The following is a 57,671-nucleotide window of genomic DNA, read 5'->3' as shown; positions in this document are numbered from 1 at the left end:
TGGCTTTCAAGATATCAATGGCCACACGGTTTTTCCCTCCGCGCGGTACAATGATATCGGCATATTGTTTTGATGGCTCGATAAATTGCAGGAACATGGGACGCACGGTTTTTTTGTACTGTTCCATCACGGAATCCAGCGAACGCCCGCGCTCATTCACATCGCGTTTAATGCGACGCATCAAACAAATATCCAGTGGCGTATCGACAAAAATGGAGAAATCCAACTCTTGGCGCAAGCGCTTATCCGTTAATAGTAGAATACCTTCGAGGATAATGACTCTTTTCGGTTCAAAATGGATGGATTCGGGTTTGCGGGTGTGTTCGACGTAGTCATATTGCGGCAATTCAATGGATTTTCCGGCTTTCAGTGCCTGAAGATGTTCAAACAGCAAACTGTGATCCATTGAACTCGGGTGATCGTAATTAACTTTATAACGTTCTTCTATCGGGGTATGAGTTTGATCTTTATAATAGCAATCTTCTGGAATAACACCGATATTATGATCACCAACTTGAGCTCGTAATTCCCTATAAAGTGTGCTGGCAATAAGGCTTTTGCCTGAGGCGGAGGCACCTGAAATACCTACGATTGTACACTTATGTGCTTCATCAGCCATAGTAGAAATAACCTGGTTAAAAAAGAAAAAATAAAGTAGGAACATGGTGTTCGATACACCACGTTTGGCGGATTATAGGGAGTTAATGGCTTCTATTCCAGCGTAAACAAGATAAGTCTCGTTTTTTTCGATGAGCTTCGCATAAAAATGCTGCAATTTGATCTCTCAAGTAAAGAATATTCTATAAATCATTTTCAAATAGGAATACTCAAGCTATAGCTAAACGTGTTTCCAAAATTATTCTTAAAATAGTGGCAAAAAACTTCAATGATATGCAAATAAGGGTGCTGAACAATGGAATGGCTCTCATCCAGCAGAGCCATTGACCGACCATTTTTTGACAATACTGTAGTCATTACAATTGGTTAAAAACTTTCATTAAAACGGCGTTTAATTGTGTATTTTTGCTCAATGACTTAAATCAAACTGCACGGAAAGATATTTCAGTCGGGATCTTTTCTCCCTGCCAATACATCCGCGCAGAAATATTGGCGGCGATTTCACGGTAAATATCTGCAAATTCACTGTCAGGCTGGCTGATCACGGTCGGTTCACCACGGTCAAGATCTTCACGCAGGGAAATATGCAGTGGGATCTGCCCCAATAATTGGCAATCGTATTTTCCTGCCAGTTTTTCTGCCCCTCCTGTACCGAAAATCGGCTCGTGATGGCCACAGTGACTGCAAATATGCGTGCTCATGTTCTCAATAACGCCTAAAACTGGCACATTGACTTTCTGGAACATGACAATGCCTTTCATCGCATCGATCAGGGCAATATCCTGCGGCGTGGTGATCACCAAGGCACCGGTCACCGGAATATTCTGGGACAGCGTTAACTGAATATCCCCTGTACCCGGTGGCATATCAATCACCAGATAATCCAGGTCCGGCCATAAAGTGTCCTGTAGCATTTGCATCAGGGCCTTGCTCGCCATCGGGCCACGCCAGACCATCGCGTTATCATCAGTCACCAGATAACCGATGGAGTTGGTCGCCATGCCATGTACCATAATCGGGGCCATATGCTGACCGTCCGGGGAAGTCGGGCGCTCTTTGGCGGTGCCAAGCATATTGGGGATCGAGGGGCCATAGATATCCGCATCCAGAATACCGACTTTTGCGCCTTCTTGCGCCAGTGCCAACGCCAGATTTACCGCCGTACTGGATTTCCCTACCCCGCCTTTGCCTGAGCTGACGGCCACAATATTGCGCACGCCATTGACGCCCGGTAAGTCATTGGCACGGCGCAATGTACTGATATCGTGGGTTAACCTCCATTCAACCGATTTTGCGCCCGTCACGGCTTGCAGGGATTGAGTGGTCTCTTTTTTCAATACTTCAAAGGCACGTTTCCAGGCGAACGGCATGATTAATTCAAGATACAGTATCCCGTCCAACATGGCACAGTGATGCAATGTTTTCAGGGCAATCAAATCTCGCTCTAATGTCGGATGTTTGAATGTTGCCAATATCTTCACAACATGTTCTTTCAGCAGGTCAGGACTGGACTGCTCGGAGGATCGTGAATTCATCCCGGCTCCTTTTGATTTCTCTTTTTTCAACCTAAAACTGTTCGTCCATCATAACAGAAGCCAGCGACTTCGGATAAGGCTACCCGTAAAAGTAGCGAAGTTCTCCTGTTACCCTAGCGACAATGCTCTTGATCAGGTAACATCAAAAACCCTTTTCATTTTACGGAAGTCAGATCCTAACCATGTCTCAAGTCGCGAACAAATTATTGGTGACCTGTGCGTTACCTTATGCTAATGGTCCCATTCATCTCGGTCATATTCTGGAACACATTCAGGCTGATATTTGGGTTCGTTATCATCGAATGCGCGGCAAAGAGGTTCACTTTGTCTGTGCTGATGATGCCCACGGTACACCAATTATGCTGAAAGCTCAGCAGAGTGGGATTTCACCAGAAGATATGATTGCCAAGGTGAACCTAGAGCATCAGCAGGATTTTGCCGGCTTTGCCATCAGCTACGATAACTACCACTCTACGCACAGCGAAGAGAACAAGGCACTGGCCTCCAAGATTTATCTGGAACTGAAAAAGAATGGTTACATCAAGAACCGGACCATTTCTCAGCTATACGATCCGGAAAAAGGGATGTTCCTGCCGGATCGTTTTGTCAAAGGTAGCTGCCCAAAATGCAAGGCAGAAGATCAGTATGGCGATAACTGTGAAGTTTGTGGAAGCACCTATTCCCCAACGGAATTGATCAACCCGCGTTCTGCGGTCTCCGGGGCAACACCGCAAATGCGCGATACCGAGCATTTCTTCTTCGATCTGCCGGCATTCAGCGACATGCTGCAACAATGGATCCGTTCCGGTACGTTGCAGGAGCAAGTGGCAAACAAAATGCAGGAATGGTTCGAAGCGGGATTGCAACAGTGGGATATTACCCGTGATGCACCCTATTTCGGCTTTGAAATTCCCGATCAGCCGGGTAAATATTTCTATGTCTGGCTGGATGCGCCAATTGGCTATATGGGTTCATTCAAGAATCTGTGTGACAAACGCGGTGACCTGAATTTCGATGAGTTCTGGGAGAAAGATTCCAAAGCGGACCTCTATCATTTCATCGGTAAAGATATCGTGTATTTCCACAGTCTGTTCTGGCCGGCCATGTTGGAAGGTTGCAACTACCGCAAGCCAACCAACCTGTTCGTTCACGGTTACATCACCGTTAACGGTACCAAGATGTCCAAGTCCCGTGGAACCTTTATCAAGGCCGAGACTTATCTGAAACATCTTGATGCCGATTGCCTGCGTTATTACTACGCGGCGAAGCTCTCTTCCCGCATTGATGATATCGACCTGAATCTGGAAGATTTTGTTCAGCGTGTAAACAGCGATATCGTCAACAAAGTGGTTAACCTGGCGTCACGTAATGCCGGTTTCATCAATAAGCGCTTTGGGGGCAAACTGGCAGACCAGCTTGCTGATCCTGCGCTGTACCAAAAATTTGTTGATGCTGCCCAAGTGATTGAGGACGATTTCACCCACCGTGAATTCGGCAAGGCAATCCGTGAAATCATGGCACTGGCCGATCTCGCCAACCGTTATGTTGATGAACAAGCACCGTGGGTTGTGGCGAAACAGGAAGGCCGTGACGCTGATCTACAGGCTATCTGCTCAATGGGCATTAACCTGTTCCGGGTGCTGATGACTTACCTGAAGCCCGTGCTGCCGGGCTTGGCCGCACGCACAGAGGCATTCCTGAATACGGAACTGACTTGGGATGGCATCCAACAACCGCTGCTGGCTCACGACGTTTCACCTTTCAAGGCGCTGTTCAGTCGGATTGAAATGGCTAAAATTGAAGCCATGGTCGCTGATTCAAAAGAGAACATTGAGCCACAAAAAACCGTGACCGGCCCCTTGGCGGATGACCCCATTCAGGACACCATCGCATTTGATGATTTTGCCAAAATTGATCTCCGTATCGCATTGATCAAACAGGCTGATTTCGTTGAAGGCTCAGATAAGCTGCTAAAACTGACGCTTGATCTCGGCGGTGAAATTCGTCAGGTGTTCTCCGGTATCCGTTCAGCCTATCCTGATCCCAAGGTGCTGGAAAGTCGTCTGACAGTCATGGTTGCCAACCTTGCACCACGTAAAATGCGTTTTGGTCTTTCAGAAGGTATGGTGATGGCGGCAGGACCTGGCGGGAAAGACATTTTCCTGCTCAGCCCGGACAGTGGCGCGCAACCAGGAATGCAGGTTAAATAACCGACACTAATTCCGATAATATTGATGATTATCAAATAGATATTAAAGCGGACTCAAAAATGGGTCCGCTTTTTAATGTGACATATGGCACATTTACAGTGTTAGTCGTATGATAAAACCCTCGCTATATTGAGGAATTATTGATTATGTCTTTCCAAAACGTGCTGATGATAGGCTGGCAATATCTGCGCGCATTCGCGTTACTCTATTTGTGTCTGATTGCGGGAAATAGCATTTCAGCACTGCTTCCCTTCTCTCTTCCCGGCAGTATCATTGGCTTACTTCTCCTGTTTTGTTTACTCACATTCCAAATTATTCCCCCACATTGGGTAAAACCGGGCTGTAGCCTGTTGATGAAAAACATGACGTTGCTCTTTTTACCTATCGGGGTGGGGGTCATGGATTACTACTCACAACTGAGTCAACAGATACTGCCCATTATCCTTTCCTGTATTGTCAGTACCGTCGTTGTCATGATTGTCGTTGCCTACAGTTCTCACTATGTTCATCGCGAGCGCACCATCATTGGTGCTAAACAGCAAAAGCCGGAAGAGAAAGAAAAATGTTAAGCTATATTTGGTGGTCACTGCCATTAACGTTGTTCGTATTTTATTTTGCCAAAAAACTGTCAATGAGGCTCAAACTGCCTATATTTAACCCCTTGCTGATGTCAATGGCCGTTATCATCCCCTTGCTGCTCATGACTCATACCCCTTACAAGCACTATTTTGCGGGTAGCCGGATATTGAATGATTTACTGCAACCTGCCGTTGTCGCTTTGGCCTTTCCTCTTTATGAACAGCTCCACCAAATCCGTGCCCAATGGAAATCCATTATTACCATCTGTTTTATCGGCAGTATTGTGGCAATGGTCACGGGGACTGCCATTGCATTATGGGCAGGTGCGACACCTGAAATCGCGGCCTCTGTGCTGCCCAAATCGGTAACCACCCCAATTGCCATGGCAGTCGCTGATTCCATCGGCGGTATTCCAGCCATCAGCGCGGCTTGTGTCATCGCGGTAGGTATTTTAGGGGCGATATTTGGTCATAACCTGTTTAATGTCCTGAAAGTAAAGACTCAGGCTTCACGCGGATTGGCGATGGGAACGGCATCCCATGCCGTCGGGACTGCCCGCTGTGCCGAAATAGATCATGTTGAAGGGGCATACAGCTCGCTGGCGCTAATGACTTGCGGCATCATTACTTCACTGATTGCCCCGTTTCTGTTTCCGGTACTGCTGCATCTGTTTGGTTGATCGTTCTTCGAACCACTATTATTCAGGAAGCTGCATTCAGGAAGTTGCCAAAACGTAACCAAAAAGTGAAAAACACATAAAATCAGCAAAAATTTGATATAAATTACTAAAATAATGCCCTTATTACCTATATTTCATTAATTATATGGCTTTTATCACATTACAAACCTGAACAGACATCCTAGAATGGCCTTCAATTAATTTGGAGACATTCTATGCAAGCTCGTTTTCATGCTATTTGGTCAGAAATTACGCCTAAACTGCAAGAAGCCTTATTGCCTTATATGGGGAATGACGATTTTCCAGCCATGCTGACCGCAAAGCAGGTTGAATCCGTCAAGCAAATCAGCGGACTTGATGATCATGCGCTGACCCTTGCTTTATTGCCACTTGCGGCGGCGTGTTCCATTGCACCTATTTCCCGTTTTTATGTCGGTGCGATTGCGCGAGGAGCAAGTGGCAATCTTTATTTCGGTGCCAATATGGAATTTGCCGGTGTCCCCTTACAGCAGACCGTCCATGCCGAACAGTCAGCCATCACTCACGCTTGGTTACGCGGTGAGAAAAAGCTGGTTTCCATCACAATCAACTATTCACCTTGTGGTCACTGCCGCCAGTTTATGAATGAACTGAATAGTGGCACTCAATTAGCGGTTTACCTGCCCAATCGCCCAAAATTGACTCTGGCGGATTACCTGCCTGAAGCCTTTGGCCCAGGTGATTTAGTGGACACGCCATTATTGCTGGATACTGTTGATCACGGCCACCGATTAAAGACTGGCGACGAATTGGTACTGGCCGCGCTGGATGCAGCGAACCACAGCCACGCACCGTATAGTCAATCCCACGCAGGGGTAGCGCTACAAGATGAACAAGGGCAGATTTACACTGGCCGTTATGCTGAAAACGCAGCATTCAACCCAAGTTTGCCGCCGTTGCAGGCTGCCCTGATATTCATGAATATGTCGGTGGGAAATGGTCAATCCATCAAACGGGCCGTGCTGGTGGAAGGTGAAAATAGCCATTTATCACAATGGAACGCAACATATTCCACATTAACCGCACTCGGTTGCACAGAAGTGGAACGGCATACCTTTTAATGAGGGAAAGGTAACTTAACAAAATGGCCATTTTACTCCTCGATATTGCTGAAGAGGGGTGAAATGAAAAAATTAAATAACATTTTTTTAGCCAATTCTGCATGTTATCTCTCATTTTTGCCCATGATAATCCTATTTAAGTAACATTTACTGTACTTATTTTTTTTATCTTCTTAGGATCTGTGGTTGGTTTTGTCATTGATTAGTCCAAAGAGTAAGTATCATGGAACTGGAACACGAAAGTAAACGTCCTCTCTATATTCCCTACGCAGGCCCTATCTTATTGGAATTCCCCCTGCTGAATAAAGGCAGTGCCTTTACTGAAGAAGAACGCAGCAATTTCAACCTACATGGTTTACTGCCTCAAGCCGTTGAAACAATAGAAGAGCAGGCCGAACGCGCCTACCGTCAATACCGCGATTTCAAAAATGACGCTGATAAGCACATTTATTTAAGGAATATTCAGGACACCAACGAAACGTTGTTCTACCGTCTCCTTGATGCTCACCTCAGCGAAATGATGCCTATCATCTACACGCCAACGGTGGGTGAAGCGTGTGAACACTTTTCTGACATTTACCGCCGGGCGCGCGGCCTGTTTATCTCCTACCCGAACAGGGCCTACATTGATGACATGCTGCAAAATGCCACCAAGCAGAATGTTAAAGTTATCGTTGTTACCGACGGCGAACGTATTCTCGGTTTAGGTGATCAGGGTATCGGGGGAATGGGCATTCCTATTGGTAAACTGTCACTGTATACCTCTTGTGGCGGGATCAGCCCGGCCTATACCCTGCCGGTTGTGCTGGATGTGGGTACAAATAACCCGCAACGCCTGAATGACCCGCTCTATATGGGCTGGCGTCATCCTCGCATTACCGGGAAAGAGTATGACGAATTTGTGGATGAATTTATTCAGGCCGTGAAACGTCGCTGGCCAAACGTGCTGCTGCAATTCGAAGATTTTGCCCAGAATAACGCCATGCCATTGCTGACCCGCTATCGTGATGAACTTTGCTGCTTCAATGATGATATTCAGGGCACCGCAGCCGTCGCCCTTGGTAGCCTGATTGCCGCCAGCCATGCCGCTGGCCGCCAGCTAAAAGATCAAACCGTGACCTTCCTTGGTGCGGGTTCCGCAGGCTGTGGTATTGCAGAACAGATCATTGCCCAGATGAAATCTGAAGGATTGAGTGACGAGCAGGCCCGTGCCCGCGTGTTCATGGTGGATCGTTTTGGCCTCTTAACAGATAAACAGCCAAACCTGCTGGACTTCCAGAGTGCGTTGGTGCAGAAAAGCTCAACCCTGCAATCATGGGATGTCAGCCATGATTCTCTCTCATTGATGGATGTCGTCCGCAATGCAAAACCCACCGTCTTGATTGGTGTTTCCGGTCAGTCTGGTTTATTCACCGAAGAAATCATTCGTGAAATGCACAAACATTGCGAGCGTCCCATTGTGATGCCACTGTCCAACCCGACTTCTCGCGTAGAAGCCCGCCCTGAAGACATTATCCACTGGACAGACGGCAAGGCACTGGTCGCAACGGGCAGCCCATTTGCCCCGGTAAAATATGCCGGTCAGGAATACCCGATTGCACAGTGCAACAACTCCTATATCTTCCCCGGGATCGGATTGGGCGTTATTGCTTCCGGTGCTAAACGTGTTACGGATGATATGTTGATGGTAGCCAGCCGCGCATTGGCAGATTGTTCACCACTGGCACAAACCGGCTCTGGTCCATTATTGCCGCCCATTGATGATATTCAGGATGTTTCCCGCAAAATAGCCAAAGAAGTGGCGAAAAAAGCCCAGATTCAGGGCATTGCGATTGTGACATCAGAAAATGCCTTGGATGAAGCGATTGAACGCAATTTCTGGAAACCAGAATATCGCATCTATAAACGCACCTCATTCTGATCATATCCGCAACCAGCCTGCCAATATGACTGGCAGGCTTTTCTTCGCCAAATCTGTGAATTAATCATAAACCCGGCCAACCGGCAAATTTAATGCTTTTTCTTCTGATACTTGCTTCAATATTTCAAGTAAAGTAGCCTTTAGGACACTGGCCCATAAGTACATATAAGGCAAATGAAAATCATGTGGAAGCGCTTGATTACCGGTCTGGTTTTTATCATGGCTGTCCTGATGCTGACAGCCATTATGCTTGACCGCTGGATTAGCTGGAAAACCGCTCCTTACATTTTTGATGATCTCAGGCAACTTCCTGAACGAAACGTCGGTATGGTACTCGGTACATCCAAATATTATAAAACCGGCAAATATAACCAATATTATTTCTACCGCATTCAAGGGGCGGTTAACGCTTACAACAGCGGTAAAGTGAAATACCTGCTGTTAAGTGGGGATAATGCTCAACACAGTTATAATGAGCCGATTACCATGCGCAAGGATTTGATCAAAGCGGGGATTCCGGCCAGCAATATTGTCATGGATTTTGCCGGTTTCAGAACATTGGACTCCATTGTCAGAACCCGTAAGGTCTTTGATACCAATGACTTTACGATAATTACCCAGCGCTTCCATTGTGAGCGAGCCTTATTTATTGCCATGCATTTGGGGATAGAAGCACAATGCTATGCTGTCCCTTCCCCTAAAAATATGATGACTGTTCGTTTCAGGGAAGTATTTGCACGTCTGGGTGCTTTGACAGATCTGTATATTCTGAAACGTGAACCCCGTTTTTTAGGCCCGTTAACACCGATCCCGGCGCCAAATGCCGTACCAACCGGCGTTCAAAGTTATCCTGCGGTATCACCAGAAGAGCTACAGGAACTGGAAAAGAAATCCCGGAATAAATCATTAAAAGAGCCTATTGAATAGGCTCTCAAGCGGCCGGATAAAATATTTCCCTAAACCTTACCGGCCAATTTTGTGGTTAAAGCGCGCCAGAGTTTTTCCATCGGCCCTTGTGAATAACGCTTTAACCACCAGCAAGCGAAGCCGATATTCACTATCCAGATAAATGGCACAAATGCCATCAATTCCAAACGGGTGAACTGACCAAATAATCCAAAGCGATAAAAAATAGTGGTGCAAATCAGGGTTTGCAGCAAATAGCTACTCAGCGCCATTTTCCCGACCTGACGGAGCCAAAAAGTAACTCGCCAGCGCGAAATGGCCGGCCAAAACCCATAAATCAGCGAGATATAAGCCAGTGCCAGCAGCGGGGTTGCCAATTCAGTAATCGTGTAGCGAACCGTCCACGACGCAAAATAACTGTAAGGATATAAATACTGAATTAACAAGGCGACGCATTGAATCACCATCCCCACAGGAATGAGACATAATGCCACCCGACGGTAATGCCTGTGGCTGAATTCACCTTTCAACCAACCATTGCGCAATAACATCGCGCCACCCAGCATGACACCCACTATTTGCCAGCCATACTGCACAATCACGACAATCATGACGCCACTTATCTGCCGGATACGATGTTCGATCGCCAATAACCCGCCATAGGTTTTCCAATAACTTTCATGAAAGATATCTTCCGCCGTTGGCTGCCAGAATGCGTTATTCTCCTGCACAGGAAATAATCCCAGCAGATAAAACATCATCACGCCGAACAGATAGAAAGTCGCCGCTGTCCCAAACAGCTTTTGCCGCTTTTTAATAAAATGCCACGCCAGCAAACCAACAAGGCCATATGACAATAAGATATCACCATCCCATAGCAGAATTCCGTGCAGTAAACCGATGACAGCCAGAATCAGTAATCTGGGAATATTCCAGTCTCGTCCTCGTTGCCGAAGCAATTCGAGTGATGCCCCAAACAACAAGGTCAGGATGAATAGAAACTTTCCCTGCGAAAAAGTATTCAAAACCAGCCATGTCACGACATCAGGGCATGAAATTGAATCTTTATAATACAGATTCATATAAGCGGCATAGGGCAAAGCAAAACTGGAGATATTCAGCAGCAATATCCCCAAAATGGCAAAACCACGCAGGCTATCAATGATCTCAATTCGCGGATGTATTGCTCCATTACAGCGCTGTTCCATGATATTAAAAATTCATCATGATAAGTGCAGGTGACGCACGGCACGCAGGAATTCCTGCCGTGTGTTCTGGCTGGTTTTAAACAAACCGCCCAGAGACGTTGTGGTTGTGGTACTGGTTGCATCGCGAATGCCACGCGCCTTGACGCAATAATGGACAGCGTCAATGGAAACAGCAACATTATTCGTGCCCAGCAAAGCCTGTAGTGCAATCAGGATCTGCTGTGTCAAACGCTCCTGCACTTGTGGACGCTGGGCAAAAAACTGAACAATACGGTTAATCTTCGACAAACCAATGACTTTATCCTTGGGGATATAAGCAACGGTAGCCTTACCATCAATAGTGACGAAATGGTGTTCGCAGGTACTGGTCAATGTGATATCACGCACCGTGACCATCTCATCCACTTTCATCTTATTTTCTATCAGGGTAATTTTCGGAAAATTGTTATAGTCCAGTCCTGAAAAAATCTCATCCACATACATTTTCGCGATACGACTCGGCGTATCCGCCAAACTGTCATCACTCAGGTCAAGGTTCAACAGCTTCATAATTTCTGTCATGTGTGCCTCAATGCGTATCTTACGCACCTCCGGCTCCAGAGTTTGTTCACGCAATGGGGTCTCTAGACCACGGGCGACCAGTGTCGAATGCACCAGTGCAGCTTCTGTACTTAGGGATGACATCAGTTTCTCCAAGAGTAATACATTCAGTAATACATTCCGTTAGTTGACGGATAAATCATAATCAAGGCGTTTATTTTACGCAGATACCCGCGAGTGTAACACTGCACGATATTTATTTATTTTATATTCCACACAACTATGCCTGTTTGTGCGTTATCCATAAGCCCAATCAAGATGGCTCACGATGAATACGGCTGCGATTAAATACCAGTAACCCCGCAATCACCAAGCCCATAAATGCGATATACAAAGCCGGCTCCAGTTTGCCGGTCAGCGACGTCGAAATGGCTGACAACATGGGTCCCACCAGTTGCCCCAATGCATAGCCCGTCGTCAGCAACCCCGCCATATAGCGGGCATGGTGAGGAGCCAGTTCCCGGCCACACTGCAACGCCAGTTGCACTGCACACATAAACCCGCCTCCCACCAGCAATGCGCCCATCATCAGCCCGACAAGGCCGGGCAGCAGTTCGGCAATCAGAATGCCTGACGCCTGAAGCCATAACGTGATTGCCAGACGAATTTGAGGAGTTGAGACATTACGCAGCAAAATGCCCAACATAATACCAATAACAGAAGCCCCGCCAAATATTGGCCAGACAAATTGGGCAAACAGGCTATCAGGAAAACGCTCTGCCGCCATTTGGGAGAGAAATGTGGCCGGCAAAATATAGCCGAATCCCGCCAGACTGTAGCTCCACACCAATCGCTTGATGTCGGGTGTCAGCATGAGTTTTTGAGTTACCGCTTGCGGACGATGCAGCCCGCCATTGCGAGGCAGGTAGCGACTGACATAAATACTGAATAACAGGGCCAGAATGCCATATAACATCCAGGCGCTGGCGGCACTCATTTGCCGGGATTGAATTCCCACCGCCAACACGCCGCTGATGAAAATCCCCACTCCCGTCCCGGAGAAAACAGCAGCACTTAATCCCGGACGATTCAGTTTTGCCAACTCATCATTCGTCCATGCGGCTACCAATACCAATGTCCAGCCACTGGCCCAGCCAATAAAGAAACGGGCAATACTGTGCAAAACCGGCCCCTCCAGCAATGCGGAAAGCAGGGTAATAATCACTGCTCCCCATAATCCGCTCCACAAACGGTATTCGACAAAACGTTGCGTCCGCATCGCATCATAGGAACCCGCCAGATAACCCAGATAATTGAATGCCGCAACAATGCCTGCTCCCGTCAAGGTGAGTTGGGACTCCGCGATCATCAACGGCACTTGCGGGGTAAAAGTGAAACGCCCGATTCCCATGGCAACAACCAAAGCGAGAAAACCGCTTAATGCAATCTGAAAAGCCTGATAATGACGTCCACCGGATGTGATGATTTGATTACTCATAGTGATTAGATGGTAATGAAATTAGTTGATTTTGTTTGGATTATTTAAGTTATAACAAATCATGAATATAATATACATCTTTTATTAACATCCATTCCCCGTCATTCCCCATCAAGATAATCTTTGCCATAATGCGCCCAATGCAAAAATAAACGCTTCAAGAATAAATAGATGCTGCACTCTCTCACATTCATCCTTTGCGGCATAGATTGGCGGCATATAAGGAGCTTCTCATGGATCACTGTCATACTTCAGGCTTAATTTCACTTGAACAGGCACTAGAAAAATTACTGGTACAAGCGGTTCCCCTCACTGACACAGAAACCATTCACCTGACCGAATCTGCGGGTCGTATCACCGCTACCGATATCATTTCCCCCATTAACGTTCCCCCTTTTGATAATTCGGCCATGGATGGTTACGCCATTCGCCTTACCGATCTTAACCAAAATCCAACCTTGCCAGTGGCAGGAAAAGCGCTGGCGGGTGTGCCGTTTCAGGCAGAATGGCCGGTTGGCAGTTGCATTCGCATCATGACGGGTGCCCCTATTCCTTCTGGTACGGATGCCGTGGTCATGCAGGAACAGGCGGAGGTCACTGAAACCGGCATCCGGTTCATGTATCCGGTCATGCAGGGACAAAATATTCGTACCGTTGGCGAGGATATACGCCAGCATTCTGTGGTACTGCCAAAAGGGATTAAACTTTCCACCGCACAATTGCCACTGATTGCCTCGCTGGGCGTTGCGAACGTTGAGGTTGTCCGCAAGCTGAAAGTGGCTGTTTTTTCTACTGGTGACGAATTGCAAGCCATTGGCGAGCCATTACAGGTCGGCCAGATTTACGATACTAATCGATTTGCCGTCCGCCTGATGCTGGAAAAACTGGGCTGCGAAGTTATCGATCTGGGTGTGATCTGCGATGATCCGGCTGCACTGCGCCAGGCATTTATCAGCGCCGACCAACAAGCCGATTTAGTGATCAGTAGTGGTGGTGTTTCTGTCGGTGAAGCAGACTACACCAAACAAATTTTAGACAAAGTGGGGAAAATCAGTTTTTGGAAACTCGCCATTAAGCCCGGTAAACCTTTCGCTTTCGGTAAATTGGATCAGGCGTGGTTCTGTGGCTTGCCGGGTAATCCCGTTTCTGCTGTGCTGACGTTCTATCAATTGGTGCAACCTCTGATTGCCCGTCTATCCGGTTTTACTGCATGGCAACCACCGATGCGCCTGACGGCCAGGACAACAACACCATTGAAAAAATCCCCCGGAAGATTGGATTTCCAACGTGGTTTTGCCGCCATCAATGAAGACGGTGAATTAGAGGTACAGACCACCGGGCATCAGGGTTCCCATATCTTTAGTTCATACAGCCTCGGTAACTGTTTTATCGTTCTGGAGCGGGAACGGGGGCATGTTGCGGCTGGCGAAACGGTACATATCGAATTTTTCAATCATTTGTTGAAAAATCAATAGCTAAAAAACCAATAAGAGACTCAAACAATGACCCTCGAACTTACCGATGAAGAGATCTTGCGCTATAACCGCCAAATTGTTTTGCGGGGTTTCGATTTCGACGGACAGGAAAAATTAAAATCTGCCAAGGTGCTGATCGTGGGTGCCGGAGGTCTTGGTTGTGCCGCTTCCCAATACCTTGCGGCAGCGGGGGTTGGAACCCTCACCCTGCTGGATTTTGATACCGTTTCCCTTTCCAATCTGCAAAGGCAGATTCTCCACCGCGATGAACGCATTGGGATGGCGAAAGTCCATTCAGCCGCCGTGACATTACGGGAGATCAACCCGCACGTCGCCATTCAACCCATTGACGGTTTATTGGATGACCCGGCACTGGATGCGTTAATCCGCTCACACGAAATTGTGCTCGATTGCACAGATAACGTCGCCATTCGTGAACAGCTCAATCGCCTGTGCTACAGACGTCAAATTTCCTTGGTTTCCGGCGCCGCCATTCGCATGGAAGGGCAACTTTCTGTCTTTACGTACCAACCAGAGGAACCCTGCTATCGCTGCCTGAGCCGATTATTTGGCGACAATAGCCTGACTTGCGTTGAAGCCGGTGTCATGGCGCCATTGGTAGGAACCCTCGGCGCTTTACAGGCGATGGAAACCATTAAGTTATTGACCCGATACGGGCAAGTGAGTGGTGGCAAGGTATTACTGTTCGATGCCATGACGATGCAGTTTCGTGAGATCACACTGCCTAAAGATCCTCAGTGTGAAATTTGCCAGACGTCATGAGCATAGCCCCGTAAAATCAACGGGGCTATCAACGTTAAGCCAAATTACTCAACAATACCCTGACTTCCCAGATACTCATCATAAGTACCTTTAAAATCAATGACTTTATCGGATTTGATTTCCAGAATACGACTGGCTAATGAGCTAACAAATGCACGGTCATGGGAGACGAAAATCAGCGTTCCCTGATAGATTTCCAGCGCAAGGTTCAACGATTCGATGGATTCCATATCCAAGTGGTTGGTGGGTTCATCCATGATCAGGATATTTGGCTTTTGCATCATCAGCTTACCAAATAGCATCCGGCCTTGTTCACCACCAGAAAGTACGCCCACTTTCTTCTTGATATCATCCTGACCGAACAGCAGGCGACCCAGAATACTGCGTACTGCCTGCTCATCATCCCCTGCGCGTTTCCACTGGCCCATCCATTCAAAGACGGTCATATCGCAGTCAAAATCTCTGGCGTGATCCTGCGCATAATAGCCAATGGCGCTGTTTTCAGACCATTTAATCGTACCGCTATTAGGCGCTTCTTCGCCGATCAGCGTTTTCAGGAATGTCGTTTTACCGATACCATTCTCACCAATCACCGCCATTTTTTCGCCAACTTCCATCAGCAAATTCAGATTCTTGAACAAGGGTTCTTTATCATAGCCCTTGGTCAGACTTTCCAATTCCAGTGCATTACGGAACAGTTTCTTATCCTGATCAAAACGGATATAAGGGTTCTGACGGCTGGACGCTTTCACTTCTTCTAATTGGATCTTGTCAATCTGACGGGCACGGGACGTTGCCTGTTTAGATTTAGAGGCGTTGGCACTGAAACGGCTGACGAAAGACTGCAATTCCGCAATCTGTGCTTTCTTCTTCGCATTATCTGCCACTAAACGCTCGCGGGCCTGGGTTGCCGCGACCATGTATTCATCATAATTGCCAGGGAACAGGCGCACGTCGCCATAATCCAAATCAGCCATATGAGTACATACCGTATTCAGAAAATGACGGTCATGGGAAATAATGATCATGGTACTGTCACGTTCATTGAGCACCTGCCCCAACCAGCGGATAGTGTCGATATCCAGGTTGTTGGTTGGCTCATCAAGCAGCAAGACATCAGGATTGGAAAACAGCGCCTGTGCCAACAATACGCGCAATTTCCAGCCCGGAGCCACAGCATTCATCAAACCATAATGCAGCTCGACGGGAATGCCGACACCCAGCAGCAATTCACCGGCACGCGCTTCTGCGCTGTAACCATCCATCTCGCCATAAGCGACTTCCAGATCAGCCACACGATAGCCATCTTCTTCGCTCATTTCTGCCAGGGAATAAATGCGGTCACGCTCCTGTTTAACTTCCCACAGTTCCGTGTGCCCCATGATGACGGTATCCAGCACCGTATATTCTTCGAATGCAAACTGATCCTGACGCAACTTACCCAAACGTTCATTTGGGTCAAGACTGACATTACCGGCAGTGGGAGTTAAATCGCCGCCCAGGATTTTCATGAAAGTTGATTTGCCTGCCCCATTCGCACCAATCAGACCATAACGGTTGCCGTTGCCGAATTTGACAGAAATATTTTCAAACAGTGGCTTACTGCCAAACTGCATGGTGATGTTGTTTGTACTTAACACAACTTTTGCTCTTAAAGTGGATAAAAAGGGAGTTTATAAAATCGATAGCCGCGCATTATGCCACAACCAGAAAAAAGTATCGCCAGAATGCGTTCCCCACTTGCAAAATCAAAGAAAGGCATTAAATAACACGCTGAATATCAATTGTTTTTTTCATAAACATGATTAATCTATCAAACCGAGAAATATGGCACCAAAAGCCGTATTGTTATAAACTTTCCCCTGAATTTTACGACTCAACAATTTGATATATACCCAATGGATTTCAAAAAGCAGCCAACAAAGCAGCAATTTGAAAGACGACGGGGATACCGGAAAAATACCATGCAAAAAGTAAGATGGGGTATTATTGGTTGTGGTGATGTCACTGAAGTAAAAAGCGGCCCGGCTTTTTATAAATCAGAGCACGCTGAATTAGTGGCGGTCATGCGCCGCAATGCTGATTTAGCCAAAGATTTTGCCGAACGGCACAATGTCAGAAAATGGTATTCAGATGCCGAATCTCTCATTAATGATCCTGAAATTGATGCCATATATATTGCGACTCCACCTTCCACCCATAAAGAATATACCATTTTGGCAGCACAAGCGGGAAAATGTGTTTATGTAGAGAAACCCATGGCACTGACATTCGAAGAGTGCAACGAAATGATTGCCATCTGCCGGTTTCAAAAAGTTCCCCTGTTTGTTGCTTATTATCGCCGGGCTTTGCCCCGATTTCTAAAAATAAAAGCGTTAATTGACGCCGGGGCAATTGGTTCACCACGCATTGTCAATTGTATGCAATTTCGGGAAATGGCCTCTATCTATCACGATCCCGATAATTTACCGTGGTTTGTCAAACCCGAAATATCCGGTGGTGGTTTATTTGTTGATTTGGCTTGCCATACACTCGATATATTGGATTTTCTGCTGGGTAAAATTATCTCGGTAACAGGACATGCCAATTCACAGGCGAAAGCCTATCCTGCCGAAGATTGCGTTTCCATGTCATTTATGTTCGAAAACCATGTTCAGGGCGTTGGGATCTGGAATTTTGTCGCCACGTCTCGTGAAGATAAAGTCGAAATTATCGGTAATAAAGGTAAAATAGTTTTTGCCACATTCGGTGATTCTCCCATCTCCTATTATGATGAAAACAATCAACTTCATCAGTATCATTTTGAAAATCCAACACATATTCAAATGCCATTAATACAGACAGTCATTGCTGAAATACAGGGTAATGGTGTCTGCCCGTCCAATGGAGAATCTGCGGCCCGCACCAGTTGGATTATCGACGAAGTATTAAGGGAGTATCGGGTTGCTTTAAATAGCAAAGCCTTAAACCCCAAACAATGATCTGATAGCCAGCGTTAGCTGGCTATCATTTCTGTCTTGTTCAGCTTGTTTTAATCTGTCAGGCTGCAACATCGCCATTTCGCCAAACAAGATATGATAAAGAGATAAAATAGGTTCAATATCCCGTATCGAAGCTGTTCTTATTATCATACTCCCCCCTGATATCGATATTATTCTTATTTAAATTTCCCTGCCTGATGAGATAAATAATATCATTATAGGTTTAATGTTTATTTTGACCTGCTATTTTTATAACAGGTCATTAAGATTATTGATGATAAGTTTTCACCGAAGGAACGGTATAATCACTAAAACGATCAAGCAATAAAGCAGGATCTTGTTCAACAATCGCCATACGGCGATATTTTTCCTGCAAAAATTGCTCATCGGCCATTTTATCAATCATTGAAATTAAAGGATCATAAAACTGATTGATATTGAGAATGCCACAGGGCTTGCTGTTCAGGCCAATCATGCTCCAGGTAAAAACTTCACTGAATTCTTCCAATGTGCCAAAACCCCCGGGCAAGGCAACAAAACCCTCTGCCAGTTCGATCATCTTGCTTTTACGCTGGTGCATCGTTTCCACAATATGGAGTTCAGATAAATTTTTATGCGAAATTTCACGCTCTTCCAGCAACGTCGGGATCACACCAATGACTTTACCGCCTTCCTCCAGAACCGTATCTGCAACCGTTCCCATGATCCCTACGCTTGCGCCACCATAGACTAACGTAATGCCACGTTTCACCAGTTCTTTCGCAAAAGATATTGCGCTTTCTTTATAGATTTCAGAGATACCCAGACTTGAACCACAATAAACCGCAATGCTCTTTACCGTACCCTTTTTCTCTGGTGTATTTTTCATCGTGACTTCTTTCATTGCTAAACTCCATTATTGTTTTTTTAATTTCTGATTATACGATAGACTAATCAACGTACAACTGATAATACATTGAGTTATACTTGTCTCACTGAGAAGTTGGCACCCCCTAAATAACACGTTGTCACTGAGGTTTTTTAATGTCTCTTTCCAAACATCGGTCAGCTTCTTTTCCGCTGCTTCCTATTATTTTATTATTACTGTCGATGACATCCATTCAGGCCGGAGCCTCACTGGCTAAAACAATATTCCATGTCATTGGTGCGCCTGGTGTCACAGCCCTGAGACTTGCATTAGGGACCATTATTCTATTTCTGATTTTTAAACCGTGGCGTCTAAAATTTCAGCGTGATTCTCTGATCCCGCTTTTTGCCTACGGCATTTCACTCGGGGCGATGAATTATCTGTTTTATATGGCCTTGTCCCGAATCCCCCTCGGCATTGCCGTTGCACTTGAGTTTACCGGGCCTTTGGCTGTCGCCATGTTTTCCTCCCGGCGTCCGCTGGATTTTCTCTGGATTGCCTTAGTCATCACCGGATTGGGTTTCCTGCTGCCAATCGGAGACAGCGTCAGTACCCTTGACCCCATCGGTGTTTTGTATGCTCTGGGAGCCGGTGTTTTCTGGGCACTTTATATTATCTTCGGGCAACGTGCCGGAGCCGGTTATGGTGCGGCGACCGTTTCTATTGGTTCGCTGATTGCCGCCTTTATTTTCTTCCCCATCGGGCTAATACAGACCGGCCCTGAACTGTTGTTTGATGTTTCCCTACTCCCTGTTGCGTTAGGGATCGCCATTTTATCGACCGCATTCCCCTACACGCTGGAGATGATTGCCCTTACTCGCCTGCCCGCCAAGACGTTCGGGACACTCATGAGCCTTGAACCTGCATTAGGGGCATTGTCAGGCATTATTTTCCTCAATGAGCACTTAACCATGACTCAATGGACTGCCCTTTTCTGCATTATTTGCGCTTCCATCGGCTCCACTTCCAGCATCAGGCGAAAAACAAAAATAGAAAAAGTAGAATAAAAACATGGGCAAGAAAAACCCTTAAAAATAGCAGTTATCACCTTGAAAATGACACTAACCTTTAAAAAAGTCGTTTTTCTCTCTATAATCCTGGTTTGATGTAAAAATAAACATGAGGACTCCATACAATGGATATCGAAGTCAAAGACTCTAACGGCGCATTGCTGAATGACGGTGATTCAGTTCAGGTGATCAAAGATTTGAAAGTCAAAGGCACCTCCAAGACACTGAAACGCGGCACCTTGATCAAAAACATCCGCCTGAACCATCGTGAAGATGAAATTGAGTGTAATGCTGATAAAATCAAAGGGTTAGTACTGAAAACCTGCTTCCTGAAAAAAGTAGTGTAAATAAATAATAGTGACAACCTATTTTTGACTATACCAATCCAATTTCAAGATGCGTGTTATATCTCCCCGCGGTGCGGGGAGATATAAGGCTTCACGTTGTCTTGCTGGTTGCAACTTGAAAGACGACGGGTATAAAGGATAAATAATTTTAACTTTTATATTATTTATCCTTTTTTATTAATGGCGCTAAAAATCGAATATTGTTGGATCACATCGAATCAAACCTATTAACCGCTACCCTTGCTCATTAATTCTTACCGCAAAAATATAAATCTCACCCAGAAATTCAATCCATTAAATACGTAACTCATAAAACAAATGCCAGAAAAAAACCCAATGGATTGGAATTTAAAACAAGATGGTTTATCTTAAACATGTCTTTTGATCATGCGAATTAAAAGACAGCGGAAATATTAAAGTTTATATAAAGGTTACGATATGAAAACTTTACTTTCTCTATGCACTGCTATTTTGATATTAACATCATGGAATACATTTGCAGAAAAAACGACGCTTCTTAATACACCTGAACAATGCGAATCACGTGCACGCACCCTATGTGCCGAGCATATTAATCACCCTGAAAAATATAATTTTTGTCTTAAAGAAATATATAATGCCTGTATTCGCCAATAAGGTATGACCTAACCATGACGCTGTTCTGGTTGATAATTATCCGAAGCCTTGGATAAATAACTCATCCCTGAGTTATTTATCCTTTCTCCATTATTTCCAATTCCGTTTTCGATGGCACATTAGGCCGTTCAATGGGAAATACCGGCAAAGAACTCAATAAACGTGGCCCATAACGTTTGGTCAGTAATCGAGGGTCATAAATCACCACATCACCATAACACTCATGGCTGCGAATTAATCTTCCCACTTGCTGGATCAAATTGAAGGAAGCACTTGGCAGGCTTTGTACTTCAAATGGATAACGTTTTAACGATTTCAGCCATTCGCTTTCGGTGATAATGACCGGGTTGGTCACAGGCGGAAATGCGATTTTATGAATATGGACCTGGGAAAGATAATCACCTTTCAAATCCAACCCTTCGGCAAATGACTGCAAGCCAACCAGAACGCTGGCTTGCCCTTCGTCAATACGTTTGCAATGCGTTTCAACCAATCGATAGCGGGGCTGATCACCTTGTACCAATAACATCAACCGCAAATCCGTGACAAAAGTGAGAAACCCTTCCATTGCCCGCAGGCTGCTAAAAAGTACCAGCATTCCCCGATGCTTCCTTTCCATCACTTGCAAACGGAAATAACGCGCCATTTCCTCAAGATGCTGCATTTCATTTTGAATGGTCGGTTCCTGGGTCATGTGAGGAATGATCAAACGCCCCTGTCGTACATGTTCAAAAGGCGATGACAAAGCGACAAAACGATCATCATAGTTTTCATGTAAACCCGTCAGTTCCTGAATACGGGAAAAGCTATTCAACGAACGTAATGTCGCTGATGTCACCACAACATGCGGAATATTACGCCATAATAACTGGGTTAGCTGTTCGCTGACCCGGATTCCGGCACAGTGAAAATAAAGGTGGGATTGGTTTTTTTCATAGCGGCGTGTCAGCCATTTGGATATCGGCGCGTGGGAAGATTCTTCCTGTGAAGCCAAACGCCACAGCTTTGCCATATTCTCAAAATAACCCAAAGTCCGGCTGGCTTGCAGGATGGCACGATGCAGCCGAACAATATCCTGTTTGGCCGTCTGATCACTCAAATCATTTAAAATAGCTTCCGCTAAACCACGTAATCCCTCTGTGAGTTTGAACAATTGCTGACAACACAACAGTAAACTATCGGGTAATTTTCCCAGTTCAAATAAGTATTCTTGCGCTTCACTGCGTTCAGGCAATAAAGCCTGTGTGATTGCCGCCAATTCCTTAAAACATTCACGGAGGGTTTCACAGTGCGTCTGCAATCGGGTGATATTGGCCAAAGCGGGGGGTTTCGGTGGCCGAAACTGAGTCAGGTATTGCTCTACATGACGGACAAAGGTATCTAATTGCCCATTAAGCTGGAGTGATGTAATCTCACCTTCAACTTCCAGCGAATCCCTTGCGACATCAGGGATGTGATGCCCTTCATCCAATACCAGCAGCAAATTTTTTGCTTCCGGCAAGACGGATTCACTGCCCAGCGCCGCCATCACCAAAGCGTGGTTGGCAACGACAACGTCCGCGTTTTCAATCTCCCGACGGGCGAGAAAAAAGGGGCAACGAGAGTAAAACTGACAATTCCGCGCCAGACAGTTCATCTTATCCGTACTGACTTTTGCCCACAGTGAATCTGATAATGCCAATTTGTGGTGATCACGCAGGCCGTCCCATGAAAAGGTCGAGTAATCACTGCGCAACCGACGACATAACTCACGCTCCTCACTGCTGGTGATTTCCGTTCGGTCTTCAACCAGAAACATCAAATCAATTTGTTCCCCCTCTGCGGCACAAATCGCTTCCAGATTGCGTGGGCAGACATAACGCGCACGACCAAAAGCGCCCGTGAATTTCAGGTCAGGAATGATTTTGCGTAACAACGGCAAATCTTTGCTGTAGATTTGATCTTGCAAGGCAACATTGGCCGTGCTGACCACTAAGGGTTTCTGTTCCGCGCGGCTGACGGCAATCCCCGGGATCAGGTATGACAACGTTTTTCCGACCCCCGTTGGCGCTTCTATCACCAAATGCCGCCCTTCTTCATCCGCCAGTGTCTTTGCAACCTCTGCAATCATCTGACGCTGGGGTGCGCGTGGAATGAAACCATCAATATGAGTAGATAATGATTTATACCACTGACGAATCTGATCTTTTATTGAACTGGAAAGTGCCATGAGTTTTGCTGCTTAAAAATTGGAGGGCGATTCTTTCATCATAATACCGGATCTTTAACGATAACCGTTTATAACACCAATAATGCCATTCTTTCACGACCATTTGCAGGGTCTGCTGCTTTCATGTTAACGCATCAAAAAGATATGCGTTACTGTCAATGTTACTTCCAATGCAAGAAAATCGGTTATCGCTTGTCTGGTGTGCAGAAGCCGATATACTTTGGACTTTCTCTCTTTTAGCTGTTTATGGCTGCGAACACGCTGTATTAAAACCTTATTGGATACAAAGATGAAAAAGATCTTGCTCATTATCATCATATTATTTTCTATTGGCTCAATTGGTGGAGTCTTTCTGGCAGGGCTGAATATGTATACCCGCTCAACAACACCCGTAGAAGAGCCACAACAGACCCAACAGGAAAATACCCCGACCGGGCAACAATAGGCATATTGGCTTTTGTCGTAACACCCGATGAGGAAGCTCATGAAAAATGAATATTTTGTCAGTCCACAATGGTTAAACGAACATCTCCATGATGAGAATGTCGTCGTCATTGATGCCAGTGCCCCAATGCCCACCCAATCCATCGATTATCACCAAGGTTGGTCAGAGAAACACATCCCGGGCGCACAGTTTTTTGATCTTGATAAAATCGCCAATTTGCACACCAACCTGCCGCATATGCTGTCAGAACCGGAAATGTTCCGCCAAGCGGTAAATAAAATGGGCATCAGTGAAAATCATCTGGTCGTGATTTACGATCAAGGCAATATGTTCTCTGCCCCACGAGCATGGTGGACGTTCAAAATCTTTGGTGCCCGCCACATCCGTATTCTTGACAGGGGATTACAAGGCTGGCAGCAGGCGGGTTATCCAACCGAATCGGGAGAAGTGACCCGTTTACCCGAAGTTTTCAATATTCAGTTTACCCCTGAAAAAGTCTGTTCTCAGGCGCAGATCCTGAATGCCCTTCATCACAAAGCCCCCGTACAGTTTATTGATGCCAGAGCGGAAGAGCGTTTTCAGGCAAAAGTGCCAGAGCCTCGCCCCGGCTTAAGAATGGGGCATATCCCCGGTGCCAAAAATGTTCCGTGGACGGCATTGATTAATCATGGAAGTTATAAATCAGAGGAAGAAATCGTGGCGATATTCCGTAACCAAGGCGTTGATTTAAATCAGCCGATAATAACCAGTTGTGGTTCTGGAATGACAGCCGCCGTTTTAGTCTTGGGGCTGGAGATCATTGGCCACAAAGAAACAGGCTTATACGATGGTTCCTGGGCAGAATGGGGTGCCGATGACTCACTTCCATTAGAAAAATAGATAACACAGAAAAATAAATAATATAAAAAACAAACAATAGCAAAGGGCATCAAAATAACATGCCCTTTTTTGTTATTAATCATATGAATAATGAACTTTAAAACAAAAGTGTAAAATTAATGGTTAGAAATTTTATGGTAAGCAAATAGGATCAGCATTGCACCAACCACAGCAATGGCAAAACTACCCAAATTAAAACCGTCAACTTTCCCCATTCCAAAGAATGTGCTGACATACCCTCCAACGACAGCCCCCACAATCCCCAGAATCACCGTCATAATGATGCCGCTACTGTTATTCCCCGGCATAATCCACTTAGCAAGAATTCCAGCAATCAGGCCAAAGATAATCCATGACAGGATACCCATATATAACCTCCAGAATTGATTAACCCTTTCATCTTCCAAGTTGCTGCTTTACAAGCGACAATCTGAAATTTATTGAGTCTAGATCATTGGTTTACACACACGATTATGTTTCTATGCCCTAATTTAAGACACTATTTAAAAGAATTGCAAACCAGAACAGAGAAGTTATTCACACGTAATGAGTTGTCTTTATAAATGATATTTAAAAATTGCAGGACCCGTCCTTACTTCCCGCGATGCGGGGAGTAAGGGATCTGCAGGAGTTTCAGTGCCTCACCATTATGAAAAAGTATTTATAAATAGTTCACATTTCAAAGTCACTTTCATCAATTCAAATTGGGCATTAATCTCACCAAGTTAAGCGCTATTATAGATTGATGAACAAAAGATCCTGTCAGGTTCATCATGAATACAGGATTGAAATACCCACTTCCGTACTCATCAGTTAACAATTTCCCAAGAACCGGAATTCTCCCCGGTAATGATAAAATACCCATTGTTGTCTTGCCGTAAATGGGCATAGCTGCATTTCGTCCTTACCGACACTGATAAAACCCAGTTTTGCATACACATTTATTTTTAAAAAATCATCTGCAACATTAACTTTAAGGTTTCCTAGTGCGCCCATTTGATAAGATTTATTGACTGCTTTTTCCATTAATAAATACGCACAATTCTGAATACCTGTGTGAGTAATAATATAAAGCACTTCAGGGTAACATAATTTTTCATCACTGGCGTATTTAAGCATGATAAGTCCAATGGGTTGATTACCCATATAACATATAAAATGAAAATAATTTTTTCCATTAATCATAAATTCCAAATGACTCTTCATATATTCTAAATTATCTTTTGTTGATATACATCTGTCATGCCACGCTTCCAGCCGTCCCCTTTCTTTTCTTTCTTGTTCCGTTTCAACCGGGTTTCTTCTTGGTAAATCAAAAAACCACCTATCGTTGTTCAGAGAAGACAGTATTTGGTCATTGGCTCTTTCCATTTCACTCTTACTGACTTCGTTAACTATGGGAATATAGCCTTTCAATAAACCGGGATTGTTATAACAAATTTCTGTATCCAATAAGTCAGTTAAAGAAAGAGTGACATTGGAACCTGTCCTGTTTAATCGATAGGAGGGGATTTTTGAAATATTACCATTATAAGAGTAAGATTTTTTTAACATAATATCATTCTCTCTATTCTATAGGGTAAAAACTATTGGGAAGATTGTATTTATTAAAAGAGAATGGAGGACAGCGTCAATTTTTCAATATCGCGCAGGGAGAATGCCCCCCAGAAACATAGACAGCTAATGGATGACTATATTACTGGAGGCAGGTCAATATAGCTAACAAATTAAGGCAGTAAAATCCATTGGATAGGACGATAAAGGTTCCTCTGATACACAAGAGATAACACGAGCGATCTCGGCAGACGTTTTTAATGCCCTGATTTGCATAAATAAGCTATCCGCTTCGTCATATTCTTTGCGCAAATACTTCAGCCATTGTTTAATGCGGGCAACATGATACAGCCCCGTATCGCCCTGTTTTTCCAAATCGGTATATTTTTGCAGTAACTTGAGCACACGGCTCCACGGCATTCTCGGTTCGTGATATTTAATCACACGACTCAAGTTGGGTATGTGCAGGGCACCACGGCCTATCATCACAGCATCACATCCTGTGGTTTTAATGCATTCCTGAGCACTCTGCCAGTCCCAGATCTCACCATTGGCAATCACCGGAATGGCGAGGCGGCGCCGGATCTCCCCTATCGCTTCCCAGTTAATGCATTCTGCTTTATAGCCCTCTTCTTTGGTTCGTCCATGTACAACCAGTTCGGTTGCGCCAGCCTGCTGGACTGCATCCGCAATTTCGAACTGACGTGAGCCGGAATCCCATCCCAGACGTACCTTTACCGTTACGGGTAAATGTGCCGGTACGGCTGCACGCATGGCTTTGGCTCCCTGATAGATAAGTTCGGGATTTTTCAGTAACGTCGCCCCCCCACCGCTGCCATTGACGGCCTTGGATGGACAGCCACAGTTTAAATCAATCCCCCATGAACCCAATTCAACCGCCCTGGCCGCGTTTTCTGCCAACCATTCTGGATATTGCCCCAGAAGCTGGACCCTGACTGGTGTTCCCGATGGAGTGCGACTCTGGTTATGCAGTTCAGGGCACAACCGGTAAAAAGATTTTACCGGTTGTAAACTGTCAACCACACGCAGAAATTCTGTGATGCAAAGGTCGTAATCGTTGACTTCACTCAACAATTCCCTGACCAGAGAATCCAAAACTCCTTCCATCGGAGCCAGAAAAACACGCATGGATGACTCTCCCTACATCGAAGAACGTGATTTCGTGGTTCGCTGATGTCGTTGACGTGACGGTGCACCTTGGTTGCGTGAGCCATCACCACGTTGGTTAGCCGGATTTTGGTTAGCCTGGCCTTGTTTGGCAGTGCCGGGTTTGCCATTTCTGCGCTGACCACGAGGTTGCTCACTGTGTGAGTGACTATCGCGGAAGCCGTTACCCCGGGCATTATTTTTACGGGGACCATTATCACGGCCATTGCGACCATTTTGGATAGGTTCAGCCTTGATGGAAGGGTCAGGCTCATAACCCGGGGTCGCAATGCGCGGGATTTCTCGCTTCAATAACTTCTCAATGTCCTTCAGTAGCTTATGCTCATCAACACAGACCAGCGATATCGCTTGCCCGGTCGCATCCGCACGACCTGTACGGCCAATTCGGTGAACATAATCTTCTGCAACATTCGGCAATTCATAATTGACAACATAAGGCAATTGGTCGATATCCAAGCCACGGGCGGCGATATCCGTTGCGACTAATGCACGAATTTGCCCGGTCTTGAAATCAGCCAAGGCACGGGTTCTCGCTCCCTGACTTTTGTTACCGTGGATCGCAGCGGCTGTCACGCCATCTTTATTCAACTGTTCCGCCAGTCGATTTGCGCCATGTTTGGTACGGGTGAAGACCAAAACTTGCTGCCAGTTCTGGCTGCCTATCATGTAAGAGAGCAATTCGCCTTTACGTTTTTTGTCTACGAAATGGACAGATTGATCAATCTGTTCAGATGCAGAGTTACGACGCGCGACTTCGACACTCACCGGATCACGTAGCAGCTTATTGGCAAGGCCCTTTATTTCATCGGAAAACGTCGCCGAAAAGAGTAAGTTCTGGCGTTTTGCCGGCAATTTATTCAATACCCGACGAATGTCATGAATAAAGCCCATATCCAACATCCGGTCAGCTTCATCTAAGATCAGGATCTCAACATGGGAGAGATCAACCGCATTTTGGTGTTCCAAATCCAGCAAGCGCCCCGGTGTTGCCACCAGAATATCGACGCCACCCCGCAGTTTCATCATCTGTGGATTGATACCGACACCACCAAACACCACAAACGAACGCAATTTTAGATACTTACTGTAGTTACGTACATTTTCTCCTACCTGTGCCGCCAGCTCACGGGTCGGTGTCAAAATCAACGCTCTTACCGGACGGCGGCCTTTTGTTTGAAGCGGGGATTCGCTCAAAAGTTGCAGAATCGGTAAAGTAAACCCTGCTGTTTTCCCCGTTCCTGTCTGGGCGCTGGCCAACAGATCTTTGCCAGACAACACAACAGGAATGGCCTGTTGCTGAATAGGGGTAGGTTCTGCATAGCCTTGTTCTTCAACGGCACGCAAAATATCAGCCTTCAAGCCGAGTGACTCAAAATTCATAAATAAGAAATGCTCCAGACTTCACCATTCCTGATATCAACAATTCAGGGGCAGTTTTATGGGAAGAAAACAGACGCGATAAAACGCAAAGAAATTACACAAACTGCAATGCTCCATTAATCACGGCATTATAACAGATATGTGAATCCAAACAGCCCTGAAAAAACAATAATTGATGCGAAAACGCGTTGAAAGCAGACCGCTATGGGGATTTAGCAAAAGATCGGTGAAGGGGATTTACAAAAGTAGGCGAATTATTTTTTATCGCAGTCTATTAAAAAGACAATTTGTGTCAACTTTACATTGAGTTACTTTAGTTTTAAAGTTAATCATACGATTGATATATTTACGGCATTCTCAGAAATTCTTTATAACAGGAAATTTTTAACATGGCAGCGAAGACGGCTCAAACATTACGAGGCGAACAAGCCAAACAGCAACTTCTTGAAGCAGCGATAGAAATTTTTGGTAAATCAAGTCTGGATGGCGCCACGACCCGCAACATTGCCCAACATGCACAACAAAATATCGCCGCCATTGCTTACTATTTTGGTTCTAAAGAAGGATTATACCTCGCTGTCATACAGCATATTGCCGATAAGCTACAAGCAGAATTTTCCCCATTGATTGAATCGATTGACCGTTTCTTCGCCGAAACACCGAAACCCTATCCACAAGAGCCGATCCTGGCATTTATTCAGCAAGGCATGGTGAGCTACAACCGCCTGATTTTCGAGAAAAGCAGCATCAATATCAGCCGCATCATGTCACGCGAACAGTTAACACCAACAGAGGGCTACAGTGTCATGCATGAGCAAGGACTGGCGCCCATTTATTCCCGTCTGAATAAATTAATCGCCAATTATATCAACGCTGATGAATGCGAAATCTCAACCCAGATCCACACCCATGCTTTATTGGGAGAAATTCTTTCTTTCCGTCTGGCACGGGAAGCCTTATTGCGCCAAACAGGTTGGGACAATATTGGCACTAAAGAATATGAGTTGATCAATCAAGTTTTATCTCAACACATCAATCTATTGCTTGGTGGGTTGCGAAAGCAATCAAGCAACCAACAGAAGTAAGAAAAAGAAGTAAGAAACAAAAGTAAGCAACAAAAATGTATATACCCGCCAGACTTCAAGTGACAGCTCAAGCCGTTGAAAGATAAGGGTATATGCTCAATGAATTTCAAGATGCCGCCAACAAAGCGGCAACTTGAAAGACGACGAGTATCAGTTTAATAAGGGATGGTATGAACAGTAAAAAGTTTGCTCTTGCCCTATTGGCGCTCATTGTTGTTATCGGTGCGATTGTTGGCTTCTATTATTATTATCAGGAACAAAATGACAGGGAGCTGACCCTGTATGGCAATGTTGATATCCGGACGGTCAACCTTGGGTTTCGGGTTGCGGGTAAACTGTCTGAACTCCGGGTGGATGAAGGCGATGCCATTACTGCGGGACAAACTCTCGGCCATCTTGATGATGCTCCCTTTATTAATGCCTTGAATCAATCCAAAGCCGCCCGGGATGTCGCCAAGGCAAATCTTGCCAAAGCAGAAGCCGGTTATCGTAGCGAAGAGATTGCTCAGGTACGTGCCGAAGTGGTTCAGAAAGAATCCGCATTCCGCTTTGCGGATAGCTTCCTGAAACGCCAGCAAGGGTTGTGGCAGAGTAAAACCATTTCAGCCAATGATCTGGAAAATGCCAAAACCGGGCGAAATCAGGCATTGGCCGCCTATCAAGCGGCGAAAGATAAGTTACGCCAGTTCGAAAGCGGTTACCGTATAGAAGAAATTGCCGCCGCCAAGGCGCAGCTTTCCCAAGCAGACGCGGCGGTTGCCCAAGCCGAACTCAATCTAAAAGATACCCGGCTCACTACGCCCTCAGCCGGTGTTATTCTGACCAGAGCCATTGAACCGGGCACTATGCTGGCGGCTGGCAATACCGTTTTCACCCTGTCACTCACCCATCCGGTCTGGATCAGGGCATACATTGATGAACCCAATCTGAATCAGGCTATCGCAGGGCGGGAAATTCTGATTTATACCGACGGCCGGAAAAATCAGCCCTATCACGGCAAAATTGGCTTCGTTTCCCCCACGGCTGAATTTACACCCAAAAATGTTGAAGCGCCTGATTTAAGAACAGATTTGGTTTATCGCCTGCGAATTATCGTCCTTGATCCCGATGAAGGTTTGAAGCAAGGAATGCCAGTGACGATTCATTTTGGTGAACCCCTTCATTCTGCTGACAAGTAAGGCGATGACATGAGCAGTTCAGCTTATACGATAAAACTGAACGGCGTGGAGAAAACCTTTCCAGGATTGGACGTTCCTGCTGTCTCTCATCTACAGGCAGACATTCAGGGCGGTTCGGTCACGGGTCTTGTTGGCCCTGATGGTGCTGGAAAAACCACGTTGATACGAATGCTGGCCGGACTATTGAAGCCTGATAGCGGCCATATTGAAATCATGGGGCTTGATCCCATCAAAGATAGTGTTCAGGTACGTTCTGAACTCGGCTACATGCCACAAAAATTCGGCCTGTATGAAGACTTGACTGTCATGGAAAACCTCACTTTATATGCCGATCTACGGGGTGTGCTGGGCGAAGAACGCAAAGCAATATTTCAAAAATTACTGACTTTCACAGATTTAACCCGTTTTACTGAGCGGCTGGCGGGAAAATTGTCCGGTGGCATGAAACAAAAACTGGGGCTTGCCTGTACTTTGTTGGGGAGTCCCAAGGTGCTGCTGCTGGATGAACCGGGCGTGGGCGTCGACCCCATCGCTCGCCGTGAATTATGGCAAATGGTGCATGAGCTTGCTTCCGAAGGTATGTTGATCTTATGGAGTACCTCTTATTTAGACGAAGCAGAGTTATGTCGTGATGTTTTGTTAATGAACCGGGGTGAATTGCTCTATCGCGGTCGGCCGCAAGATTTAACCCAAAATATTGCGGGACGATCTTTTTTGTTTGAGGTCAAACAAGACCACCGGCGCAAAATGCTACAACAGGCTCTCACCCTGCCCCAAGTAACAGACGGTGTGATTCAGGGAAGATATGTTCGCCTGATCTTAAAAGAAGCCGCAGATAAAAACGCATTACTCCAGCAAATAGGGCTATCTGAATCGTCTATCTTAGATGCCGAACCGCGTTTCGAAGATGCCTTTATCGATTTATTGGGCGGCGGCCCATCCCACCGTTCCGAATTGGCCGAAATCATGCCGCAAATCCCGCCAAATCCGACAGAAACCGTCATAGCAGCCTGTAACCTGACTAAAAAATTCGGCGATTTTGCCGCCACCGATGATGTGGATTTTCAGGTAAAACGGGGAGAAATTTTTGGTTTGCTGGGTCCCAATGGTGCCGGGAAATCCACGACTTTCAAAATGATGTGTGGCCTGATGATCCCCACTTCCGGCAAGGCACTGGTTCTGGATATGGATTTAAAAGCCAGTTCAGGCAAGGCGCGTCAACGCCTTGGTTATATGGCTCAGAAATTCTCTTTATATGGCAACCTGACGGTTGAGCAGAACCTCAAATTTTTCTCCGGTATTTACGGGCTGAAAGGTCGACATCAGAAAGAAAAAATGGCAGATATGGTCAGTGCGTTCGATCTGCAGCCAATCTTGTATCAAAAAACGGATAGTCTTCCACTCGGCTTTAAACAACGCCTTGCCCTTTCCTGCGCATTGATGCACGCGCCTGACATTCTGTTTTTGGATGAGCCGACTTCCGGCGTCGACCCGCTGACCCGCCGCGAATTTTGGCTGCATATCAATGGCATGGTAGATAAAGGCGTGACCGTGATGGTCACGACTCACTTTATGGATGAGGCAGAATATTGTGACCGCATTGGGCTGGTATTCCGGGGGAAATTGATTGCCGCCGGAACACCTGACGAGCTGAAACGGCTGGTCGCTACGGATGAACGCCCGAATCCTTCCATGGAGGATGCATTTATCGATCTCGTGGTGAATTACGATAAGGAGCCACAATGATTCATCCTGAACGTGCCGTATCCCAGAAAGCGGTCAGTTTCTCATGGCGTCGATTGAAAGCCCTGTGCGTCAAAGAGACTAAACAGATTATCCGTGATCCAAGCAGTGCCTTAATTGCGCTGGTGATCCCTTTGATGCTGCTATTTATCTTCGGTTATGGCATTAACCTTGATTCCAGCAAACTTCGTCTCGGTATTTTGATGGAGCAGCAAAGCAAAGATGCCCGTACATTAGTTCACGCATTTACGGGATCGCCTTATATTGATGCCACGATCAGCGACAATCGTCAGCACTTAATCAATAAAATGCAGGAGAACCAAATCCGGGGCATCATTGTTATCCCGGTCAATTTTGATGCCCAGCTTGCACGAGTCGGTAATCAGGCTCCCATTCAGGTCATTACCGATGGCAGTGAACCCAACACCGCCAATTTTGTTCAGGGTTATACCAAGGGCATCTGGCAAATCTGGCTTCAACAACAGGGGCAAAATCAGGGCGTATCAACCACGCCATTGATTGATACGCAAATCCGCTATTGGTTTAATCCCGCCGCCATTAGCCGACATTTTCTCATTCCCGGTGCTATTTCCATTATCATGACTGTAGTCGGTGCCATCCTGACTTCCCTCGTGGTCGCCCGTGAATGGGAACGCGGAACAATGGAAGCGTTACTGTCAACCCAAGTCACCCGAACTGAGTTATTGCTCGCCAAGTTATTGCCCTACCAAGTGTTGGGGTCTTTTGTCATGGTACTTTGCATGATATTCACGGTTTTTGTGCTGGGTGTTCCCTATCGCGGCTCACTCTGGCTTCTGGCATTAATCTCCAGCCTTTATCTTGCCACCGCCTTAGGCATGGGGTTGTTGATCTCCACCCTGACGCGCAATCAGTTCAACGCTGCGATGATTTCCCTCAATGCCGCTTTTTTACCTGCCATCATGTTGTCGGGTTTTGTGTTCGAAATAGACAGTATGCCCGCACTTATTCAGGCTTCGACTTATATCGTGCCCGCGCGTTATTTTGTCAGTGGCCTACAGACCCTCTTTCTGGCGGGTAATATCGGCACGGTATTAATCACAAATCTGCTCCTGCTGATTGCCAGCTCCATCGTCTTTATTGGCTTGACTGCGTGGAAAACCCGTCGGCATCTGGATTAAGAAGGAAAGCGCATGTTTCATCGCCTGTATACCCTAATCATGAAAGAGTTGCAGTCTCTGCTGAGAGAGCCGCAAACACGGAATATTTTAATCTTGCCCGTCATTTTGCAAATGATCTTGTTCCCGTGGGCCGCCACACTGGAAGTCAAAAACGCCACGATTGCCATTTATAATGAGGATAAAGGACAGGCTTCGATTGAGTTAACCCAGCGACTGGCAAAATCAAAAGCATTTCCTGATGTTATTTTGCTGACCAGTTCGCAAGAAATCCGCCCCACGCTGGATGATCGCAAGGCGCTGTTGTTGGTACGCTTTCCCCAGAATTTCAGTGCCAATCTCGCCAGCCATAACCCGACGTCGATTCAAGTCTTGCTGGATGGACGGAATTCAAACAGTGCTCAGATTGCTGCCAACTATATCCAGCAAATTGTCATGGATTACCAGAAACAGTTATTGGGAACTGCGACCGGTTTTAATAACAGCGAATTAATCGTCCGTAACTGGTATAACACCAATCTGGATTATAAGTGGTTTGTCGTACCATCACTGGTTGCCCTGATTACTACGATTGGCGTTCTGATCGTCACGGCATTGTCAGTCGCCCGCGAACGAGAACAAGGAACGCTGGATCAATTACTGGTTTCTCCACTGGCAACATGGCAAATTTTCCTTGGCAAAGCCATTCCGGCACTGGTCGTCGCGACGATGCAGGCAAGCATTGTTCTGCTGATTGGAACGCTGTTTTATCAAATTCCTTTCGCGGGTTCATTGCTGTTATTTTATGGTTGTATGTTGATTTATGGATTATCTCTGGTTGGCTTCGGCTTGCTGATCTCTGCGGTCTGTTCTACCCAACAGCAAGCGTTTATCGGCGTGTTTGTGTTTATGATGCCCGCGATTTTGCTTTCTGGGTACATCTCTCCGGTTGAAAATATGCCCGTCTGGTTACAAGATATTACATGGATTAATCCCATTCGGCATTTTACGGATATTACCAAACAGATTTATTTGAAAGGGGCAGATTTGTCAGTGATTTGGCCGAATTTGTGGCCTTTATTAGTCATTACTGCGACGACCGGGGGGATTGCTTATCGGCTGTTCCGCAGTAAGATCGCTTGATAATGATTGAAATAAGAAAGAGAACAGAATATTAATAATACGATGTTCTCTTTCTCCTATTGTTCATTTCCTCAAAAAACGGCTATAGAACAAGATTTATTTAAAATAAATCACATCAACCTTAACTTTATTATTTATAAAGTAAAATCACAGTATAAATCAAGAAATAAAGGCAACACTATGTCTATCGAAAATATTCTTAAAAACACACTCATTCATACCAGAAAATTTTTTAATTTAAAATGTGGAAACAGGCTTTATAGAGACCCCAAAACCCTATCAGAGCCAAAACGTCAATTTTATTCATGGGAGAATATCATGGCGAAGAACAGGCTGCTCAAAAAGACAAGAAATGAATATTTGATAACGAATAACCCATATGAAAGAAACAACATTTTGTTAAAGGTACAAGGTAACAACCATGTTGGTAACTGTGATCAATTTTCATATATGGCTTTAGAATACTTAGTAGAAAATTCAAAATCTATCTGGGCGCTATACCAAAAACCCTTTGATATTGCACTGATAGGTGTTACTTCTTGTCTAAATAATTTTGGTCATGTCTTCGTGGCATTATCTTTCGATTGCCAATATCCCTTGGATCAATTATTTATAAGAAAAGAAAAAATAGATGTATGGATATGCGATGCCTGGGCTAATATCGCTTGCCAATCATATAAATATCCCTTTGAATGGATAATAAAAATGCTAAAATGGAATGCAGCAGGTAAAGCGTTATTCAGTTCAGGCAAAACTATCACACCAATAGAATCACAAGTTCTTCAATTAATGAAGAATAAAAACAAGAATAAACTAAAAGTAATGTATAAGGAACATATAGATTTCACACGTCATTCTACACAGTAGTCTTTTCATGCTTGAATCGATAAAAACCCTGCAATAGCAGGGTTTTTATCGATTCAAGCATGGATTGCTCTATCAGCACTTACCGACGATCACCCAAAATACGCAGCAACATCAGGAACAGGTTAATGAAGTCCAGATACAGAGTCAGTGCGCCGGTAATAGAATATTTGCGCAGATTCTCTTTATCATTCACATCCAACTGTTCACCCATCTCTTTCAGTTTTTGGGTATCGTATGCCGTCAAGCCAGCAAAGACCACAACACCAATATAAGTGATTACCCACATCAATGCCGGGCTTTGCAGCCAGAGGTTTAACAAGGAAGCCAGAACGATGCCGATCAGCCCCATAAACAGGAAGCTACCCAAACCACTCAGGCTACGTTTGGTGGTATAACCATAAATGCTCAATGCACCAAACATCCCCGCTGAAACCACGAATGTGCTGGCAATAGAGCTACTGGTATAAACTACAAAGATACTGGAAAGCGTAAGTCCCGTCAGCATGGAGTACAGCATGAACAAACCTGTCGCCATCGCGCCACTCATTTTATGGACCAAACCCGATAGCACAAACACCAGTGCAAGTTGTGCGATGATTAAGCCATAGAAAACGATAGAATTACTGAAGATAGCGCTTAAGATTTCAGGTGTATTTGCCACATACCATGCAACAAATGCAGTTAACAGCAAACCACAAGTCATCCAACCGTAGACTTGTGCCATGTAAGTTTGTATACCAGAACCAGTTTTCTGGACAATCGAACCATTAGAACGTTGATATCGGTCCATGACGATTACCTTTTCATGACAATGTTTAGGGGTGAAGAATGTTTAAAATAAACACTCTATTCAAAAATTATACATTAGCATAGAACATTAATAAAACCATCCGCCGATTAACGCTAATTTTAGTGACGTATGTTACCAGCGGTTTGCCGCTTCCTGATCACTCAATCTCGTCTCGACCCAACGCTCACCTTCCGCCAGGGATTCTTTTTTCCAGAATGGGGCCTTGGTTTTCACATAATCCATGATGAATTCCGCTGCGCTAAACGCCATACTGCGGTGAGAACCGGTGACACCGACAAACACGATTTCCTCTCCCGGAGACAATTCGCCAATGCGATGAATAATATTGATCCGTTGCAGGGGCCAGCGTCGGCGGGCTTCATCAGCAATATTCTGCAACATGCTTTCTGTCATGCCCGGATAATGCTCCAGCGTCAGCGCCTTAACATTATCTCCCTGATTATGGTTGCGGACTTTACCCGTAAAGGTGACGACTGCGCCATCTTCATCACACTGTGAGAGCCATTGGTATTCATCACCCACGTTAAAGCTCTCCCGTTGAACCCTGATTCGGGTGTTTTCCATTTTTATCCCCCCGTCACCGGCGGGAAGAAAGCCACTTCATCACCATCATGCAAAGGATGTTCAGGATGGACAAACGATTGATTGACGGCAGACAGAAATTTACCCTCCTCCAATGCCAACGCCCATCGTTCGCCTTTTTCAATCAGGGCATGATGAAGATGCGCGACGGTTGGATAATCATGCGACAATTCAAGTGAGCCGGTTCCTACCAACTCACGGACTTGGGCGAAAAAAAGGACTTTTATCATGCTTCCACCTTAAAATTTCCTGATTTGCCACCGCTCTTTTCCAGCAAACGCACAGGCCCGATAACCATATCCTTTTGCACCGCTTTGCACATGTCATAAATCGTCAGAGCAGCCACAGATGCCGCCGTCAATGCCTCCATCTCTACGCCTGTTTTTCCGCTCAGGCGACAGCAAGATTCGATTCTGACACGACAGTATTCTGTTTGAGCTTCCAATTGAACTTCCACTTTACTGAGCAACAATGGATGGCAAAGCGGAATTAATTCCCAGGTGCGTTTCGCCGCCTGAATGCCGGCAATCCGGGCCGTGGCAAACACATCCCCTTTGTGGTGATCACCGGCAACAATCATGGCCAATGTTTCAGCCCGCATTTCAACAAAGGCTTCTGCCCGTGCCTCGCGCACGGTTTCCGATTTGGCGGAAATATCCACCATATGAGCTTCACCCGCCGTATTGATATGGGTTAGTCGGGACATGCTTTGCTCCTGAAAAATAACGCTTGAAAAGTAAATCGCGTCGTTGAAAATTGTAGAGTGAGATTAACCACCAATAAAAGAAAGATTGGGCGTGATGCCACTGTCCCCCTGATGGAGTAAGTGAGTCTCACGCTTATGGCGCAGCCCCCCCTGGATCCGTAGTTTCAGGGCATCAAGTGACACATCATCAGACAATAAATCACGCAGTGGGATCCCTTGTTCACCAAATAAACACAAGTGAAGATGGCCCATTGCAGACACCCGCAGGCGATTGCAGCTCAGGCAAAAATCTTTTTCATAAGGCATGATAAGGCCAATTTCACCCTGATAATCGGGATGATGGAAAACCTGGGCCGGCCCGTCACTGCGTTCCCGTTGCTGTTGCTGCCAGCCTTGTTGCCGCAGTTGACTACGGATCACCTCACCAGAAAGGTGATGGCGGTGGAACATAGCGCTGCCTTCCCCGGTCTCCATCAATTCAATAAAGCGCAGTTGGATAGGACGGTGTTTAATCCAGTCCAAAAAAGCGGGCAGGTTGATATCATTCACCTTCTTCATCAACACGGCGTTGACTTTCACTGTGGTGAACCCTGTCTCAAAGGCCGCATCAATGCCACGCATCACCTGAAAAAATTTATCCTGACCCGTAATGGCATGAAATTGACGGGGATCGAGGCTATCCACGCTCACATTAATCGCAGTCAGTCCCGCCGCTTGCCATTGGGATACGTCCCGCTCCATTCGGTAGCCATTGGTGGTAACGGCAATTTTTTTGATTTGCGGGTTTTCGTGAACGGCCGCGATGATCTCGCAAAAGTCACGGCGCATAGTGGGTTCGCCCCCGGTCAGGCGAATTTTTTCTGTGCCAAGTTCAGCAAATGCGCGGCTAACGCGACGAATTTCTGGCAGGGAAAGAAACGATTTATGTCCATGAGGACGATACCCATCAGGCAAGCAATAGGTGCAACGGAAGTTACACACATCCGTAATCGATAATCTCAAGTAATAAAACTTGCGCAAAAATGCGTCTACGAGTTGTTCCATAATAACACCTTCCAAGTACGGGAGATGCAGGTATTTCTACCTTGCACCCTGGTGACTCAGGAGTCACGGCCAGAGCATCATATCAATGTGGTATCCATTTGATAGAACAACGACTTAGACACAGAGGCTAGGAGTTAATATCCATTAAAATTTTATGTGAAAAATGATATCAGTAACGATGTGCTCGTGGGGATTCTACCGCTTAAAATAACAAAAAGCTAATGCCCACTGCGGTATATATATTATTATACAACGAGTTAGATAAAGCCCATAACATCAGATTCCCATTGGGTATAGCTGTCGCTCAAAACGATCAATGTCGTTCAAAACGATCAGGCAAAAAATCGCACAAAATCACAACGATTGCTGAAAGCGGCCTATTTTATGATAAATTACATGAAATTAATTACAGCCCTCTACGCTTAGCCAATAACAGGAACTCTATGCGAAGTCGCACATTAGCTGATTTGGACCGTGTTGTCGCCCTTGGTGGCGGTCATGGACTTGGACGTGTTATGTCTTCTCTTTCTTCTCTCGGAAGCCGTTTAACCGGCATTGTCACAACCACCGATAATGGGGGATCAACCGGGAGAATACGACGTGCAGAAGGCGGGATCGCGTGGGGAGATATGCGCAATTGCCTTAATCAGCTAATCACAGAGCCTACCATTGCCTCCGCCATGTTTGAGTATCGATTCAGCGGCAACGGTGAATTATCAGGCCATAATTTGGGTAATTTGATGTTGAAGGCACTGGATCATTTGAGTGTCCGTCCCCTCGAAGCAATTAACCTGATCCGCAATCTACTGAAAGTCAATGCCCACCTGATCCCGATGTCTGAGCAATCCGTTGATTTAATGGCCATAGATGATCAAGGCAATACCATCTATGGCGAAGTGAATATCGATCAACTCCATTGTGTGCCACAAGAGCTATTACTCTATCCTCAGGTTAACGCAACGAAAGAAGCGCTGGATGCCATTGAGCAAGCCGATTTGATTTTGATCGGCCCCGGTAGTTTTTTCACCAGCCTGATGCCGTTGCTGTTATTGGATGATTTAACGCAATCCCTGCGGCGCAGTAACGCAAGCATGATTTATATTGGTAACTTGGGTAAGGAACTGAGTCATGCGGCGGCCGGATTATCGTTAGAAGAGAAACTGACAATTATGGAAAATAAGATTGGGCGCAGGATGATTAATGCACTGATTGTCGGCCCGCGCACGGATATCCGCCCTTTCAGTCACCGGATTGTGACGCAGCAGACCCTTGAAGCACAGGATATTCCCTACCGCCATGATCGCGAATTATTACGGCAGGCAATCGAGCACACCCTGCAAAAATTGGGTTAATGATTTTAGGATTTTTAATCGAGAGCTTATTGGACAGATGGAGAGTGAGAGGATTCGCTCTCCATTGCAGTATTTAAGCGTTGGCAATAAATTGCGCCCTCAATACCAGGGCAAATGGGTCTAATTTATACAGTGAAAATCCGACTGTCAGACCTTTCATCAGATAACCATTATCCCATCCCGCTTTCTGGCGCTCAGTCTTCACACCAATTTTAACTGTTTTATTATTTTTCAACAGGTTAAGAGCTATTTTATTCATTAACACGATGTTTTCAGCGCCATGTCCACTTCTCAGGCGCTGGCTTCGCCGTTTCAGTGACTTTAGCCACATCCGCTTCACTTCTTCCACACGCTTCACTTCTTCCACAAATTGACACAATGCTCTGTTGTTGAAGGGAACACTATAATAATTGATGTGCCCTTCTACCACTCGTTTCAGCCATCGTCCCGTTTCTTCCGGACGGTTGTGCGCCATTGCCACAGTCCCTGTTTTATTCGCTTCAGTTGGGTTTGACGCCGTTTTCGTTGGGTTTTGTGCATCACCGCATCCTTGCCCGTGTGTAATCATCCTGGATAATGCGTAAATCCCAGAAAATCGAACGTCCCCGGCTTGCCCTTCTCCGGTCGCTCCTCATATTCTGGTGCTCAAGCCGGTCAACATGCGTCGGGGGATTGATGCCCTGACCCGCCATCTCATAAACCTGCGCTGGCAGGATGTGACGGTCATAACAATGCCCTCCTTATTTAAGGATAGCGTTGCATTGATTAATTGAACTCACAGCGAGGAACGGACGTTACTGGCATTACTGTGGGGTCGCCTAAAAAACTATCTTAATTTCAAACGTCACTACAACGATCCCCTGCACGATCTGCTAGCCAATTCCCTATCCTTAACAGCAACGCAAGATATTCTTTGGATAATGCTTTGAGATTACTTTCATCGAATACCTGCGGATTATAATTAAAACACAGCGTAAAGCTTTCGGCGTCTTGGATAAGCAAAGTTAAATCCAGCTTAGGATAATGGCTATATATATCACTGATGCTTAACTGACAGTTATTGATATGTTTTATTTCGGGAAGTGTTGTTAAGTAATTAAATCCTACCGAAAAATACAAAAGGCACTCATCAGGAGAATGCCGCAATGCATTAACTATGTCCTGATAAGATAACTGTCGGTTTTCCAGTAATGAGAACACATGCTTTTTGCAACGAGATAATAAATAGCTAAAAGGCTCTTCACTATTAATACCGATAAAGAAACTGGTCATATTGACGAAACAACCAAGAGTATCTGCATCCTCCTGTGAGACACGATCTGTAATCGGGATACCAATTGGCTGACTACAGTAAGCTGTTTTCTGTAAAGCCAGACAGAATAATGTTAATAATGTAATAAATGGTGTGACATTATTTTGTTGGGAAAAATGGCGTAGTTGAGCGCTCTGTTCAGTATTCAGCGTCACCAGATAGTTGCGACCCTCCGTTTGAGAAGTTTGCAGGGCCGGTGAGGGTAATGCCCCCTGACGGCGATATTCCGCCAATGTTTGACGCCAGAATTCCGTTTCCTTAACGCATTGCTCAGAGGTATTGACTTTGCGTTGCTCACGACAATAGTCGGCATATTGCCAGCCTGCTTTAATGCTATACATGACATCGCCAGCTAGGAACGCTTGATAATAGCTGGCAAACTGCTGAAAGAAAGGCGTGATAGCATCATGATCGAAAAGGGTGTGATGAATTCTGCACAAGAGGACATGATGATCCGGCGTGTTCTCAAGCAGCCAGAAATTTGCTAATGATAATTGTTCAAAGTTCGCTAACTCATCACGGCACGCAATCTCAAGCAACACGCTGTCACGTAAAGGGCGCTCTTCAGGCAATACCACATTCAGAAGAGGAATATTTATTACTGATGCGGGTACAATTCGGCTACAAACCGGGGTGCTATCAAGATCAAACTGAGTGCGTAACACTGAATTTTGCTCAAGGATACGTGACACGCTATGGTTAACAGCGTTCTCATTCATGTTGCCATGGATATCAATAGCAAAATAGACTTGGTATAGCCACGGATTTTCACTCATCAATTCTAGGGTAAGGAAATAGCGTTGCTGGGAAGATAAAATCCCTTGCGCCTCTTCTTTATTGTCATTATTGTCATTATTGTCATTATTGTCATTGCGGATAATATCGTTGTTGCTGTAATAAGGCACAACGCTCGCCAACATCCGTGGCGTCGGATTCGCAAAGAAACAGTCGAAATCAATATCAGCATACAACTGATGACGGATGCGATGGCAAACCTGCATTATTTTCAGTGAATGACTACCCAGCTCAAAGAAATTGTCGTTTGCACCTAAGTTAACGATGCCCAGCACGTCCTGCCAGATATCAATGATCTCCTGCTCCAATTCATTCGCCGCACTGACAAAGGGTATCGCAAGGGAAGGCCGCAACGGCGACGGTTTCGGCAAACGGTGAGTATCCAGTTTGCCATTTGGCAATTTAGGGATCGCATCCAGGTAGATAAAGCAGGCTGGAATCATGACCGTAGGCAATTTTGCCGACACGAAACGGCGTAATTCCGTTTCGACGATACGCGCTTGCGTAGCAACAAGGTAAGCAATGATTCTGGGCGTGGCCAAACTCTCATCGCAGCGCACGATGGCTTTCGCGATCCCCGTATGGGAGGTCAATACATGTTCAATTTCTTCAGCTGCGATGCGCACCCCATTGATTTTAAATTGCTGATCGCGACGGCCCAGATAAAGCACTTCATTATTATTAAGCATTTTGCCTAAATCCCCCGTACGATGTACTCGCCAGACGCGACCCTGACGTTCAACCTTATAAAAACGTTGACGCGTCAGGTCTTCGCGATTGATATATCCTCGGGAGACACCATCGCCCATAATACAAATTTCACCCACTTCGGATGGCGCCACTTCTAGACATTGTTCGTCGACAATCAGTAACTTACTGCCACGTAACGCCTTACCAATAGTGACAGGGTTTTCTGGCCATAATCGACTGAACGAACCGTTTGCTGTTGCTTCTGTTGGGCCGTATAAATTAAATAAACAAATATCAGGTACCTCGCGGAAAGTGCGATTTTTGAGATCGTTTGATGTCGCCTCGCCTGATAAAAATACGGTTTTCGGCAGCGATTGGGCATCGGCGTCACATTGCTGCCGAACATAATTCAGTAACTCTTCCCAAATGGTGGGAACGCAATAAAGTGCTCCGTCCGGATATTGTCGATACCAGTTCAACAATACCGGATACTGTTGAAGAATATTTTTGGGCAGAATATGCAGCGTGTCACCTCGTAACAAAGGAGCATAAAGTTGCGTGACTGCAGCCGCAAAGCTAAGCGATGCTGTTAATGGTAGCTTGGCGCGAGTCACGGGCCATAAATCTTCATTAAACCAATTCAGATAGTAATCCATATTGGCATGTTCGATCAGCACGCCTTTCGGGATACCTGTTGAGCCAGAGGTATAGAGGATATAGGCGAGATCCTTGGCCGTAACGTCAGGCAATGAGCAAGCCGGTAAGCTTTCCGGCAACGCTATTAGATCTTCTATAAACAGAACGGTTTTGTTTAGGCTTGTCAGATCATTATGCTGATTTATTTCCTGGGAAGTGATTACCAAGAAGGATGATGAGTCGTTAACAATAGTCGCTATTCTCTCCGGCGGATGAAAGTCTGAAAGAGGAACATAAGTAAAACCAGCTTTCATGACTGCCAGCAAAATTGAGGGTAAATAAAGGCAGGGATCCAGATATACCGCTATTACACCGCTTCGATTCTTTTGTCCAAATTCATTAAATAAATAATGTGCGATACGTGTTGAAGTTTGTTTAAGTTGGAAGTAAGTCTGAGATTTTTCCTCAAACATAACGGCGATTGAACCAAATGTATTCTCTGCAATTCTATCTATCTTATTAAAGATAGGGAGTAATGAATTATTCATTTCCTAACTTCTCTCGCACTGTAAGAAATATATTAGACAAACTACTGTTGATAGAATAAATATTCAATCAACGATGTTGCTGTCTGAGTCCACAGCACGATTTTTTCCTGTATATTCTGTCCATCAAGGTCGAAATAATAGCAAGTTACATGAGTGACCATCTGGAATGAGAAAACATCACTTGAGTGACATCAGTTAAGAAGTATTTCATGAGATTTAACTTTTATTGTCATCAGAAAAAATGAGTTCTCTCCCCGGACAGTCGATGTGTAAGAGGTATTCTGTGCATTATTGTATATCCTCTTAGAGAAGGATGCCGGTTATGAAATCGAAAAAAACAATTCATTCGCTATTTATGGCACAAAAAATAAAAACACCTCATGCCGTAGCGTTGAGAAGTAATAATTCATCAATAAATTATGAGGAGTTAGATAATCGCTCAACAGAGTTGGCCTGTTATTTAATTAAACAAGGCGTTAACACGGGCGACAAAATTGGCGTATATCTCCATAAAGGTGTTTCATTAGTTGTTAGCCTATTAGGAATATTAAAGGCAGGCGCTTGCTATGTCCCGCTTGATCCCTCCTATCCTCAGGAACGACTTTTGTATATCGTGCGTCATGCGAGCATTCGTTTTATTATGACTTCCCCGACATTGGCAGACAAAATATCAGTCGATGATGATAAAAAAATAGATATTACCGCACTGCATTTGAATGCATCCAGCCATTTCTCGCTGCCCGAGGTTGATGACGATTCCCTTTGTTATGTTATGTATACCTCAGGATCTACAGGCCAGCCAAAAGGCGTCATGATCCGGCATCGCACCGTGGTGAATTACCTTTGGTGGATGCAGGACGCTTTCGGAATAGCACAGCGAGATGTAGTGCTTAACCAAACCACTTTCAGCTTTGATGTATCAGTGTGGGAGATTTTCTGGCCGCTGATCACCGGTGCGAGCTGCGCACTGATTTCTGATGATATTAAGTATGATCCCCATCAGGTAATCAATTTTATACAGCAACATCATGTCACCGTGGTTCAATTCGTTCCGACGGCGCTGCGCACCATTGTTGCAGCACAAAAGCTGCAAGCCTGTAGTGAATTGCAACATATTTTTTCTGGCGGCGAAGCACTGGATCAGAAACTAGTAGACGATCTGGCTGCGCAATTTACCGGTCAAATTCACAACCTTTACGGCCCGACGGAGACCACTATTTATGCCTGCCATTGGTTGTGCCAACCCGGTGCGGATGCAACCATTGTGCCTATCGGCACCCCTATTCCTCATGTCCGAGCGTATGTTCTGGATGAACAACTCAATGAGCTTTCTCCTGGTAAAGCAGGTGAACTATATCTGGCAGGCGATATTCTGGCGCAAGGCTATATCAATGAGCCAGAAAAGACGCGTAACAGTTTTGTGACTGAACCGTTTGTAACAGATACGCCAAGCCTGATGTATAAGACCGGCGATATTGTTCGGGCACGGGAAGATGGCGTACTAGAATTTCTCGGACGCGTAGACAATCAGGTTAAATTGCGTGGCTATCGGGTGGAATTAAATGAAATAGAAGTCGTCCTTCGCAATTACAGCAGATTATCTGATGCAGTTGTGATTCTAGAAGAGAATGATGAGTCCAAGCTGTTGGAGATCGTTGCGTTTTATACTGTGAAAGAAAACGAAACCGTGCAGGAACTAGAACTAAAAGAATATCTCTACAACATCCTGCCGTTTTATATGATCCCTTCATATCTTATCGAACAGGCTTTTATACCCACGTTACCCAACGGCAAAGTGGATAAGACTTCTCTCCATCATAATTTCAAAAAAAACCTAAGACACACGGCAAAAAATATCGTACCTCCCACATCAAATATTGAAACTGAAATCATCAAAATATGGGAACAGGTGCTCAACAATAAAAACTTATCTATCCATGAAAATTTTTTCGATGCGGGTGGCAACTCATTATTAATGTCAAAGGCACATAGAGAAATCAAAAAGAACCTTGATATTTCAGTATCTATTATGGATCTGTATCAGTATCCCACCGTTAAGGCATTGAGCACTTATCTAGCTGAGAAAGGCCTTAAATCCACTTCCAGTAATAAAAGTGATAAAGCTGACAATAAATCAAATGGAGTCACCACTCATGAATAATTTCGCTAACGTACGCGATAAAGACATCGCCATTATCGGTATGGCGGGCCGCTTCCCTGGCGCGGAAGATATTACTACTTACTGGCGCAACCTGCTTGACGGTCTGGAAACGATTACCACCTTTACTGAAGAAGAATTACGCGCTTCCGATGTGGATGAAGAACTTATCGCAGCGCCGAACTATATTCGCCGCCGCGGGATCCTAGGTGATGCACAATATTTCGATGCCAGCTTCTTTGATATTACGCCCCGTGATGCGGAAATCATGGATCCACAACACCGAAACTTCCTAGAGTGTAGTTGGCTGGCTTTTGAAAATGCCGGCTACGTGCCCTCGACATATCCTGGGAAAGTCAGTGTGTTTGGGGGTACCGGAACAGCCTGGCACCTGCAACAGGCTAGCACCAATCAAGAAGTTCAGAAGCATACAAGCAGCGCTTCACTGGTCACCAACAACGACAAAGATTATATGACGACCCGGGTTTCCTACAAGCTGAACCTTAAAGGCCCCAGTATTGACGTACAGACTGCCTGCTCAACGGCGATGGTCGCGATTGTTATGGGCGTTAATAGCCTGCTGAACGGTGAAAGCGATATGGTAGTCGCAGGCGGGGTTTCAATTGATACACCGGAACGCCGTGGATACCTGTATATGCAGGGAGGAATGGAATCGGCAGACGGTCATTGCTACGCCTTCGATGCCCGAGCGAACGGCACCGTATTTAGCCGTGGCGTCGGTGTCGTGCTTCTGAAACGATTGGGAGATGCTATACGCGATGGCGATCATATCTATGCGGTAATTAAAGGCGGTGCCATTAATAACGACGGTAATATCAAAGCGGGCTTTACTGCGCCAGGTATCGACGGTCAGGTTGCCGTTGCCAAAGAAGCATTGCATCGCGCCAACGTCGATCCCGCTACCATTGACTTTGTGGAAGCGCACGGAACCGCTACGGCGCTGGGCGATCCCATCGAGTTTAGCTCGCTGAGCCAAACGTTTCAGGAATTCACTTCTGAAAATCAGTTTTGTCGTCTGGGGTCGGTCAAAACCAATATCGGTCATACCGATACCGCATCCGGCGTTGCCAGTTTAATCAAAGCCTCGCTGTCGCTGAAAAACCGCGTTTTGCCTGCTTCGCTGCACTACAAAACACCAAACCCTAACATCGATTTTGAAAACAGTCCGTTCATTATGAACACAGAAACGCACCCGCTGAACGCTAACGATAAACCGCTACGAGCGCTGGTGAATTCTTTTGGTGTAGGAGGAACGAATGCCTGCGTTATTATGGAAGAAGCACCTGAATTACCTGCCAGCAGCCCAACGGAAGGTTATCTGCTATTCCCGTACTCGGCAAAAACCCTCTCTGCGCTTGAAAAGATACGTGAAAACCTCAGGCAGTATCTTCAGCAAAATGTAGAAGTCAATCTGGCTGATGTAGCTTATACCTTACAGGTCGGACGTCAACGTATGGTGCACAGCAGAGTTGTTATTGCGCGTGACCGTGAGACCTTGCTTAGTAAACTAGCTCAACCCACAGTGATCGCGCCGCAATCAGGAAAAAATCACAAATCTGTCGTGTTTATGTTTCCAGGCCAGGGCAACCAGTATGTCAACATGGCGCGTGAGTTATACGACAGTTATCCTACTTTCCGCGAATATATGGACAGATGTTGCGCTCACCTTGAAGGTATCCTCGAACATAATCTGTACGACATCATTTTCCAGGACACAGAAAGCACGAATAAAGATCTCATCAATGAAACTCAGTACACGCAACCTGCGCTCTTTGTCGTGGAATACGCGCTGGCACAGTTATGGCTGTCATGGGGTGTGAAACCAGACTTTATGATTGGCCACAGTGTGGGTGAATATGTCGTAGCCTGTCTCTCTGGCGTATTGTCTCTGGAGGATGCGCTGACGGCAGTTGCAATACGAGGAAAACTGGTACAGCAGCTTCCGGCGGGCGCTATGCTTGCAGTGTTGATGGAAGAGGATGCTCTACGCGAACGTTTATCTGAAAGCCATCTTGAGATTGCAGCCGCAAACTATCCTGGATTGTGCATAGTCGCAGGCGGGCTGGTTGAAATTGAAACCTTTCAGGACAAACTGGAAAACGAAGGTGTTTTTTGCAAACACCTCGACACCTCTCATGCATTCCATTCTTACATGATGGAGCCGATGCTTGATGATTTCCGTAAGGTGATCGAAAAAATTACCTTTAATCCCCCGACCATCCCCTTTGTGTCCACCGTGACTGGCAACTGGATCACCAATAGTCAGGCGCAGAGTCATGATTACTGGGTTAACCATGTTCGTCAACCGGTTTTGTTCACACATGCTTTCAAAACGCTAATTGCCCAGGAGTATAACCAGTTTGTTTTTCTGGAAGTGGGTCCTGGCCGGTCGCTGGAGTCAGCCGCAAAACAGCACATCAATACGGTGGAAAACCCAGCGATTTTTTCATCCCTGCCTACGGCTAAAGATGTCGCGCTGACTGGCGAACAATTTCTAGCAGCATTAGGTAATTTGTGGTGCAGCGGCGTAACTATTGATTGGTCTGGTTATTACGACGGGCAGCGCCGTCTGCGCCTGCCGCTGCCAGGCTATCCTTTTGAACGTAAAGAGTTCCGTCTTCCGATGGTGAATATGGAAGCGTTAAGCGGGCTAGATAATCGTTCCATTAATGCGCGTAAGAGAAAACAATCAAATATTAGTAACTGGTTTTATATGCCAACCTGGCATCAGACGATCCCAGGGAAGTATATGAATGGCAAGGCCGCTTCCGTGGCGGCAGACTGTTGGGTGATTTTTACAGATAAAGAGGGCGTTGCTGATGCTCTGCTCTCACAGCTTAGAGAGGACGGTTTTACTGTTATCACCGTTGCGCAGGGTAAAGCGTACCAGGAGAACGACAATGCTTTCGTTATCGATCCTGATAACAACATGCATTACGTTAGCCTATTCAGTAGCATTAAGAAAAGAGAGTTAACGCCAACTCGTATCCTTCACTTATGGAGTCTCTCTAAGGATGATGGCAATGCCCAGTTGATTGATTCCTGTGAGATTTTACAGCGCGACGCATTTTACAGTCCAATGTACCTGCAACAGGCGCTGATTGCCGAAAACCTGTTAGACGGCCTGCGCTTGTTGCTTGTTACTAACAATATATTCAGCGTTGCGGGTGAGCCTATCGGTTCGCCGCATAAAGCCCTGCTTATTGGTCCTGCCAGGGTTTTCTACCATGAATATCATGAAGTGCGTTGTCACCTGGTAGATATTGATCTTGATGCCCCTATTGCGGACATCGCCAACCAGCTGATCGATGAAAGCAATATCGATACCAATGGCAAACTGGTCGCCTACCGTCAGCGTTATCGCTGGGAAGAGGCCTATCAACAGGTGCCGCTCTCTTCTGAAGAAAGCAATAAAATTGTTGCTATTCGCAATGATGGTGTCTATCTGATCACCGGCGGTTTAGGCGGGATCGGCATGCTGGTTGCAAAGCAACTGGCGCAGAACAGCAATGCGACATTGATCCTGACGTACCGCTCACCATTGCCGGCACGTGAAGAGTGGCAATCTTGGCTTCAAGAACACGCAGTGGATGATGCCATCAGCGAAAAACTCGCCTGTATCTTGCATCTGGAAGAACAAGGTAATCGCGTGCATCTATTGAATGTGGATGTTTGCGATTACACCGGTATGAAAGCGGGTCTGGCTGAATTCTCTCATATTGATGGCATATTCCACACTTCGGGTGTAGCCGGAGGTGGGATTATTCCCCTCAAAAACACATCTAACTGTATCGAAGTGCTAAATTCAAAAGTTCGCGGTACATTAATTCTGGATGAACTATTGGCTAACAGAACGCCGGATTTCTTCCTCTTGTTCTCTTCCATTACCGCCATTGTAGGCGATCCCGCTCGTATTGATTACTGTGCAGGAAACGCTTTTATGGATGTTTTCGCCCATTATCGTAATCAATATCGCCCAGGCTGTACTATGTCCGTTAACTGGGGTCAGTGGGGTGATATAGGAATGGCCGCACGATGGAGTAAACAGCTCAATGCAAAAGGAAGAAACACGACATTCAAGAAAATTACCGGCGATCTTCTTACGCAAATTGAAAGTACAGCCAGTGAAGATGTGTTTCGCGTAAATATTTCAGTCAATAAAGACTGGGTGATTGACGAGCATCGCTTATTAAAAACACCCACGTTAGTCGGGACCACTATTTTGTCTCTGCTGAATGAATATCTGAATGTGTTTAAACTAGGAGAAGAGTTACAAGTTAAGAATCTGATGCTGGGCACACCAGTGCTTTACCATAACACCTGGCCGCGAGAAATGAATCTGGTTGTTACCCAACAGGGTAAAGGTTACAAATTCAGCCTTAAAAGTCGCGGAATTCTGAACTTTTACTGGCAAGAACACGCATTTGGTCAGATTGGCAAAGCTAAAAAAGTGGATGACGACTATGAGCAGCCGGACACGATTCGTCAGTGTTGCCCTATCGTTATCAGCGATTACGTGCTGAACACCGACGGAGATTTTCTGGCTTTGAGTCATCGTTGGAATACGATTACTGAATTGCGTAAAAATGAGACCGAATGGTTTATTCGTCAGGAGCTGTTAAAAGAATTCGCAAGCGACCTGCAACGTTACGCTTTTCATCCGGCAATGATTGACTCGGTCGCTATCGCATGCTTGTCGGGCTTAACGGAAAATCATTTTCTGCCAATCAGTTATGGACAAATTTGTTTTCATGCGCTACTAGAAAAAGAATGTTTTGTTCATGTGAAATTAAATCAGCCCTATCAATCCCTGGATAACACCATTGTTATGAACATTGTATTCTTCTCGGCGCAAGGTAAGCGGTTGATGACAATTGAGAATTATACGTTAGTTAAGATCGTGGATAATAATCAGGTAGGTACCGACAAAACCAATAAAGTGACCGAGGTAAAAGTTAATTTACAGAATAAAGACATCCTCTATTTTGAAGGGCAAGAAGCTATAAAACGAATTCTTAATCACTTGGAATTCCCACAGTTAGTAGTGGTATCGTCTGATTTGGAACAATTAATTTTTGAAGCGATTCCGGAAAAAGAAGATAAAGATAGCTTACAAATCGAATCCAGTATTTCAGATTCACATACCCGTCCAGCTCTATCGATGGAATATATTGCACCAGAAAATGATATTGAAAAAGAAATCGCAAAAGTATGGCAATCCGTTCTTGGAATATCTGGTATTGGCGCACTGGACCATTTTACAGAACTGGGGGGTAACTCTCTGTTGGCTGTACAAGTTGCATCTATCGTATCAGGTATCTTTGAAATTGATATTCGAGTGGATCTTTTCTACCAGGATCAAACTATCAGAGGCATGGCTAATCTGTTAGTTAACGAATTAACTGGGTAAAAAATAAGTATCGAGTTGTAGCTGCTGGTGCACATTATAACGCGACATTATCCTAGGAAGAAAAGAACATGAAAAACAAAAGCGATGCCATTCGTTCATTAAGTTTGGACGAAATAAAAAAACTGGCTCGTCAAAAAAAAACACGAACCGCAGCCAAGACACAAGGTGAAATTCAACGTTGCACCGATATTGAACGTAAGCAATTTCCGCTGACTAGCGCTCAAAAAAGCATTTGGTTGCTTGATCAATACCTAGAAGATAAAAGAGCCTATAACAATTCCTATGCTTTTGTTTGTCATATGGCTCTTGAATTCAATCAGGAACAGGTATGTCAGGCATTAACGTTATTAACCCGTAAGCACTCTATTTTACGCACAACATTTCAGGTGATTAATGGCGAAATAATGCAAAGTATCTCGGATGATATTATTTTTGATTTCGTCTATGAAGATATCGTAGCCATGCCGGAAGAGGTGAAAAAAAGTTGGATTGATAAGCGAGCTCTTAAAGAAGGATGCCGAAATTTTGATCTATCCCGTGGGCCACTGTCTTATTGGCGGATGATTAAAACCCAGCTTAATGAATATGTTATGATGTTAACGCTTCATCATATTATTTCTGACGGCTGGACCATAAATCTCTTTTTCAGGGAGTTAATGGAAATCTATTTCCAACTGGAAAATGGCATTACACCAGCAGTTGATGATTTTTTGCAATTCTCTGACTACGCACTGGCAGAAAACCAGTGGCAAATTAACGGTTATTATGACCGAGGCTTGGCGTACTGGAAAAAACAACTGGAGGGTGTACAGGGTATCCTGAATATTCCCACCGACGCGCCACGTCCTGCACGAATGAGTTCAGCTGGTAGCATCGTCAGCCAGACATTAGATAGTGATTTGCAAAAAGCGTTAAGTGTGCTGTGCCGTAAACATAACGTCACACTATTTCATGCTATGTTAACCGCATGGCAAGTCATGCTGCACTTCTATAGTGGTCAGAATGAAATCATTGTCGGGATTCCTTTCGCAAACCGAAATCATGCGTCGAGCCGGGATTTGTTGGGACTTTTTATGAACACACTGCCACTGCGGGGTGATGTTCGTGCGGAGTTCCGTTTTGATGAAATGTTAGCCCAAGTGCACACGAACTGTGCAGAAGCGATGCTTTATCAGGACGTTCCTTTCAATATTATCCTCGAAAACATCAGTTTCGCTCGCTCGCATCAGGTTAATCCACTGTTCCAAGCTATGCTGAGCTATCAGGTTTTCCCACATTTCTATGATGATAACCAAGCATCGATCAAACCCTTAAAGGTAGATTATGGCGTTTCAAAAACCGATCTTAACCTTTGGGTCGAAGAAGACGGCGATAAGCTGTTATTGACGCTCTACTACAACTCGATCCTTTACCGTGAAAGCACGGCCAGACAGATGCTGGAACATTTCCAATCGATACTATGCCAGTTCGTGGACAATCCGCATATCACCCTCGCGCAGATCTCGTTGTTGAGTGACGAAGAACGAAGCCAGTATCAGACCTGGAGCCCTCAACCGCAAGCCGATTGCGCATCAGTACACCAACAATTCGTCCTGGTCGCCCATAACACCCCGCACCAGATGGCGGTGCGTTGCGATGATAGTGCGCTGAATTATCAACAGGTAGAAGAACAATCAGAAAATTTGGCTCAATATCTGCTGGCGGAGGGTTTACAACCTGGTAATGTGGTCGGTATTCATATGGAGAAGGGCAACGACTACGTGATAGCCATTATGGCTATTTTGCGCGCCGGCGGATGTTATCTCCCGTTGGATATCACCCTGCCGCGTGAACGGTTGGCGTATATGATCGATGATGCTTCGGCACACTGGATACTCACCGAGAGCGATAATGTCACGTTTGACGGGACGACTTGCCTCAGTATTCATTTGATACCCCAATTTCTTACTCGACACCCGCTGCCGAACGTCGCTCCGGATGCCCCCGCCTATCTCATTTATACCTCAGGTAGTACAGGCACGCCGAAAGGCATACAGGTCAATCACGCTCAACTTGCTTGCTATTGCGATAACGCTCGTCAGGTCTTGCAACAACCTGCAGGGGCGCATTATGGTATGTTCTCCAGCTTCACAACCGATTTGGCTCATACCATGCTTTTCCCCGCTCTGACCAGCGGCGGTTGTTTAAACATTATCAGCAATAGCACATTACAGGATCCGTCCCGGCTGGCAGAATTATTCACGCGTCAGACGCTCGATTGCATAAAAATCACGCCATCCCATCTTAGTGCGTTGTTACAGGGTGAAAACGCGGCCGCTCTGCTTCCATCCTCCTTGCTAATATTGGGAGGCGAGCGGGTGCCCTGGTTGCTGGTTAAACATTTGCGAGCGCTGGATGCCCGCTGCCGCATTTTGAACCACTATGGGCCAACCGAGAGCACCGTAGGGGTCACAACATGGGAAGTAATGCCGGACACACATGTGCCGGAAGGCGGTTATCTGCCCATCGGTAAACCTTTCCCCGGTGTACAATTGCTGATTTTAGATAATCAGTTCCAACCAGTGGCTGACGGTTTGCCGGGTGAAATCTGCATTGGAGGCGCGCATCTCAGCGCTGGCTACATTGGCAGTCATTCGCACAAAAACGCCAGTGCCTTTATTCCCCATCCACTGCTTAAAGATGAACGCCTGTACCGTTCTGGCGATAAAGGACGTCGCTTGACAGATGGCAATATTGAGTACTTAGGGCGTATCGATCGCCAAGTGAAAATCCGCGGATTCCGGGTTGAACTTGCTGAAATCGAACACGTTCTTCATCAGTGTCCCGGCGTAACTCAAGCCGCTGCGTTAGTAAAACCGGTCAGTGACGATGAGCAACAATTACTTGTCTTTTTCGCACTGGTACCCGGGTGGCAACAGGATGAGATTAAAGATTATGCTCGTGCCCGGTTACCTCACTTTATGTTACCGGACAGATGGTTATGGCTTGAGTCGATGCCGCTCACTGCCAGCGGTAAGATCAACTATACTCAGCTGAACACAATGGCGCTGTCGCGCAATACCGTGTCTCGACGCCCACAAAGTGAAACGGAGTACCAACTGCATCAGCTTTATTGCGACGTGCTCAATCTTAGTGATATCGATATTGATGACAAGTTTTTCCAGCTGGGCGGCAATTCGATCAATGCGCTAAAACTAGTGATGCAAATTAACCAGCAATTCGGTACCGCTTTATCTCTGGGACAGTTGATTGAACATAGCAGTATTTCGCAATTGGCGCAGTTTGTGGAACAGGCCAGCACTTCGCAGGCGTTGACTTCTCTGGTGACGCTGAACAAGGGTGACGAGAGCCAGCCTACCTTCCTGATGGTTCATCCAGCAGGTGGCAACGTACTCTGCTATTACCCCATGTTGCAACCTCTGGAGTCATGCTACCCGGTCTACGGTCTTCAGGTCGCTGATTTTAGTCAAATTCACGACTATGACCGCGAAATATCCTCCCTAGCCGCATTCTACCTGCGGCAGGCAAAGGATCTGCTCCATCGCCAAAAACTGATTATTGGCGGCTGGTCGCTGGGCGCGACTATCGCTTTCGAAATGGGCCAACAGATCGCCAGTATCACAGGCTGCGCACCAACGCTTCTGGTGTTTGACCAGCCAGCGCCGCAAGTGCGCGTTGATGACGCTGAAAATATGAGCGACGATGATCGTCTGGTTTATTATGCCCACAAAGTCGCGATGTTTACCGGCACGCATTTCAATATCTCACAAGAGAAATTGGCTGCGATGAGCCATGACGAACGCACCTATCTGTTTATGAGTGAATTTCAACGCGCAGGGTTGATCCCTGCTTCACTGAGTTTTAAGCATTTTCGTTATTTTCTGGTGATTTTATGGGCGCACATCAATGCCTGCGATCGTTATGTCGGTGCGCCTTATGCCGGAAATATTGTGGTAGCCGAAGCGCTGGAGGATTTGCCTGGAAGGATACGGTTGCCTGTGCCTGGGCTTGGCTGGCAGAGCCTGGCGGATAAAGCTATCACCATTCTGCCAGCGCAAGGCAATCACATCACCATGATGAACGAACCTTTCATCACAGAACTTATTCAGCGTGTAAAACAGGTGCTGCTATGAGTACAACCGAGCAGACAGTTACCTTGAGTATTGAGGGAAACCACAAAGAAAATTCAGGGGTATCCTTCCGTAGCTGGTGCGCCGTTATTGGTGGCCTGCTCGGCGGCTTTATAGCCATTCTGGATATCCAAATAACCAACTCGTCAATGAAGATTATTCAGGGCGCGTTATCAGCCACGTTAGATGACAGTTCGTGGCTAATAACCTCTTACTTTACCGCTGAGATCATCTCCATTCCCCTGTGCGGCTGGCTGGCAAAAGCGTTTGGTACCAGCCGCTATGCATTGTGGTGTATCGGCAGTTTTCTCGCTTCGTCAATACTGTGTTCGTTTTCATGGGATCTTAATTCCATGATTGTCTTTCGGGCGTTACAGGGATTCGGCGGTGGCGCTCTGATCCCTCTCTGCTTTCGCCTGATTATTGAAGTCTTACCGAGGGAAAAACACCCCCTCGGAATGTCTTTATTCAGTATTGTGGGTACTTTTGCTCCGGCAATTGGCCCCTCTCTGGGCGGTTGGCTGACAGATACGTTCTCCTGGCATGCTATTTTTTACATTAACATCGTACCTGCTGTTTTCGCTTGCGGCCTGATAAACTATGGGATGAAATGCCCGCCCATTCGTTGGCAGGTGATTCTCGACGGAGATTTTATTGGCATCCTCACTGCGATGCTATGGTTAGGCTCATTGGAAGTCGTTCTGGAAGAGGGACGTAGTCTGCACTGGCTGGATTCTAACCTTATCTGCTCGCTTATCGTGATTTCTGTCGTGGCATTTTTAGGGTTCGTTTATGATCAACTTGTGCACCCTTCCCCATTAATTAACATCCGCATGTTCAGAAACGCAGCGTTCTCGTATGCCTGCATTATGTTCTTTATGCTGGGTGTCGCTATTTATGGCACGCTGTTCATGGTACCGTATTATCTTACAGCTGTGCATAACTATGATGCTCTGCAGATTGGCAATGTTTTGATTTGGATGGGATTACCGCAGCTGGCAATCCTCCCATTTATCCCGAAGTTGCTTAAGATTTTCAATCTTAAGTATATGATTTTCATCGGTTTCGCCGGGCTGGCCATTAGTTCATTTATGAATGGACATATGGATAGCAATTTCGCCGGACAGCAGATGAAACTCTCGTTACTGATTCGCGCGCTGGGGCAACCCTTTATCATGGTGCCACTTGCCATGATTGCTACCCGTAATGTCCAGTCCAAAGATAACGCCTCATCCGCTATTCTGATTAACATTACCCGCAGCGTTGGCGGCTCAATGGGCACAGCTATTCTTTCCTCCCGCTACGTTAATCATACGTGGATGCTGGTTGCACAAATCAAATCGACGATAGCTGCCGGTAGCGATGCGTTTAATCGCTATGTGGATAGCGCCAAAACACTTTTGATCCATCATGGTGGCTCGCTAAATAGCCTAAACATTCGACAAACTGCCTACGCAATGTTAACTAACAACATTAAGATGCAGGCACAGATCATCGCCTTTAATGACATTTTTTATGTGATGGGCGGGATGATGCTGACCACAGCGATCATGGTATTGTTCGCAACGAAGAATTTCCGGCTGTTCCAACCTTCACAGGAGAAACAATAAAATGCACCAGAATACATCCTATACTTTTCTGCATTACCTGCGCTCTCCTGTAGCGTTGCTGAATATCATCGTTCCGTTAGCGCTTTACCATGGCGCGCTGTACTTATTTGGCATTGGTACAGCGTT

General features: G+C 45.7%; 46 protein-coding genes and 1 riboswitch (2 of these 47 cut by a window edge). Of the genes, 26 read left to right on the top strand and 20 right to left on the bottom strand.

The features are described from left to right. Positions 1 to 619 carry the 5' portion of a uridine kinase gene (udk, locus tag Xbed_RS01710; RefSeq protein WP_086111220.1) on the bottom strand. Its footprint begins 23 nt before the window's first position, so only the first 619 of its 642 coding nucleotides appear in the window; its start codon is at positions 617 to 619; the stop codon falls past the left edge of the window. Positions 620 to 1,040: 421 nt separating this feature from the next. Beyond that, positions 1,041 to 2,153: an iron-sulfur cluster carrier protein ApbC gene (gene apbC, locus Xbed_RS01705; protein ID WP_086111219.1), complete on the bottom strand. Its 1,113-nt coding sequence runs from the start codon at positions 2,151 to 2,153 to the stop codon at positions 1,041 to 1,043. Between the two features lie 182 nt (positions 2,154 to 2,335). Here apbC and metG point away from each other — a divergent pair, with 182 nt between their 5' ends. From metG to sanA, 6 genes are all read left to right on the top strand, one after another. After that, positions 2,336 to 4,363, top strand: a complete 2,028-nt coding sequence (gene metG, locus Xbed_RS01700; RefSeq protein ID WP_086111218.1) for a methionine--tRNA ligase — start codon at positions 2,336 to 2,338, stop codon at positions 4,361 to 4,363. A 146-nt stretch (positions 4,364 to 4,509) separates the two neighbouring features. Continuing rightward, positions 4,510 to 4,932, top strand: coding sequence for a CidA/LrgA family protein (locus Xbed_RS01695; RefSeq protein WP_086111217.1), 423 nt, complete (start codon positions 4,510 to 4,512; stop codon positions 4,930 to 4,932). After that, positions 4,926 to 5,621, top strand: a complete 696-nt coding sequence (locus Xbed_RS01690) for a CidB/LrgB family autolysis modulator (protein ID WP_086111216.1) — start codon at positions 4,926 to 4,928, stop codon at positions 5,619 to 5,621. Before Xbed_RS01695 ends, Xbed_RS01690 begins: the two co-directional genes overlap by 7 nt. A gap of 215 nt (positions 5,622 to 5,836) precedes the next feature. Then, positions 5,837 to 6,721: a cytidine deaminase gene (cdd, locus tag Xbed_RS01685; RefSeq protein WP_086111215.1), complete on the top strand. Its 885-nt coding sequence runs from the start codon at positions 5,837 to 5,839 to the stop codon at positions 6,719 to 6,721. Between the two features lie 223 nt (positions 6,722 to 6,944). Further along, the gene (locus Xbed_RS01680) at positions 6,945 to 8,642 is read left to right on the top strand and encodes an NAD-dependent malic enzyme (RefSeq protein ID WP_086111214.1); all 1,698 of its coding nucleotides are present in this window, start codon (positions 6,945 to 6,947) and stop codon (positions 8,640 to 8,642) included. 183 nt (positions 8,643 to 8,825) lie between these two features. Then, on the top strand, positions 8,826 to 9,569 hold the full coding sequence (sanA, locus tag Xbed_RS01675) for an outer membrane permeability protein SanA (RefSeq protein ID WP_086111213.1): 744 nt from the start codon (positions 8,826 to 8,828) through the stop codon (positions 9,567 to 9,569). Between the two features lie 29 nt (positions 9,570 to 9,598). Here sanA and yeiB read toward each other — a convergent pair whose 3' ends face one another. The 3 genes from yeiB to Xbed_RS01660 form a co-directional block, all read right to left on the bottom strand. Next, the gene (yeiB, locus tag Xbed_RS01670) at positions 9,599 to 10,756 is read right to left on the bottom strand and encodes a DUF418 domain-containing protein YeiB (RefSeq protein WP_086111212.1); all 1,158 of its coding nucleotides are present in this window, start codon (positions 10,754 to 10,756) and stop codon (positions 9,599 to 9,601) included. A 15-nt stretch (positions 10,757 to 10,771) separates the two neighbouring features. Further along, on the bottom strand, positions 10,772 to 11,440 hold the full coding sequence (gene folE / locus Xbed_RS01665; RefSeq protein ID WP_086111211.1) for a GTP cyclohydrolase I FolE: 669 nt from the start codon (positions 11,438 to 11,440) through the stop codon (positions 10,772 to 10,774). A gap of 169 nt (positions 11,441 to 11,609) precedes the next feature. Further along, the gene (locus tag Xbed_RS01660) at positions 11,610 to 12,794 is read right to left on the bottom strand and encodes a YbfB/YjiJ family MFS transporter (RefSeq protein ID WP_086111210.1); all 1,185 of its coding nucleotides are present in this window, start codon (positions 12,792 to 12,794) and stop codon (positions 11,610 to 11,612) included. A gap of 233 nt (positions 12,795 to 13,027) precedes the next feature. Here Xbed_RS01660 and moeA point away from each other — a divergent pair, with 233 nt between their 5' ends. Together moeA and moeB are read left to right on the top strand one after the other, a co-directional pair. After that, positions 13,028 to 14,269 (top strand): molybdopterin molybdotransferase MoeA, encoded by a 1,242-nt coding sequence (gene moeA / locus Xbed_RS01655; RefSeq protein WP_086111209.1) that lies wholly within the window; start codon positions 13,028 to 13,030, stop codon positions 14,267 to 14,269. Between the two features lie 27 nt (positions 14,270 to 14,296). Further along, complete coding sequence (gene moeB, locus Xbed_RS01650) at positions 14,297 to 15,052, top strand: molybdopterin-synthase adenylyltransferase MoeB (protein WP_086111208.1); 756 nt, start codon at positions 14,297 to 14,299, stop codon at positions 15,050 to 15,052. Between the two features lie 44 nt (positions 15,053 to 15,096). On the opposite strand, the gene Xbed_RS01645 is transcribed toward moeB, so the two are convergent. Next, entirely contained in the window at positions 15,097 to 16,692 is a 1,596-nt protein-coding gene (locus tag Xbed_RS01645) for an ABC-F family ATPase (protein WP_086111207.1), read from the bottom strand. Positions 16,693 to 17,016: 324 nt separating this feature from the next. Between Xbed_RS01645 and Xbed_RS01640 the strand changes: the two genes are divergently transcribed. Beyond that, entirely contained in the window at positions 17,017 to 18,033 is a 1,017-nt protein-coding gene (locus Xbed_RS01640; RefSeq protein WP_086111206.1) for a Gfo/Idh/MocA family protein, read from the top strand. Here the strand turns inward: Xbed_RS01640 and Xbed_RS01635 are convergent. Both Xbed_RS01635 and Xbed_RS01630 read right to left on the bottom strand, forming a co-directional pair. Next, the gene (locus Xbed_RS01635) at positions 18,016 to 18,183 is read right to left on the bottom strand and encodes a hypothetical protein (protein ID WP_244182384.1); all 168 of its coding nucleotides are present in this window, start codon (positions 18,181 to 18,183) and stop codon (positions 18,016 to 18,018) included. The two genes, Xbed_RS01640 and Xbed_RS01635, sit on opposite strands and share 18 nt — an antisense overlap. 118 nt (positions 18,184 to 18,301) lie before the next feature. Further along, the gene (locus Xbed_RS01630) at positions 18,302 to 18,916 is read right to left on the bottom strand and encodes an LOG family protein (protein WP_086111205.1); all 615 of its coding nucleotides are present in this window, start codon (positions 18,914 to 18,916) and stop codon (positions 18,302 to 18,304) included. Positions 18,917 to 19,056: 140 nt separating this feature from the next. Here Xbed_RS01630 and rhtA point away from each other — a divergent pair, with 140 nt between their 5' ends. From rhtA to Xbed_RS19310, 3 genes are all read left to right on the top strand, one after another. Beyond that, a complete protein-coding gene (gene rhtA, locus Xbed_RS01625; RefSeq protein ID WP_086111204.1) occupies positions 19,057 to 19,947 on the top strand; it encodes a threonine/homoserine exporter RhtA in 891 nt (296 codons plus the stop codon). Positions 19,948 to 20,075: 128 nt separating this feature from the next. Further along, positions 20,076 to 20,297 carry an alkylphosphonate utilization protein gene (locus Xbed_RS01620; RefSeq protein WP_086111203.1) on the top strand — a complete coding sequence of 74 codons (222 nt, stop codon included), beginning with the start codon at positions 20,076 to 20,078 and terminating at the stop codon, positions 20,295 to 20,297. Between the two features lie 438 nt (positions 20,298 to 20,735). After that, positions 20,736 to 20,933 (top strand): hypothetical protein, encoded by a 198-nt coding sequence (locus Xbed_RS19310; RefSeq protein WP_139837443.1) that lies wholly within the window; start codon positions 20,736 to 20,738, stop codon positions 20,931 to 20,933. A gap of 76 nt (positions 20,934 to 21,009) precedes the next feature. On the opposite strand, the gene dinG is transcribed toward Xbed_RS19310, so the two are convergent. Next, on the bottom strand, positions 21,010 to 23,142 hold the full coding sequence (gene dinG / locus Xbed_RS01615; RefSeq protein ID WP_086111202.1) for an ATP-dependent DNA helicase DinG: 2,133 nt from the start codon (positions 23,140 to 23,142) through the stop codon (positions 21,010 to 21,012). A 289-nt stretch (positions 23,143 to 23,431) separates the two neighbouring features. On the opposite strand from dinG, the gene Xbed_RS19680 reads away from it, so the two are divergent. Next, entirely contained in the window at positions 23,432 to 23,587 is a 156-nt protein-coding gene (locus Xbed_RS19680; protein WP_167371854.1) for a hypothetical protein, read from the top strand. 39 nt (positions 23,588 to 23,626) lie between these two features. Continuing rightward, positions 23,627 to 24,466, top strand: coding sequence for a 3-mercaptopyruvate sulfurtransferase (gene sseA, locus Xbed_RS01610; protein WP_086111201.1), 840 nt, complete (start codon positions 23,627 to 23,629; stop codon positions 24,464 to 24,466). A 116-nt stretch (positions 24,467 to 24,582) separates the two neighbouring features. On the opposite strand, the gene Xbed_RS01605 is transcribed toward sseA, so the two are convergent. The 4 genes from Xbed_RS01605 to rhlE all read right to left on the bottom strand — a co-directional run bounded on the left by Xbed_RS01605 (position 24,583) and on the right by rhlE (position 28,588). Further along, the gene (locus Xbed_RS01605) at positions 24,583 to 24,834 is read right to left on the bottom strand and encodes a GlsB/YeaQ/YmgE family stress response membrane protein (protein ID WP_086111200.1); all 252 of its coding nucleotides are present in this window, start codon (positions 24,832 to 24,834) and stop codon (positions 24,583 to 24,585) included. Between the two features lie 445 nt (positions 24,835 to 25,279). After that, positions 25,280 to 26,020: a GNAT family protein gene (locus tag Xbed_RS01600; protein WP_086111199.1), complete on the bottom strand. Its 741-nt coding sequence runs from the start codon at positions 26,018 to 26,020 to the stop codon at positions 25,280 to 25,282. Between the two features lie 165 nt (positions 26,021 to 26,185). Beyond that, positions 26,186 to 27,169: a tRNA dihydrouridine(16) synthase DusC gene (gene dusC, locus Xbed_RS01595; protein ID WP_086111198.1), complete on the bottom strand. Its 984-nt coding sequence runs from the start codon at positions 27,167 to 27,169 to the stop codon at positions 26,186 to 26,188. 12 nt (positions 27,170 to 27,181) lie between these two features. Beyond that, positions 27,182 to 28,588 (bottom strand): ATP-dependent RNA helicase RhlE, encoded by a 1,407-nt coding sequence (rhlE, locus tag Xbed_RS01590; protein WP_086111197.1) that lies wholly within the window; start codon positions 28,586 to 28,588, stop codon positions 27,182 to 27,184. A gap of 389 nt (positions 28,589 to 28,977) precedes the next feature. Between rhlE and Xbed_RS01585 the strand changes: the two genes are divergently transcribed. The 6 genes from Xbed_RS01585 to Xbed_RS01560 all read left to right on the top strand — a co-directional run bounded on the left by Xbed_RS01585 (position 28,978) and on the right by Xbed_RS01560 (position 35,740). Beyond that, on the top strand, positions 28,978 to 29,673 hold the full coding sequence (locus Xbed_RS01585) for a transcriptional regulator (RefSeq protein ID WP_086111196.1): 696 nt from the start codon (positions 28,978 to 28,980) through the stop codon (positions 29,671 to 29,673). Positions 29,674 to 29,843: 170 nt separating this feature from the next. Further along, positions 29,844 to 30,851 (top strand): secretion protein HlyD, encoded by a 1,008-nt coding sequence (gene hlyD / locus Xbed_RS01580; RefSeq protein ID WP_086111195.1) that lies wholly within the window; start codon positions 29,844 to 29,846, stop codon positions 30,849 to 30,851. A 9-nt stretch (positions 30,852 to 30,860) separates the two neighbouring features. After that, complete coding sequence (locus Xbed_RS01575) at positions 30,861 to 32,597, top strand: ATP-binding cassette domain-containing protein (RefSeq protein WP_086111194.1); 1,737 nt, start codon at positions 30,861 to 30,863, stop codon at positions 32,595 to 32,597. Further along, on the top strand, positions 32,594 to 33,754 hold the full coding sequence (locus Xbed_RS01570; protein WP_086111193.1) for an ABC transporter permease: 1,161 nt from the start codon (positions 32,594 to 32,596) through the stop codon (positions 33,752 to 33,754). The genes Xbed_RS01575 and Xbed_RS01570 overlap by 4 nt, the downstream gene beginning before the upstream one ends. A gap of 12 nt (positions 33,755 to 33,766) precedes the next feature. Next, positions 33,767 to 34,873, top strand: coding sequence for an ABC transporter permease (locus tag Xbed_RS01565; protein WP_086111192.1), 1,107 nt, complete (start codon positions 33,767 to 33,769; stop codon positions 34,871 to 34,873). Positions 34,874 to 35,053: 180 nt separating this feature from the next. Then, complete coding sequence (locus Xbed_RS01560; protein WP_139837442.1) at positions 35,054 to 35,740, top strand: hypothetical protein; 687 nt, start codon at positions 35,054 to 35,056, stop codon at positions 35,738 to 35,740. A 79-nt stretch (positions 35,741 to 35,819) separates the two neighbouring features. Here the strand turns inward: Xbed_RS01560 and Xbed_RS01555 are convergent, their stop codons facing one another. From Xbed_RS01555 to moaA, 5 genes are all read right to left on the bottom strand, one after another. Next, positions 35,820 to 36,530, bottom strand: a complete 711-nt coding sequence (locus Xbed_RS01555; protein ID WP_086111190.1) for a Bax inhibitor-1/YccA family protein — start codon at positions 36,528 to 36,530, stop codon at positions 35,820 to 35,822. 132 nt (positions 36,531 to 36,662) lie between these two features. Continuing rightward, complete coding sequence (gene moaE, locus Xbed_RS01550; protein ID WP_086111189.1) at positions 36,663 to 37,115, bottom strand: molybdopterin synthase catalytic subunit MoaE; 453 nt, start codon at positions 37,113 to 37,115, stop codon at positions 36,663 to 36,665. Positions 37,116 to 37,117: 2 nt separating this feature from the next. Next, positions 37,118 to 37,363, bottom strand: coding sequence for a molybdopterin synthase sulfur carrier subunit (moaD, locus tag Xbed_RS01545; RefSeq protein WP_086111188.1), 246 nt, complete (start codon positions 37,361 to 37,363; stop codon positions 37,118 to 37,120). Further along, positions 37,360 to 37,839: a cyclic pyranopterin monophosphate synthase MoaC gene (moaC, locus tag Xbed_RS01540; protein WP_086111187.1), complete on the bottom strand. Its 480-nt coding sequence runs from the start codon at positions 37,837 to 37,839 to the stop codon at positions 37,360 to 37,362. Before moaC ends, moaD begins: the two co-directional genes overlap by 4 nt. Positions 37,840 to 37,902: 63 nt before the next feature. After that, positions 37,903 to 38,883 carry a GTP 3',8-cyclase MoaA gene (gene moaA / locus Xbed_RS01535; RefSeq protein WP_086111186.1) on the bottom strand — a complete coding sequence of 327 codons (981 nt, stop codon included), beginning with the start codon at positions 38,881 to 38,883 and terminating at the stop codon, positions 37,903 to 37,905. After that, a riboswitch (molybdenum cofactor riboswitch) is annotated at positions 38,873 to 39,029 on the bottom strand. (Overlaps the previous gene by 11 nt.) A gap of 297 nt (positions 39,030 to 39,326) precedes the next feature. Between moaA and yvcK the strand changes: the two genes are divergently transcribed. After that, the gene (yvcK, locus tag Xbed_RS01530) at positions 39,327 to 40,235 is read left to right on the top strand and encodes a uridine diphosphate-N-acetylglucosamine-binding protein YvcK (RefSeq protein ID WP_086111343.1); all 909 of its coding nucleotides are present in this window, start codon (positions 39,327 to 39,329) and stop codon (positions 40,233 to 40,235) included. A gap of 73 nt (positions 40,236 to 40,308) precedes the next feature. Here the strand turns inward: yvcK and Xbed_RS19930 are convergent, their stop codons facing one another. Both Xbed_RS19930 and Xbed_RS01520 read right to left on the bottom strand, forming a co-directional pair. Then, positions 40,309 to 40,710 (bottom strand): hypothetical protein, encoded by a 402-nt coding sequence (locus Xbed_RS19930; protein WP_208612170.1) that lies wholly within the window; start codon positions 40,708 to 40,710, stop codon positions 40,309 to 40,311. 362 nt (positions 40,711 to 41,072) lie between these two features. After that, positions 41,073 to 44,216 carry a non-ribosomal peptide synthetase gene (locus Xbed_RS01520; protein WP_086111185.1) on the bottom strand — a complete coding sequence of 1,048 codons (3,144 nt, stop codon included), beginning with the start codon at positions 44,214 to 44,216 and terminating at the stop codon, positions 41,073 to 41,075. 322 nt (positions 44,217 to 44,538) lie between these two features. Between Xbed_RS01520 and Xbed_RS01515 the strand changes: the two genes are divergently transcribed. The 5 genes from Xbed_RS01515 to Xbed_RS01495 form a co-directional block, all read left to right on the top strand. Further along, positions 44,539 to 46,377 (top strand): non-ribosomal peptide synthetase, encoded by a 1,839-nt coding sequence (locus Xbed_RS01515; RefSeq protein ID WP_086111184.1) that lies wholly within the window; start codon positions 44,539 to 44,541, stop codon positions 46,375 to 46,377. After that, on the top strand, positions 46,370 to 51,805 hold the full coding sequence (locus tag Xbed_RS01510) for a type I polyketide synthase (protein WP_086111183.1): 5,436 nt from the start codon (positions 46,370 to 46,372) through the stop codon (positions 51,803 to 51,805). The genes Xbed_RS01515 and Xbed_RS01510 overlap by 8 nt, the downstream gene beginning before the upstream one ends. Positions 51,806 to 51,873: 68 nt before the next feature. Beyond that, the gene (locus Xbed_RS01505) at positions 51,874 to 55,938 is read left to right on the top strand and encodes a non-ribosomal peptide synthetase (RefSeq protein WP_086111182.1); all 4,065 of its coding nucleotides are present in this window, start codon (positions 51,874 to 51,876) and stop codon (positions 55,936 to 55,938) included. Then, positions 55,935 to 57,545: a DHA2 family efflux MFS transporter permease subunit gene (locus Xbed_RS01500; protein ID WP_086111181.1), complete on the top strand. Its 1,611-nt coding sequence runs from the start codon at positions 55,935 to 55,937 to the stop codon at positions 57,543 to 57,545. Before Xbed_RS01505 ends, Xbed_RS01500 begins: the two co-directional genes overlap by 4 nt. 1 nt (position 57,546) lies before the next feature. Next, positions 57,547 to 57,671, top strand: the start of a protein-coding gene (locus Xbed_RS01495) for a hypothetical protein (protein ID WP_086111180.1). The gene runs 493 nt beyond the window's last position; only the first 125 of its 618 coding nucleotides appear in the window; it begins with the start codon at positions 57,547 to 57,549; its stop codon lies beyond the right edge, outside the window.

It is taken from the genome of Xenorhabdus beddingii (assembly GCF_002127545.1).
In the GTDB taxonomy this organism is placed as follows: Bacteria; Pseudomonadota; Gammaproteobacteria; order Enterobacterales; family Enterobacteriaceae; genus Xenorhabdus; species Xenorhabdus beddingii.
Note: the sequence above shows the minus strand (reverse complement) of the source record. Positions and strands in the feature narration are given on the sequence as shown.

Excerpts from the sequence above, each read along its gene's own strand:
- Xbed_RS01585 (WP_086111196.1), top strand. The coding sequence starts at position 28,978 with ATGGCAGCGAAGACGGCTCAAACATTACGAGGCGAACAAGCCAAACAG.
- Xbed_RS19930 (WP_208612170.1), bottom strand. The coding sequence starts at position 40,710 with ATGGCGCACAACCGTCCGGAAGAAACGGGACGATGGCTGAAACGAGTG.
- cdd (WP_086111215.1), top strand. The coding sequence starts at position 5,837 with ATGCAAGCTCGTTTTCATGCTATTTGGTCAGAAATTACGCCTAAACTG.
- yeiB (WP_086111212.1), bottom strand. The coding sequence starts at position 10,756 with ATGGAACAGCGCTGTAATGGAGCAATACATCCGCGAATTGAGATCATT.
- hlyD (WP_086111195.1), top strand. The coding sequence starts at position 29,844 with ATGAACAGTAAAAAGTTTGCTCTTGCCCTATTGGCGCTCATTGTTGTT.
- moaC (WP_086111187.1), bottom strand. The coding sequence starts at position 37,839 with ATGTCCCGACTAACCCATATCAATACGGCGGGTGAAGCTCATATGGTG.
- Xbed_RS01640 (WP_086111206.1), top strand. The coding sequence starts at position 17,017 with ATGCAAAAAGTAAGATGGGGTATTATTGGTTGTGGTGATGTCACTGAA.
- apbC (WP_086111219.1), bottom strand. The coding sequence starts at position 2,153 with ATGAATTCACGATCCTCCGAGCAGTCCAGTCCTGACCTGCTGAAAGAA.
- Xbed_RS01505 (WP_086111182.1), top strand. The coding sequence starts at position 51,874 with ATGAAAAACAAAAGCGATGCCATTCGTTCATTAAGTTTGGACGAAATA.
- Xbed_RS01575 (WP_086111194.1), top strand. The coding sequence starts at position 30,861 with ATGAGCAGTTCAGCTTATACGATAAAACTGAACGGCGTGGAGAAAACC.
- Xbed_RS01695 (WP_086111217.1), top strand. The coding sequence starts at position 4,510 with ATGTCTTTCCAAAACGTGCTGATGATAGGCTGGCAATATCTGCGCGCA.
- Xbed_RS01660 (WP_086111210.1), bottom strand. The coding sequence starts at position 12,794 with ATGAGTAATCAAATCATCACATCCGGTGGACGTCATTATCAGGCTTTT.
- folE (WP_086111211.1), bottom strand. The coding sequence starts at position 11,440 with ATGTCATCCCTAAGTACAGAAGCTGCACTGGTGCATTCGACACTGGTC.
- dusC (WP_086111198.1), bottom strand. The coding sequence starts at position 27,169 with ATGCGTGTTTTTCTGGCTCCGATGGAAGGAGTTTTGGATTCTCTGGTC.
- Xbed_RS01520 (WP_086111185.1), bottom strand. The coding sequence starts at position 44,216 with ATGAATAATTCATTACTCCCTATCTTTAATAAGATAGATAGAATTGCA.
- Xbed_RS01500 (WP_086111181.1), top strand. The coding sequence starts at position 55,935 with ATGAGTACAACCGAGCAGACAGTTACCTTGAGTATTGAGGGAAACCAC.
- dinG (WP_086111202.1), bottom strand. The coding sequence starts at position 23,142 with ATGGCACTTTCCAGTTCAATAAAAGATCAGATTCGTCAGTGGTATAAA.
- Xbed_RS01570 (WP_086111193.1), top strand. The coding sequence starts at position 32,594 with ATGATTCATCCTGAACGTGCCGTATCCCAGAAAGCGGTCAGTTTCTCA.
- metG (WP_086111218.1), top strand. The coding sequence starts at position 2,336 with ATGTCTCAAGTCGCGAACAAATTATTGGTGACCTGTGCGTTACCTTAT.
- Xbed_RS01600 (WP_086111199.1), bottom strand. The coding sequence starts at position 26,020 with ATGTTAAAAAAATCTTACTCTTATAATGGTAATATTTCAAAAATCCCC.
- Xbed_RS01510 (WP_086111183.1), top strand. The coding sequence starts at position 46,370 with ATGAATAATTTCGCTAACGTACGCGATAAAGACATCGCCATTATCGGT.
- Xbed_RS01620 (WP_086111203.1), top strand. The coding sequence starts at position 20,076 with ATGGATATCGAAGTCAAAGACTCTAACGGCGCATTGCTGAATGACGGT.
- Xbed_RS01635 (WP_244182384.1), bottom strand. The coding sequence starts at position 18,183 with ATGATAATAAGAACAGCTTCGATACGGGATATTGAACCTATTTTATCT.
- sanA (WP_086111213.1), top strand. The coding sequence starts at position 8,826 with ATGTGGAAGCGCTTGATTACCGGTCTGGTTTTTATCATGGCTGTCCTG.
- Xbed_RS01630 (WP_086111205.1), bottom strand. The coding sequence starts at position 18,916 with ATGAAAGAAGTCACGATGAAAAATACACCAGAGAAAAAGGGTACGGTA.
- moaA (WP_086111186.1), bottom strand. The coding sequence starts at position 38,883 with ATGGAACAACTCGTAGACGCATTTTTGCGCAAGTTTTATTACTTGAGA.
- Xbed_RS19310 (WP_139837443.1), top strand. The coding sequence starts at position 20,736 with ATGAAAACTTTACTTTCTCTATGCACTGCTATTTTGATATTAACATCA.
- rhtA (WP_086111204.1), top strand. The coding sequence starts at position 19,057 with ATGTCTCTTTCCAAACATCGGTCAGCTTCTTTTCCGCTGCTTCCTATT.
- Xbed_RS01560 (WP_139837442.1), top strand. The coding sequence starts at position 35,054 with ATGTCTATCGAAAATATTCTTAAAAACACACTCATTCATACCAGAAAA.
- sseA (WP_086111201.1), top strand. The coding sequence starts at position 23,627 with ATGAAAAATGAATATTTTGTCAGTCCACAATGGTTAAACGAACATCTC.
- Xbed_RS01605 (WP_086111200.1), bottom strand. The coding sequence starts at position 24,834 with ATGGGTATCCTGTCATGGATTATCTTTGGCCTGATTGCTGGAATTCTT.
- Xbed_RS01515 (WP_086111184.1), top strand. The coding sequence starts at position 44,539 with ATGAAATCGAAAAAAACAATTCATTCGCTATTTATGGCACAAAAAATA.
- Xbed_RS01565 (WP_086111192.1), top strand. The coding sequence starts at position 33,767 with ATGTTTCATCGCCTGTATACCCTAATCATGAAAGAGTTGCAGTCTCTG.
- Xbed_RS19680 (WP_167371854.1), top strand. The coding sequence starts at position 23,432 with ATGAAAAAGATCTTGCTCATTATCATCATATTATTTTCTATTGGCTCA.
- Xbed_RS01690 (WP_086111216.1), top strand. The coding sequence starts at position 4,926 with ATGTTAAGCTATATTTGGTGGTCACTGCCATTAACGTTGTTCGTATTT.
- yvcK (WP_086111343.1), top strand. The coding sequence starts at position 39,327 with ATGCGAAGTCGCACATTAGCTGATTTGGACCGTGTTGTCGCCCTTGGT.
- Xbed_RS01555 (WP_086111190.1), bottom strand. The coding sequence starts at position 36,530 with ATGGACCGATATCAACGTTCTAATGGTTCGATTGTCCAGAAAACTGGT.
- moeB (WP_086111208.1), top strand. The coding sequence starts at position 14,297 with ATGACCCTCGAACTTACCGATGAAGAGATCTTGCGCTATAACCGCCAA.
- moaE (WP_086111189.1), bottom strand. The coding sequence starts at position 37,115 with ATGGAAAACACCCGAATCAGGGTTCAACGGGAGAGCTTTAACGTGGGT.
- Xbed_RS01680 (WP_086111214.1), top strand. The coding sequence starts at position 6,945 with ATGGAACTGGAACACGAAAGTAAACGTCCTCTCTATATTCCCTACGCA.
- rhlE (WP_086111197.1), bottom strand. The coding sequence starts at position 28,588 with ATGAATTTTGAGTCACTCGGCTTGAAGGCTGATATTTTGCGTGCCGTT.
- moeA (WP_086111209.1), top strand. The coding sequence starts at position 13,028 with ATGGATCACTGTCATACTTCAGGCTTAATTTCACTTGAACAGGCACTA.
- moaD (WP_086111188.1), bottom strand. The coding sequence starts at position 37,363 with ATGATAAAAGTCCTTTTTTTCGCCCAAGTCCGTGAGTTGGTAGGAACC.